General features: G+C 25.3%; 50 protein-coding genes, 2 tRNA genes and 1 pseudogene (1 of these 53 only partly in view). 27 read left to right on the forward strand and 26 right to left on the reverse strand.

Translation table 11 applies throughout. The annotated features are described in order from the left end of the window. A partial coding sequence (locus H0H57_RS02555; protein ID WP_238784310.1) for an RluA family pseudouridine synthase occupies positions 1–1232 on the forward strand: 1232 nt, incomplete at its 5' end. Here H0H57_RS02555 and mgtE read toward each other — a convergent pair. Then, positions 1227–2576, reverse strand: a complete 1350-nt coding sequence (gene mgtE / locus H0H57_RS02560) for a magnesium transporter (protein WP_185863725.1) — start codon at positions 2574–2576, stop codon at positions 1227–1229. The two genes, H0H57_RS02555 and mgtE, sit on opposite strands and share 6 nt — an antisense overlap. A 163-nt stretch (positions 2577–2739) precedes the next feature. On the opposite strand from mgtE, the gene leuS reads away from it, so the two are divergent. The 6 genes from leuS to rpoN all read left to right on the forward strand — a co-directional run bounded on the left by leuS (position 2740) and on the right by rpoN (position 11288). Further along, complete coding sequence (gene leuS / locus H0H57_RS02565; RefSeq protein WP_185863726.1) at positions 2740–5514, forward strand: leucine--tRNA ligase; 2775 nt, start codon at positions 2740–2742, stop codon at positions 5512–5514. 149 nt (positions 5515–5663) lie between these two features. Next, entirely contained in the window at positions 5664–7091 is a 1428-nt protein-coding gene (locus H0H57_RS02570) for a Glu/Leu/Phe/Val family dehydrogenase (protein WP_185863727.1), read from the forward strand. Positions 7092–7131: 40 nt separating this feature from the next. Next, positions 7132–7848 (forward strand): UMP kinase, encoded by a 717-nt coding sequence (gene pyrH, locus H0H57_RS02575; protein ID WP_185863728.1) that lies wholly within the window; start codon positions 7132–7134, stop codon positions 7846–7848. A gap of 4 nt (positions 7849–7852) precedes the next feature. Beyond that, a complete protein-coding gene (locus H0H57_RS02580; protein WP_185863729.1) occupies positions 7853–8407 on the forward strand; it encodes a ribosome-recycling factor in 555 nt (184 codons plus the stop codon). Position 8408: 1 nt separating this feature from the next. Next, positions 8409–9827, forward strand: coding sequence for an asparagine--tRNA ligase (gene asnS / locus H0H57_RS02585; protein ID WP_185863730.1), 1419 nt, complete (start codon positions 8409–8411; stop codon positions 9825–9827). Positions 9828–9833: 6 nt separating this feature from the next. Then, positions 9834–11288 carry an RNA polymerase factor sigma-54 gene (gene rpoN / locus H0H57_RS02590; protein ID WP_185863731.1) on the forward strand — a complete coding sequence of 485 codons (1455 nt, stop codon included), beginning with the start codon at positions 9834–9836 and terminating at the stop codon, positions 11286–11288. On the opposite strand, the gene H0H57_RS02595 is transcribed toward rpoN, so the two are convergent. The 6 genes from H0H57_RS02595 to H0H57_RS02620 all read right to left on the reverse strand — a co-directional run bounded on the left by H0H57_RS02595 (position 11283) and on the right by H0H57_RS02620 (position 18127). After that, complete coding sequence (locus tag H0H57_RS02595; RefSeq protein ID WP_185863732.1) at positions 11283–12641, reverse strand: aldehyde dehydrogenase family protein; 1359 nt, start codon at positions 12639–12641, stop codon at positions 11283–11285. The genes rpoN and H0H57_RS02595 overlap by 6 nt on opposite strands. A 13-nt stretch (positions 12642–12654) precedes the next feature. Further along, complete coding sequence (locus H0H57_RS02600) at positions 12655–13095, reverse strand: SufE family protein (RefSeq protein ID WP_185863733.1); 441 nt, start codon at positions 13093–13095, stop codon at positions 12655–12657. Positions 13096–13166: 71 nt separating this feature from the next. Then, positions 13167–15473 carry a 5-methyltetrahydropteroyltriglutamate--homocysteine S-methyltransferase gene (gene metE, locus H0H57_RS02605; RefSeq protein ID WP_185863734.1) on the reverse strand — a complete coding sequence of 769 codons (2307 nt, stop codon included), beginning with the start codon at positions 15471–15473 and terminating at the stop codon, positions 13167–13169. Between the two features lie 97 nt (positions 15474–15570). Continuing rightward, a complete protein-coding gene (locus tag H0H57_RS02610) occupies positions 15571–16755 on the reverse strand; it encodes a putative sugar nucleotidyl transferase (RefSeq protein ID WP_185863735.1) in 1185 nt (394 codons plus the stop codon). 12 nt (positions 16756–16767) lie between these two features. After that, the gene (locus H0H57_RS02615; RefSeq protein WP_185863736.1) at positions 16768–17022 is read right to left on the reverse strand and encodes a type B 50S ribosomal protein L31; all 255 of its coding nucleotides are present in this window, start codon (positions 17020–17022) and stop codon (positions 16768–16770) included. Further along, on the reverse strand, positions 16991–18127 hold the full coding sequence (locus H0H57_RS02620) for a 3-oxoacyl-ACP synthase III family protein (protein WP_185863737.1): 1137 nt from the start codon (positions 18125–18127) through the stop codon (positions 16991–16993). The genes H0H57_RS02615 and H0H57_RS02620 overlap by 32 nt, the downstream gene beginning before the upstream one ends. 100 nt (positions 18128–18227) lie before the next feature. On the opposite strand from H0H57_RS02620, the gene ubiE reads away from it, so the two are divergent. The 5 genes from ubiE to H0H57_RS02645 are packed head-to-tail and all read left to right on the forward strand — an operon-like array spanning position 18228 to position 23871. Further along, complete coding sequence (gene ubiE, locus H0H57_RS02625; protein WP_185863738.1) at positions 18228–18980, forward strand: bifunctional demethylmenaquinone methyltransferase/2-methoxy-6-polyprenyl-1,4-benzoquinol methylase UbiE; 753 nt, start codon at positions 18228–18230, stop codon at positions 18978–18980. An 18-nt stretch (positions 18981–18998) separates the two neighbouring features. Then, positions 18999–20519 (forward strand): GH3 auxin-responsive promoter family protein, encoded by a 1521-nt coding sequence (locus H0H57_RS02630; RefSeq protein WP_185863739.1) that lies wholly within the window; start codon positions 18999–19001, stop codon positions 20517–20519. Positions 20520–20554: 35 nt separating this feature from the next. Continuing rightward, a complete protein-coding gene (gene rpsO / locus H0H57_RS02635) occupies positions 20555–20818 on the forward strand; it encodes a 30S ribosomal protein S15 (protein WP_185863740.1) in 264 nt (87 codons plus the stop codon). Positions 20819–20849: 31 nt separating this feature from the next. Then, positions 20850–22994 carry a polyribonucleotide nucleotidyltransferase gene (locus H0H57_RS02640; protein WP_185863741.1) on the forward strand — a complete coding sequence of 715 codons (2145 nt, stop codon included), beginning with the start codon at positions 20850–20852 and terminating at the stop codon, positions 22992–22994. Positions 22995–23007: 13 nt separating this feature from the next. Continuing rightward, a complete protein-coding gene (locus tag H0H57_RS02645; RefSeq protein WP_185864101.1) occupies positions 23008–23871 on the forward strand; it encodes a sigma-70 family RNA polymerase sigma factor in 864 nt (287 codons plus the stop codon). A gap of 8 nt (positions 23872–23879) precedes the next feature. On the opposite strand, the gene H0H57_RS02650 is transcribed toward H0H57_RS02645, so the two are convergent. From H0H57_RS02650 to H0H57_RS02660, 3 genes are all read right to left on the reverse strand, one after another. Then, positions 23880–23954: transfer RNA gene (locus H0H57_RS02650), tRNA-Arg, on the reverse strand. 25 nt (positions 23955–23979) lie between these two features. Continuing rightward, complete coding sequence (gene tpiA / locus H0H57_RS02655) at positions 23980–24738, reverse strand: triose-phosphate isomerase (protein ID WP_185863742.1); 759 nt, start codon at positions 24736–24738, stop codon at positions 23980–23982. A 51-nt stretch (positions 24739–24789) separates the two neighbouring features. Then, the gene (locus tag H0H57_RS02660; protein ID WP_185863743.1) at positions 24790–25293 is read right to left on the reverse strand and encodes a DUF1599 domain-containing protein; all 504 of its coding nucleotides are present in this window, start codon (positions 25291–25293) and stop codon (positions 24790–24792) included. Between the two features lie 46 nt (positions 25294–25339). On the opposite strand from H0H57_RS02660, the gene folP reads away from it, so the two are divergent. From folP to H0H57_RS02685, 5 genes are all read left to right on the forward strand, one after another. Next, positions 25340–26173: a dihydropteroate synthase gene (folP, locus tag H0H57_RS02665; protein ID WP_185863744.1), complete on the forward strand. Its 834-nt coding sequence runs from the start codon at positions 25340–25342 to the stop codon at positions 26171–26173. A 58-nt stretch (positions 26174–26231) separates the two neighbouring features. Further along, positions 26232–26990 carry a diadenylate cyclase gene (locus H0H57_RS02670; RefSeq protein WP_185863745.1) on the forward strand — a complete coding sequence of 253 codons (759 nt, stop codon included), beginning with the start codon at positions 26232–26234 and terminating at the stop codon, positions 26988–26990. 32 nt (positions 26991–27022) lie between these two features. Continuing rightward, on the forward strand, positions 27023–28327 hold the full coding sequence (locus H0H57_RS02675) for a UDP-N-acetylmuramoyl-tripeptide--D-alanyl-D-alanine ligase (protein WP_185863746.1): 1305 nt from the start codon (positions 27023–27025) through the stop codon (positions 28325–28327). 75 nt (positions 28328–28402) lie between these two features. Then, the gene (gene pdhA, locus H0H57_RS02680) at positions 28403–29395 is read left to right on the forward strand and encodes a pyruvate dehydrogenase (acetyl-transferring) E1 component subunit alpha (protein ID WP_185863747.1); all 993 of its coding nucleotides are present in this window, start codon (positions 28403–28405) and stop codon (positions 29393–29395) included. Positions 29396–29425: 30 nt separating this feature from the next. Next, positions 29426–30571, forward strand: coding sequence for a dihydrolipoamide acetyltransferase family protein (locus H0H57_RS02685; RefSeq protein ID WP_185863748.1), 1146 nt, complete (start codon positions 29426–29428; stop codon positions 30569–30571). Here H0H57_RS02685 and H0H57_RS02690 read toward each other — a convergent pair. After that, a complete protein-coding gene (locus H0H57_RS02690) occupies positions 30563–31276 on the reverse strand; it encodes a TerC family protein (RefSeq protein ID WP_185863749.1) in 714 nt (237 codons plus the stop codon). The genes H0H57_RS02685 and H0H57_RS02690 overlap by 9 nt on opposite strands. A gap of 5 nt (positions 31277–31281) precedes the next feature. Continuing rightward, positions 31282–33117 carry an ABC transporter ATP-binding protein gene (locus H0H57_RS02695; RefSeq protein ID WP_185863750.1) on the reverse strand — a complete coding sequence of 612 codons (1836 nt, stop codon included), beginning with the start codon at positions 33115–33117 and terminating at the stop codon, positions 31282–31284. Between the two features lie 130 nt (positions 33118–33247). On the opposite strand from H0H57_RS02695, the gene secD reads away from it, so the two are divergent. Next, entirely contained in the window at positions 33248–35992 is a 2745-nt protein-coding gene (gene secD, locus H0H57_RS02700) for a protein translocase subunit SecD (protein ID WP_185863751.1), read from the forward strand. Next, entirely contained in the window at positions 35989–36252 is a 264-nt protein-coding gene (locus H0H57_RS02705) for a Sec-independent protein translocase subunit TatA/TatB (protein ID WP_185863752.1), read from the forward strand. Before secD ends, H0H57_RS02705 begins: the two co-directional genes overlap by 4 nt. On the opposite strand, the gene H0H57_RS02710 is transcribed toward H0H57_RS02705, so the two are convergent. From H0H57_RS02710 to H0H57_RS02720, 3 genes are read right to left on the reverse strand one after another with little or no spacing between them, the layout of a single operon-like run. Continuing rightward, positions 36249–38375, reverse strand: coding sequence for a SurA N-terminal domain-containing protein (locus H0H57_RS02710; protein ID WP_185863753.1), 2127 nt, complete (start codon positions 38373–38375; stop codon positions 36249–36251). The genes H0H57_RS02705 and H0H57_RS02710 overlap by 4 nt on opposite strands. 2 nt (positions 38376–38377) lie before the next feature. Further along, positions 38378–39649: a hemolysin family protein gene (locus H0H57_RS02715; RefSeq protein ID WP_185864102.1), complete on the reverse strand. Its 1272-nt coding sequence runs from the start codon at positions 39647–39649 to the stop codon at positions 38378–38380. A gap of 1 nt (position 39650) precedes the next feature. Beyond that, positions 39651–40082, reverse strand: a complete 432-nt coding sequence (locus H0H57_RS02720) for a hypothetical protein (RefSeq protein WP_238784311.1) — start codon at positions 40080–40082, stop codon at positions 39651–39653. Positions 40083–40211: 129 nt separating this feature from the next. Between H0H57_RS02720 and H0H57_RS02725 the strand changes: the two genes are divergently transcribed. Next, positions 40212–40284, forward strand: a tRNA-Phe gene (locus H0H57_RS02725). Between the two features lie 23 nt (positions 40285–40307). On the opposite strand, the gene H0H57_RS02730 is transcribed toward H0H57_RS02725, so the two are convergent. Genes H0H57_RS02730 through H0H57_RS02745 form a run of 4 tightly spaced genes read right to left on the reverse strand, consistent with a single transcriptional unit; the run spans position 40308 to position 45018 of the window. After that, the gene (locus H0H57_RS02730; protein ID WP_185863755.1) at positions 40308–40808 is read right to left on the reverse strand and encodes an OmpH family outer membrane protein; all 501 of its coding nucleotides are present in this window, start codon (positions 40806–40808) and stop codon (positions 40308–40310) included. Positions 40809–40837: 29 nt separating this feature from the next. Further along, complete coding sequence (gene bamA / locus H0H57_RS02735; RefSeq protein WP_185863756.1) at positions 40838–43336, reverse strand: outer membrane protein assembly factor BamA; 2499 nt, start codon at positions 43334–43336, stop codon at positions 40838–40840. Between the two features lie 12 nt (positions 43337–43348). Beyond that, positions 43349–44080 carry an isoprenyl transferase gene (locus H0H57_RS02740; protein WP_185863757.1) on the reverse strand — a complete coding sequence of 244 codons (732 nt, stop codon included), beginning with the start codon at positions 44078–44080 and terminating at the stop codon, positions 43349–43351. A gap of 50 nt (positions 44081–44130) precedes the next feature. After that, on the reverse strand, positions 44131–45018 hold the full coding sequence (locus tag H0H57_RS02745; RefSeq protein ID WP_185863758.1) for an NAD kinase: 888 nt from the start codon (positions 45016–45018) through the stop codon (positions 44131–44133). 141 nt (positions 45019–45159) lie between these two features. Here H0H57_RS02745 and H0H57_RS02750 point away from each other — a divergent pair. From H0H57_RS02750 to aroQ, 3 genes and pseudogenes are all read left to right on the forward strand, one after another. Beyond that, positions 45160–46085 (forward strand): annotated as a pseudogene (locus H0H57_RS02750) (mevalonate kinase family protein). Between the two features lie 12 nt (positions 46086–46097). Next, positions 46098–46814 carry a pseudouridine synthase gene (locus H0H57_RS02755; protein ID WP_185863759.1) on the forward strand — a complete coding sequence of 239 codons (717 nt, stop codon included), beginning with the start codon at positions 46098–46100 and terminating at the stop codon, positions 46812–46814. An 8-nt stretch (positions 46815–46822) separates the two neighbouring features. Beyond that, positions 46823–47245, forward strand: coding sequence for a type II 3-dehydroquinate dehydratase (aroQ, locus tag H0H57_RS02760; RefSeq protein ID WP_185863760.1), 423 nt, complete (start codon positions 46823–46825; stop codon positions 47243–47245). A 137-nt stretch (positions 47246–47382) separates the two neighbouring features. Here the strand turns inward: aroQ and H0H57_RS02765 are convergent, their stop codons facing one another. The 4 genes from H0H57_RS02765 to H0H57_RS02780 are packed head-to-tail and all read right to left on the reverse strand — an operon-like array spanning position 47383 to position 50513. Next, positions 47383–48177: an alpha/beta fold hydrolase gene (locus H0H57_RS02765; RefSeq protein WP_185863761.1), complete on the reverse strand. Its 795-nt coding sequence runs from the start codon at positions 48175–48177 to the stop codon at positions 47383–47385. A gap of 40 nt (positions 48178–48217) precedes the next feature. Beyond that, the gene (locus H0H57_RS02770) at positions 48218–48955 is read right to left on the reverse strand and encodes a ribonuclease III family protein (protein WP_185863762.1); all 738 of its coding nucleotides are present in this window, start codon (positions 48953–48955) and stop codon (positions 48218–48220) included. Continuing rightward, complete coding sequence (fabF, locus tag H0H57_RS02775; RefSeq protein ID WP_185863763.1) at positions 48956–50209, reverse strand: beta-ketoacyl-ACP synthase II; 1254 nt, start codon at positions 50207–50209, stop codon at positions 48956–48958. Between the two features lie 40 nt (positions 50210–50249). Beyond that, complete coding sequence (locus H0H57_RS02780) at positions 50250–50513, reverse strand: acyl carrier protein (RefSeq protein ID WP_185863764.1); 264 nt, start codon at positions 50511–50513, stop codon at positions 50250–50252. An 87-nt stretch (positions 50514–50600) separates the two neighbouring features. Between H0H57_RS02780 and H0H57_RS02785 the strand changes: the two genes are divergently transcribed. Further along, positions 50601–52184 (forward strand): phosphoenolpyruvate carboxykinase (ATP), encoded by a 1584-nt coding sequence (locus H0H57_RS02785; protein ID WP_185863765.1) that lies wholly within the window; start codon positions 50601–50603, stop codon positions 52182–52184. A 14-nt stretch (positions 52185–52198) separates the two neighbouring features. Here the strand turns inward: H0H57_RS02785 and H0H57_RS02790 are convergent, their stop codons facing one another. After that, complete coding sequence (locus H0H57_RS02790) at positions 52199–52813, reverse strand: riboflavin synthase (RefSeq protein ID WP_185863766.1); 615 nt, start codon at positions 52811–52813, stop codon at positions 52199–52201. Positions 52814–52859: 46 nt separating this feature from the next. On the opposite strand from H0H57_RS02790, the gene pdxA reads away from it, so the two are divergent. After that, the gene (gene pdxA, locus H0H57_RS02795; protein WP_185863767.1) at positions 52860–53900 is read left to right on the forward strand and encodes a 4-hydroxythreonine-4-phosphate dehydrogenase PdxA; all 1041 of its coding nucleotides are present in this window, start codon (positions 52860–52862) and stop codon (positions 53898–53900) included. On the opposite strand, the gene H0H57_RS02800 is transcribed toward pdxA, so the two are convergent. Continuing rightward, the gene (locus H0H57_RS02800) at positions 53895–54125 is read right to left on the reverse strand and encodes a F0F1 ATP synthase subunit epsilon (RefSeq protein WP_185863768.1); all 231 of its coding nucleotides are present in this window, start codon (positions 54123–54125) and stop codon (positions 53895–53897) included. The two genes, pdxA and H0H57_RS02800, sit on opposite strands and share 6 nt — an antisense overlap. Before the next feature lie 8 nt (positions 54126–54133). Beyond that, a complete protein-coding gene (gene atpD, locus H0H57_RS02805; protein WP_185864103.1) occupies positions 54134–55645 on the reverse strand; it encodes a F0F1 ATP synthase subunit beta in 1512 nt (503 codons plus the stop codon). Positions 55646–55720: 75 nt separating this feature from the next. Between atpD and H0H57_RS02810 the strand changes: the two genes are divergently transcribed. Both H0H57_RS02810 and H0H57_RS02815 read left to right on the forward strand, forming a co-directional pair. Then, positions 55721–56647, forward strand: a complete 927-nt coding sequence (locus H0H57_RS02810; RefSeq protein WP_185863769.1) for a bifunctional riboflavin kinase/FAD synthetase — start codon at positions 55721–55723, stop codon at positions 56645–56647. After that, positions 56644–57671, forward strand: the 5' portion of a protein-coding gene (locus H0H57_RS02815; protein ID WP_185863770.1) for a PD-(D/E)XK nuclease family protein. Its footprint extends 1630 nt past the window's final position; 1028 of the gene's 2658 nt are visible here — the first part of the coding sequence; it begins with the start codon at positions 56644–56646; its stop codon lies beyond the right edge, outside the window. The genes H0H57_RS02810 and H0H57_RS02815 overlap by 4 nt, the downstream gene beginning before the upstream one ends.

Raw genomic sequence — 57671 nt, forward strand, 5'->3', positions numbered from 1 at the left:
AGACGTCAAAAACAAAGACGTCAAAAACAAAGACGTCAAAAACAAAGACGTCAAAAACAAAGACGTCAAAAACAAAGACGTCAAAAACAAAGACGTCAAAAACAAAGACGTCAAAAACAAAGACGTCAAAAACAAAAACGTCAAAAACAAAAACGTCAAAAACAAAAACGTCAAAAACAAAAACGTCAAAAACAAAAACGTCAAAAACAAAAACGTCAAAAACAATGAAGACAATTCACATTGTTGTAAAACAAAATCAAAAAGAAATTCGCATTGATAAGTTCTTGAAAAAGAATATAGAAAATATCAGCAGAAATCAAATTCAAAAATTGATGTTTTCAGAAAAAGTTATCGTGAATCAACAGATTGTAAAAAAAAATTATAGAATACAACCTTTAGATTTGATAGAAATTCAATTCTCTAAAATTTCTCCTATATTAGATCATTTAGAGTATAAAAATATTGTTGCAGAAAAAATAAATCTTGATATTCTTCATGAAGATGAAGATCTCATTGTAGTTAACAAACCTGCAGGAATGGTAGTCCATCCTGGATTTGGACATTATAAAGGGACATTAATTCATGGAATTAAATATCATCTTCAAAATTCAAATTTGAAAAATTTGAATTTATATAGAAGTGGATTAGTTCATAGATTAGATAAAGATACATCAGGTTTATTAGTTGTGGCTAAAAATGAATATTCTAAAAAATATTTATTTCAACAATTCCACTATCCTAAAACAATCCAAAGAGAATATAGGGCTTTAATATGGGGGGATTTGATTGAAAAAAAAGGAATTATAACTGGTTTTATTGGAAGAGATCCTAAAAATAGAAAAAGAATGACTGTTTTTAGAACAAATGAATCTCATAAAGGAAAATATTCTGTAACACATTATCAAGTGTTAGAACGATTTAAATATTTGACATATGTTTCTTGCAATATAGAAACAGGAAAAACACATCAAATAAGAGCTCATTTCAAATATTTAGGACATCCATTATTTCACGATTCTATTTATGGAGGACATAAAATTTTTATGAAAAAAAAATGTTCGAATCGAAATATAAAATTTTTGAAAACTTGTTTCAAGATATTACCTAGACAAGCTTTACATGCTATATCTCTTTCTTTTATTCATCCAAAACATGAAAAATGTTATTTTTATTGTCCAATTCCTGAAGATTTTAAAATTGTTCTACAACAATGTAGAAAAATATTCTTATAATAAAGTACCATTCAAAAGAAAATAAGAAATAGAAAAATAGATCATTAATCCAACAACATCCACTAATGTGGCAACAAAAGGAGCTGAAGAACTGGCTGGGTCTCCTCTTAATTTTTTAATTATAAAAGGAAGCATTGAGCCACTTAATGTCCCCCATAATACAACTCCAATTAAGGATAAAAAAACCGTAAAACCCACTAATATCCAATGAGAACCATAATTAAATAAATGGATTTTGTGCCAAACTATTACACGTATAAAACCTGTTAATCCTAAAATACTACCTAAAAAAAAACCGCAAATAATTTCTCTTCTCATCACAATCCACCAATCTTTTATTTTAACCTCACCCAAAGCCATTGCTTGTATAATTAAACTTGCGGCTTGAGAACCACTATTTCCCCCACTTGAAACAACTAAAGGAATGAATAAAGCAAGAACTACCGCTTTTTCTATGACACTTGAAAATTTTTGCATAACTGTTGTTGTTAACATTTCTCCTATAAATAATAAAATTAGCCATCCAGCTCTTTTTTTAATAAGTTTGTATAAAGGAACGTTTAAATAAGATTGATTTAAAGCTTCCATTCCTCCTATTTTTTGAAAGTCTTCTCTATAATTTTCATTTAAAACCCATAAAATATCATCTATAGTTACGATTCCCAATAAAAAATTCTGATCATCTATAACTGGAAGCGAAATTCTATTACTCATAGTAAATATTTTAGTCGCTTCTTTCTCGGTATCCGTAATATTTAAAATTTCAGTATATTGACCATTGATTAAATCATATACTTTTGTGTTAGGATCTACTAATAAAAATTCTCGTATTTTTATATCATCTATTAATTTTCCTTTTTCGTCAACTATATAGACAATTTCTATAACATCACTATTTTTAACTTCTTTACGAATATAATCCAATACTTCTTGTACGCTCCAAGTTTTTTGAATTGCAATATAATATGGAATCATTAAACAACCTATACTATTTTGAGGATACCCTAGAGATACTAAAATTTTACATTTTTCTTCTTTATTTAAATATTTTATTAAGTCTTTTAAAATATCTTTTGGAAGATTTTCTAAAAAAGAAATACGATCATCTACAGATAAATTATTTAATAATTCCATTTTTTTAATAGAAGACAAATCTTTTATAATTTTTTTTTTTGTAGAAAAATCCAATATTTCAAAAATAGAAATTGCTTTACATAATTTTAACAAACTAAATATTTTTACAACATCATTAGGATTCTGATGAAAAATTTTTATTAATCTACTTATAGTTTGATTATTTAGAAATGTATCGTTATTTAAATAATCTTGATCTTCATTAAACATTTTTTCTTTCTTTGTATGGAAATTTTTGAGTATTATTAATTATTGATTGGATTTCCTATTACAGGAAATAAAAATTATATATTGTTATGCAGAAATTAATTAAAATTACGTAATAAAATGATCATTGTAATATCATCATACATAGTATAAAAAAAGAAGAAAAATGGAATATAATTTTCGTGAAATAGAAAAACGTTGGCAAATATATTGGAAAAAACATAACATTTTTCATACAAAAGAAAACAAAAAAAGAAAATACTACATCTTAAATATGTTTCCTTATCCTTCTGGAACAGGACTTCATGTAGGACATTGTTTAGGTTATATAGCATCAGATGTTTATGCAAGATACAAACGAACAAAAAAATATAATGTTTTAAATCCCATAGGATTTGATTCTTTTGGACTTCCTGCAGAACAATATGCGATCCAAACAGGTAAACATCCTTACGATACAACTCTTGAAAATTCACGTATATATAAAGAACAAATAAATAAGATAGGCCTTTCCTTTGATTGGAATAGAGAACTATACACTAGCAATCCTAATTATTATCGTTGGACTCAATGGATGTTTATTCAAATTTTTAATTCTTGGTACGATAAAAATAATGAAAAAGCTAAACCTATAAGTCTTTTAATTGAAGAATTTAATAAAAATGGAAATAATTGCGTTAACGCAAACACTACATCAAATTATAAATTTGATTCAAAAACATGGAAACAATTTAGTTTCTACAAAAAAGAATCTGTTCTTTTAGATTATAGATTAGCTTTTTTATGTAAAAATACAGTAAATTGGTGTCCAGATTTAGGAACAGTGTTAGCTAATGATGAAATAAAAAATGGAAGAAGTGAAAGAGGAGGATATCCAATTTACAAAAAAAAAATGTTACAATGGCATATAAGAATTAGTGCATATGCAGAAAGACTCATTAAAGGATTAAACTTTATTAATTGTTCTAAATCTTTTAAAAAATTACAATATAATTGGATAGGAAAATCAACAGGAATTTCTGTTTTATTAAAAGTAATTTCTCCTTTTGAGGATTTTCATCAAATTGAATTATTTACTTCTCATCCAGAAATGATATTTGGAATGACTTTTATCATATTATCTCCAAATCATCCACTTGCAGTTAAAATGTCTTTACACCATAAAAATGAATCAACATCTTTTTCCAAAGAATTTTCTATCAATGAAAATACAAAAAATATATCTGGATTTTTTACAGAAAATTATGTTTTTCATCCTTTTATTAGAAATAAAAGGATTCCCATTTATATCAGTAATTTTATTTCTGTAAATCAAAAAACCCAATCTGTTATCGGAATACCTGGACATGAAGAAAAAAGTAAAAAATTTGCCAAACAATTTGGTATAGAAATCATTAAAATTTTAGATTTTAATAAAAAGTGTATTAATTCTAATTTTTTAAATGGATTAACCCGTAAACAAGCAAAAGAAAAAATTATTAAAATTTTAGTGAAAAATAAAATAGGAGTACTTAAAACAAATTATAAGATTCGTGATGCTATTTTTTCCAGACAAAGATATTGGGGAGAACCCATTCCTATTTATTTTAAAAATAAAATTCCAAAAACAATTCCCGTTGATAAATTACCTATCATTCTTCCAAAAATAGATAATTTTCATCCTAAAGATGGAAAACCTCCATTAAGTAGAGCCAAAAATTGGGCTTGGGATGAAAGAAATATGAAGATGGTTCCTAATATTTTGATTGATCATAAAAATGTATTTCCAATAGAAACTAGTACCATGCCGAGTTGGGCAGGATCAAGTTGGTACTATCTTAAATATATGGATGTACATAACAATCAATTTTTTATTGATAAAAAAAAAGAAAATTATTGGAAAAATGTTGACCTATATATTGGAGGATCTGAACATAGCACCGGTCATTTGATTTATGCTAGATTTTGGCATAAATTTTTGTTAGATAGAGGATGGATAACGACTGAAGAACCTTTCAAAAAAATATTGAATCAAGGAATGATTTTGAGTTATTCTGCTATCATAATCAAAGTAATAGGAGAAAATATTTTTTTATCTTATGGATTAAAAAATAAAAAACACGCATATTTTTCTTTTCAAGAAGTATATGTGGATCTTTCTTTAATTAAAAAAAACAATGAATTAAATATTCATAAGTTTAAAAAATGTAGACCTGAATTTTATTCATCTGTTTTTATTTTAGAAAGAGGATCCTTTTTTTGTAAAAGAAAATTGGAAAAAATGTCAAAATCAAAATATAATGTAATAAATCCTGATGATATTTATGAAAAATATGGATCAGATACATTTCGTTTGTATGAAATGTTTTTGGGTCCTATTAATCAATCGAAACCTTGGGATGAAAAAAAAATAAATGGAATAAAAAATTTTTTAATTAAATTTTGGTGTTTATTTCATAAAAATAAAATTTTCCAAATCAGTGAAATAAATCCAACATTACAAGAATTGGAAATTTTGCATAGTTCTATAAAAAAAATCCAAAATAAAATAAAATCTTTTTCTTGGAATACTTCTATTAGTTTATTAATGATTATGACTAATCAATTGACTGCATTAAAATGTAATAAAAGAAAAATCCTAGAACCTTTGGTACAATTAATAGCTCCATTTGCTCCTCATGTATCCGAAGAATTATGGTATAAACTGGGGAAAAAAAAATCTGTTCTATTTTACGATTTTCCAGTTTTTAATCCAAAATATATAGTGAAAAAGGAAATAACATATCCGATTATGTTTAATGGAAAATTAAAATTTTTAGAAAAGTTTGATTCTAGCACTCCAATAGAAGAAATAAAAAAGAAAATCTTAAATCATCCTAAAACAAAATGTTTTTTGAAAGAAAAAACTTTACAAAAGTTAATTTTTATTCCTAAAAAAATAATAAATATTTTATTTAAATAAATTTTTTAAAATGACTTTATTTATATTCTAATATTTCAATCCATTTTAATACAAAATTAAATTTGTCTATAAAACGTAGATTTGTACTCTATAATGTAGCATTCATTTTTATATTTTTTTATCATTCTATAAGATAAAAACTTTGTTTTATGTCAAAAAACCAAAATAAAACTGGTTCATATGGTTTTTTTAACTGTATAGAAAAAAATTTTGATAAAGCTGCACAATTTATTTCTATTGAAAAAGGTCTTTTAGAACAAATAAAAGCTTGTAATTCTGTATATCGAATGCATTTTCCCGTTAAAATAGGAAAAGAAATCAAAGTGATAGAAGCATATAGAGTTCAACATTCCCATCATAAACTTCCTTGTAAAGGAGGTATTCGATATAGTATGAAAGTTAATCAAGATGAAATTATGACTTTAGCCGCTTTAATGACCTACAAATGTGCCATAGTTGATGTTCCTTTTGGAGGGGCTAAAGGTGGTATAAAAATAGATCCACAAACTATATCATCAGAAAACATAGAAAAAATAACACGACGTTATACCTCTGAATTGATTAAAAAAAATTTTATTGGTCCAGGAATAGATGTTCCCGCTCCTGATTATGGAACTGGAGAAAGAGAGATGAGTTGGATTTTTGATACTTTTCTATCTCTCCGTTCTGGAGACGTAGATGCATTAGCTTGTGTTACAGGAAAACCTGTTTCTCAAGGAGGAGTCAGAGGAAGAAAAGAAGCAACAGGTTTGGGCGTTTTTTATGGGATCAGAGAGTTGTGCCATGTAAAAGAAGATATGTATTCTGTTGGTCTTGATGTAGGATTAGTTGGAAAAAAAATTATTATACAAGGATTAGGCAATGTTGGATATCATGCTGCCAGTTTTTTTCATGAGTCTGGGGCTATTATAATCGCTTTAGCAGAAAGAGAGGGAGCAATTTATAACAAAAAAGGATTAAATGTATCCAAAGTTTTTTTACATTTAAAAAACAACGGATCCATATTAAATTTTCCAGAAGCAAAAAATATAAAAAATACGGAAAAGGCTTTAGAATTAGAATGCGATATTTTAATTCCAGCAGCGTTAGAAAATGTGATCCATAAAAATAATGCAAATCGTATTAAGGCTAAAATAATTGGAGAAGCGGCAAATGGACCGATTACTCCTGAAGCTGATGAAATTTTGGATAAAAAAGGAGTGATTATTGTTCCTGATATTTACTTAAATGCAGGTGGAGTTACTGTTTCTTATTTTGAATGGCTAAAAAATTTAAGTCATGTCCGTTATGGACGTATGGAAAAAAAATTTAGAGAAAATGTAAATGCAGAATTTTTGAAAGTTATAGAAACGGTTTGCAAAAAACCAATTTCAATAGAAGAAAAAAAAATGATTTTAAGAGGTCCAAGAGAAATAGATTTGGTCCGTAGCGGATTAGAAGATACCATGATCAATGGATTTCACAAAATTTGTGACCTAAAAAAATCATTAAAAATAGAAAACATGCGTACTGCAGCATTTGTGTTATCTATCAACAAAATTATAGATTCTTATGAAAGACTAGGCATTTTTCCATAATATCTTTGATTCTGAAAAAAAAAGAAAAAATACATTTTTCATGAAATATAAAAGATCATTATTGAAATTAAGTGGAGAAGCTCTTATGGGAGAGAACGAATTTGGATTCCATTCTACTCGTTTTCAACAATATGCTGAAGAAGTCAAAAAAGTAGTAGATATGGGAGCTCAAGTGGCTATAGTTATTGGAGGTGGAAATATATTTCGAGGATTTCCTAGAATAAAGGAAAAAACTATAAATCGTATAGAAGGAGATTATATGGGAATGTTAGCTACCGTTATTAACGGTATAGCCTTTCAATCATATTTAGAAAATGTAGGAATCTGTACTTGTATTCAAACAGCTATTAGAATGGATGAAATTGCAGAACCTTTTGGTAAAGATAGAGCCATACATCATCTTGAAAGAGGAAAAGTTGTCATATTTGTCGCGGGATTAGGAAATCCTTATTTTACTACCGATACAGCCGCTGTTTTGCGTGCTATTGAAATTAAAGCTGATGTATTATTAAAAGGAACTAGAGTAGATGGAATTTACACAACAGATCCAGAAAAAAATAAATATGCTAAAAAATTGAAAAATATATCTTTTGATATGGCATATCAAATGGGAATCAAGGTCATGGATCAAACTGCTTTCATTTTAGGAAACGAAAATGATCTACCAATTATTATTTTTGATATCAATAAAAAAGGAAATTTAAAAAAAGTAATTTCAGGAGAAAAAATAGGAACCATGGTTTCTAAAAAAAAATAAAATTATGGATGAGTTGAACGACATTTTTTCCTCTTGTAAAAAAGATATGGAAAACATTTTGGAAAAACTGAAAAAAGAAATTCATCGGATTCGATTAGGCAGTAAGTCTGTTTCTTCTTTTTTAGGTAAAATAAAAATAAAATGTTATGGAACCTTTTTTCCACTTATAGAAGTCGCCAACATTTCTATTATAGATAATATGAATATTTCTATTGATCCTTGGGATCGTTCTATTATTTCAGATATAGATAAAGCGATTATTAATGCTAATTTAGGTTTTATTCCCACTAATAAAGGAGACTCTATTCATATACATTTACCTATCATTACAGAAGAAAGTAGAAAAAATATGATGAAAAAAATAAAATTACAAACAGAATATGCAAAAGTTCTTGTGAGAAGAATTCGAAGTAAAAATAACCAATATATAAGAAAATTAAAAATATCAGAAGATGTTTCTAAAACAGGGGAAAATCGTATACAAAAAATGACGAATGAATACATACAAAAGATAGAAAATTTCTTTCTTCATAAGGAAAAAGAAATATTGAGAATATAAAATGATAAAAAAATATTCAATTAAAAAATTATTAAACCAAGGAAAATTTTTACTAAACAAAAAAGTATTAGTTGAAGGATGGATCCGTTCTTTTCGTTATTCTATTTTTATCAGTTTGAATGATGGATCTACCATTCAAAATCTACAAATTGTTTTATCCACCAATAAATTGGATAAAATAATCATGAAAAAAATAACAATTGGAAGTTCAATTAGAGTTATAGGGATAGTAAAAAAAAGTATTGGAAAAAAACAATATATTGAACTCCAATCTTTGGATATCACCATATATGAATTAGTAAATCCAGAAATTCTTCAAAAATCTATTTTGCAACCTAAAAGGCATAGTTTGGAAAAACTTCGTGAACAAGCTCATTTACGTTTTCAAACAAACATTTTTAGTTGCATTATGCGAATTCGTCATCATATCGCTTTTTGTATACACAAGTATTTTCATGAACATGGTTTTTTCTATCTTCATTCTCCAATTATTACGACTTCAAATTGTGAAGGAACCGGAAAGATGTTTCAAATTACAACTATGGATTTAAAAGAAAATCAACTCATAGATTATGCAAAAGATTTTTTTAAATGTAAAACTTATCTCAGTGTATCCGGACAATTAGAAGCAGAAACCGCTTCTTTAGGATTAGGAAAAGTATATACTTTTGGTCCTGTGTTTCGAGCAGAAAATTCCAATACTTCACGACATTTATCTGAATTTTGGATGATTGAACCAGAAATTGCCTTTTATCATCTTGAAGAAAACATAAATCTAGCAGAAAAATTTCTAAAGTTTGTTATTAAATATATTGTTGAAAATAGTATGGAAGATTTAATCTTTTTAAATCAATGTTTGGAAAAATGGAAAAAAAAGAAAAAAAACTACCTTTTAGAGAAATTAGAACTTATATTAAAATTTCCATTTAAGAAAATTAGTTATACAGAAACTATAAGAATTCTTGATCAAGAAGAAAAGAAAAAAAATATAAAATTTTCACATCCAATCATTTGGGGTATGGATTTAAAATCTGAACATGAACAATATTTAGTTGATATATATTTTAAAAAAATTCCTGTCATTATATTTGATTATCCTTGTAGCATTAAAGCCTTTTATATGCGTATGAATAATGATGGTAAAACTGTTAGAGCTATGGATATTTTATTTCCTGAAATAGGAGAAATTATTGGAGGTTCTCAAAGAGAAGAACGTTATGATATGTTATTACAACGGATGAAAGATACAAACATTGATTTCAATAAACTTTGGTGGTATTTAGATACACGTCGTTTTGGTTCTGTTCCTCATAGTGGATTTGGTTTAGGTTTTGATCGTTTGGTTCAATTTATTACAGGAATGAATAACATTCGTGATGTAATCCCATTTCCAAGAACTCCAAACAATGCAGAATTTTAAAAAAACATGTTAAAACAACAGTTATTGCAAAAAGGGCAACATAAACTTTCTCCACAACAAATTAAACTAATGAAATTAGTTCAATTATCTACTTTAGATTTTGAACAAAGAGTTCAACAAGAATTGGAAGAAAATCCAGCATTGGAAGAGGAAAATTCTTCAGATTTAGAAGAATATTCAGATATCTTAGAAGAAGAAAATAAGATAGATATCACAGAAGATCAAAATCCATCTTTAGATCATATTATAGATGAATATTTCAGTGATGACGAAATAGAAGATTTCCAAATCAATAACCAAAAAAATTATAGTGTGAAAAAACACATTTCTATTATATCTGGAATTTCTTTTCAAGAATATTTAAAAAATCAATTACATACATTTCGTTTAAATGAAAAAGATTTATTAATTGCTGATTTTATATTAGGAAACATAGATGATGATGGTTATATTAGAAGAACAATTACATCTATATCGGATGATATTTTTTTAATACTTGGAAAATCTGTATCTACAGAAAAATTAGAAAAATTGCTTGTGAATTACATTCAAAAATTAGATCCTATAGGTGTAGGATCCAGAGATCTACAAGAATGTTTACTGATTCAATTAGAAAAAAAAAAAATCAATCAAGAAGTTCTTTTATCAAAAAAAATTATACGATATCATTTTGAATCTTTTATAAAAAAACATTATCAAAAACTGCAAAAAAAATTGGGAATAACAAAAAAAAGTTTACGAAAAATTATTGATAAAATAAAAAAATTAAACCCTAAACCAGGAAAAATTTATTCTGATAATACTAAAAATTTGAATCATATTATTCCGGATTTTAATATTTCTGTTTCAGATGAAAAATTAGAATTGACTTTAAATCAAAGAAACATACCAGAATTGAAAATATCCTCTTTATATTTAGATATGTTGAAATCTTATCAATCAGAAAAAAATATAAAAGAAAATGAAGGAACCATTGTGTTTTTAAAAAAAAAAATAAATTCAGCAAAATGGTTTGTAGATGCAATTCAACAACGTCAAAATACACTCATGCTAACAATGAATGCTATTATGGATTATCAAAAAGAATATTTTTTAACGGGAGATCCCGTTACAATAAAACCTATGATTTTAAAAAATATTTCCCAAAAAATTGGAGTAGGAATTTCTACTGTTTCTCGAGTCGCTAATAGTAAATATGTTAATACTCCATATGGAACTTTTTTAATCAAAAGTTTTTTTTCTGAAAAAATGATGAATCAAGAAGGAAAAGAAATTTCCTCTATTGAAATCAAAAAACTTTTAAAAGAATCAATAGATAAAGAAAATAAAAAAAGACCTCTTACTGATGAAAAATTATCCAATTTACTTAGAAAAAAAGGTTATCTAGTAGCCAGAAGAACTATAGCAAAATATAGAAATCAAATGCATTTTCCTGTTGCAAGAATGCGAAAAAATTTATAATTTTTTTATCATTACAGTTTTCCAATTAGAAAATTCTTTTATAGATAATGATGATAATTCTCTACCATATCCGGATTGTTTCACTCCTCCAAAAGGAAAACGTGGATCTGATTTTACTACTTCATTAATGAAAATCATCCCCGTATCTATTTTACTTGATATTTTTTCCGCTTTTTCTAAATCTTTCGTCCAAATAGAGGTTCCAAGTCCATATGGTGTATTATTGACAATATCAGGAATTATTTCTTCTTTAGAAAAAGAAGAAATAATTCCTATTGGACCAAATATTTCTTCTTTCTTTACTACACAATTATCATTTTCTATCTTTAATAAAGAAGGAGAAAAAAAATTACCATTTCTAGTAATTTCTAAACATATTTCTCCTCCATTTAGAATGATATTCTTATATTGTTGATACAATTTTTCAGATAAATCATAACGAGAAATATAACCTATTTTAGTGGATTCACTGTATAAATTTCCTATACGATATGTTTTCATTTCTTGTATAACTGCATCTATAAAATCATTTATGATGGTTTTATCTACAATAAATCTTTTTGCAGAAATACATGTTTGTCCTGTATTATTTAATCTAGATTCTGTCGCTATTTTTGCTATTTTTTCTATATGTTCTACATCTTTTAAAACTACAAATGCATCATTTCCTCCTAGTTCTAAAACAGATTTTTTAATATATTTTCCCGATAATGATCCGATTACACTCCCCGCTAAAGTACTTCCTGTAAAAGTGACTCCTTGTATTGTAGGATGAGCTATCACCGATTCTATCTGATTCAGATCTATTAATAAAACCTGAAAAATTCCTTTAGGAAAATCGGATTCTAAAAATATTTTTTCTAAAATCATAGAACATCCTGTTGTATTAATAGCTGGTTTTATAAGAATCACATTTCCTAATAATAAATTAGGAATAGTAGATCTAATTGTTTGCCATATGGGATAATTCCATGGCATTATTCCTAATATAGAACCTATAGATTCAAATTTTACATAAGAAGTTTGATATTCAGTATCAATTTTTTCTAAAAAAATAGATTCTCTTAATTCACAATAATATTTACATAAATTAATACTCTTGTTTACTTCAGCATAAGATTGAATTATAGGTTTTCCCATTTCTTGAGTAATGGAATAGGCTATAATATCTTTAGCTTTTTGTATGCAAGAACAAAATTTTATTAAACATTGAACTTTAGATTCAAAGGAATAATTTTTCCATTTTTGATATGCATTTTTAGCTTCAGATAATTTAACATTAATATTTTTATTAGATAAATAATAATAAGTATTTAATACATTATTATCTACAGGATTAATGGTTTGAAACATTTCATTGTTTTTTTTAAATTCGTCCCAAGCTAACAGAAATTTGGGAACTCAAAGCTATGGCATAAAATTTTATTTTTTTCAAAAATAAAAGCATTCCATTAGCTCTAATAGGAGATAAAAAAGTTTGAAATCCTATTTCATAAATAAAATTAGCATTAGAATAAATAATTTCAAAAGGAAAGAGACCGGAATATACTTGAATCATAAGAGAAGCCATTCCTCTAGGTAATAAAGCATCACTATCTGCTTCAAAAAAAATACGTGATCCATTCAATTTAGCCTTCAACCAAACTTTAGATTGACAACCATGAATTAATTTATCTTCAGACCTAAAATTAATTGATTTTTTAGATAATTTATTCCCTAAATCTATCAAATATTCATATTTTTCCTCCCAATTTTTAAGAATTTGAAATTCCTTTTTTACAATTTCTTCTTTTTGACGCAAAGTCATTTATAAATTTTTAGATCAACATGAAAATATACACTTTTCTTTTTTTTAAATATGGATTGATAAATTTTAATCTAGCCCTTTTCGCTGCTATTGATAAATTTTAATCTAGCCCTTTTCGCTGCTATTGTCATATTATGAAGCGACATCAATACTTCCTTCCATTTTCTCGTTTTTAACCCACAATCGGGATTGACCCAAATATTTTTTATAGATATTTTTTTTGAAGCTTTTTCTATTAAGTCTAATATTTCTTTTACGGTAGGAATTCTTGGAGAATGAATATCATATACTCCTGGACCTATTTCATTAGGATAAGAAAAAACAGAAAAGGCTTCCAACAATTCCATTTTAGATCTAGAAGTTTCCATCGTAATGACGTCGGCATCCATATCTGCTATATGTTCAAATATATCATTAAATTCACTATAACACATATGTGTATGGATTTGGGTTTCATCTTTTACTCCACTTGAAGAAAGACGAAAAGCCTTAATAGACCAATCGAAATAAGATTTCCAATACTTTTTTTTCAAAGGTAATCCTTCTCTAAGAGCAGGCTCATCAATTTGAATCATTTGAATTCCAGATTTTTCTAAGGATAAAACTTCTTCTCGTATAGCCCAAGCTATTTGATAAGCAGTATGAGAAATAGGTTGGTCATCTCTTACAAAAGACCATTGTAAAATGGTCACAGGTCCAGTCAACATCCCTTTCATTAATTTTTTTGTTTGAGATTGAGCAAAACATATCCATTCAACGGTCATATCTCCAATACGACTAACATCCCCATAAATAATAGGAGGTTTAACACATCGGCTACCATAACTTTGAACCCATCCATTTTTGGTAGAAAGTATCCCTTTTAATTTATCAGAAAAATATTCTACCATATCAGTTCTTTCAAATTCTCCATGAACTAGTACATCTAAATCTATTTCTTCTTGTTTTTTAATAACATTTACAATAAAATTTTTAATTTTTTCATCATATTTTTCTTGACTCAATTCTTTCTTTCGAAATAAATTTCGAAAACTACGTATTTCTTTCGTCTGAGGAAAAGATCCTATAGTAGTAGTAGGAAACAAAGGAAGATGAAATTTTCTCTTCTGCTTTTTTTGTCTAATATGAAAATGATTATTTCTTTGTGTATCTTGTTTTGTTATTTTTGTTGCTCTTTCTTTGATTTTTTTATCATAAAAAATAGAAGATGATTTTTTTAATAAAGAAGAATTATTGAGTAAAATATTTTTATTTCCTTTGATAATTTTTTCTAAATCATTTAATTCATAAATTTTTTGTTTAGCGAAAGACATTCTATTTTTGATATCTACATGAATAGAATTCTCAGAATCTACATCTAGAGGAACATGTAAAAGAGAACAATTAGGAGCAATCATAATTCTATTTTCTCCTATCAATTTAATCGATTTTTCTATTTTTTGAATAGAATTGGCATAATTGTTTTTCCATATATTTCTTCCATTAATCAGTCCCAAAGATAAAATCATTTTTGACTCTTTTGAAAAAAAAGAAAGTATTTTTTCCAACTGATTTGAATCTTCCACTAGATCTATATGTAAAGCTTGAACAGATGTCTCTTGAAAAAGAGATATATTTTCTGATATGCCATCAAAATAAGAAGTTAACAAAATATTGATTCCATAACAAAATTTAGATATTTCTCTATAAGCATATTTAAAAACTTTTTTTTCTTTTTCAGACATGTCTAAAACTAAAATAGGTTCATCTAATTGAATCCAATGAACCCCTTTATCTTTTAATTTTTGTATAATGTTTATATAAACAGGAACAAGGTTTTCTACTAAATCCATTCTATGAAAGGATTTTTCTTTTTCTTTTCCTAAAAATAAATAGGATATAGGTCCAATTAATACAGGTTTAATTTTTTTGATCGATTTCAATATATTTTTAGATTCCTCTAATTCATCAAAAATTTTATTCGAAAAAATAGAAAATTTTTGATTTTTATCAAATTCTGGAACAATATAATGATAATTAGTATTAAACCATTTGGTCATTTCCATTGCTTTGATATCCCATCCATTTTTTTGAAAACCTCTAGCCATAGAAAAATATAAATCAATATTATTATGAATCATTGGAATAGAAAGATAAGACTCAGAAATCACTCCTAATAATAAGGACATATCTAGAACATGATCGTAAAAACTGAAATCATTGCATGGAATCAAATCTAAATCAGCTTTTTCTTGAATTTTCCAATTTTCTTCTCTTATCCTTTTTCCTACTTCAAACAAAGCGCTAAAATCAATTTTTTTTGCCCAATAAGCTTCACAAGCTTTTTTTAACTCTCTTCGTCTCCCTATACGAGGATAACCCAAATTATGTTTTAGCATAAAATAACTTACTTTTATTATTTAAATTTTATTTTCATTCATATGGATACTATCCATACACATATAGACAATCAACTAAATTAAATATCTAAATATCTTAAATATCCAATAATTGATATAAATATTTTAATATTTTTTTGTCTAAAACAGAAAAAGTTCTGTTTCTTCTGTTCATCATAATTTCAGCAGTTTCACAAATTTGATGAAAAGATATTCTTTTTTTACTTTGAATTCCTCCCAAATAAAAAGAAGAAATATATCTAGGAGGAAATCCATATCCAAAAATACTATTACTTACACCTACGATTGTCGCTGTATTAAATTGAGTATTTATTGCTGATTTGGAATGATCTCCCATTATTATACCAAAAAATTGCAAATTGGTAGGAAAAAAATCTTTTTTTTCATAATTCCAAACTGTCACCTTTTTATAATCATTCCTTAAATTAGAAATATTGGTTCCCGCTCCCAAATTACACCATTCTCCCAAAATAGAATTTCCTAAAAAACCATCATGAACTTTGTTAGAATAAGAAAAAATTACAGAATTAAAAATTTCTCCTCCAACTTTACAGAAAGGAGCAATAGTTGTCCCTCCATATATTTTTGATCCTACATTCAATATACTGCTTTTTCCAATTGATACTGGACCTCTGATGACAGATCCTTCCATAATTTCAACTCCTTTTTCAATATATATAGGACCAAATTGAGCATTTAATACGACATTATTTGCTTTTATATCTTCTTCTAAAAAAATTTTGTTCTTACAAAGAACATGATTGTTCCCCAACAAAGAAAAAGATTTTTTTCCTTTTGTAAAAAACATAAAATCTTCTTTTAATATAATTTCATTATTTGTAAATATTTCCCATGGAAATTGAATATGAATAACTTGTTTTACATAATATGTTTTTGTACACTTTTTTGACAAAGAAAAAATGTCTTCTTTGACTAAAAAATTTTTTTTGATAGCAATCATTTTTTCTTTAAAAAAAATAGTTTCGTTTTCTTTTAAAGAAAAAAGAATTTGAATTAACTCTTCATTAGGAATGAATGAAGAATTAATGAACAACATATTTTCAAAATATGAATATTTGTTTTTGGAATATTTTTTTGAAAGAAATGATTGTGTAATAATATCATATGCTGTTTTTCCAATGTATTTTTCCCATCTTTCTTTTATCGTAAATAAACCCAATCGAATTTCTGATACAGGTCTAGTCAGTGTTATAGGAAATAATTGTTTCCATTCTATACCATCATATAATATAAAATTCATATGAATTTATTTCTAGAATTTTTTATATTTTTCATATTTTTTCTTAAATTTTTCGGCTGGACCTGTTTTTCCTAAAAATTTTTTTTCTCCAGTGAAAAACGGATGTGAATAACTAGATATTTCCATTTTATATAATGGATAATCACTTCCATTTATATGAATAGAATCTTTTGTTGTAACTGTTGATTGACAAATAATTATTTTTTCATTATTAATATCTTTAAAAACAACAGGTCTATAGTTTTCGGGATGTATTTTTTTTTTCATATTTATTTTTTTTTTGGGGGAAACGGTAAATCATTCCATTAATATTCATTCCAGCACCTAAGGAAGCCATAAGAATTGTATCTCCAGGTTTTATTTCATGAGGAGGCATTTTTCCTTTAAGAATTAAATCCAATAAAGTGGGAACAGTAGCTACAGAAGAATTTCCAAATTTTTGAATTGTCATAGGCATAATTTTCAATAAACAATCCTTTTTTAAGGATGTATCATTATATAATTTCAATAATCTTTTTAAAATTGCATAATCCATTTTAGCATTAGCTTGATGAAGAATAATTTTCTGAATATCATGAAGATGTAAATTAGCATGATCAAGCATATTTTTTAACATGTTTGGAACTTCTGTTAATGCATATTCATAAATTCTTCTTCCATTCATTCTAATATTAACTAAAGATTTCTTATAACTAGGATTTAAAGAAGGCCCATTCGTTAAATAATATAATTTTTCATTATTATCACATTGAGTATCATAATGGATAATTCCATCTTTTTCGTTTTCTAAATATTCCATAGCAGATAAAACCGCCGCTCCGGCACCATCGGAAAAAATCATTGCATTTCTATCATGTGGATCTGTTACTTGAGATAAGGTTTCAGAACTAGTAATCAATATGTTTTTAGCATGTTTAGATCGTAAAAGTTGATTTGCTAGAATCATTCCTTCTATCCAACCTGGACAACCAAAAATCATATCATATGGTCTACATTTTTTATTTTTTATTTGAAGTTTATTTTTGATTTTAGCAGATATAGAAGGAACTAAATCAGATTGATAAGAAATAGGATGAATATCTCCATAGTTATGAGCCGATATGATATAATCTATTTTTTCTTTACAAATTTTAGAATTATTCAAAGCTCTTTTTGCCGCAATAGCAGCAATATCAGAATTAAATAATCCTTTATTTACATATCTCCTTTCCTCTATTTCTGTAATTTTTTGAAATTTATTAATGATTTCTTCATTAGATTTTTTAATTTTGAATCCTCTATTATCATAAAATTTATGTTCCATAAAATGATCTTTTTTTATAATCTTGTCTGGTAAATAATGCCCCGTTCCTGTAATGATTGATCGAATCATTTTAAAGACTAAATCAAAATTTTAGTGATAAAGTAAAAAAAATAAAATTCTTGAAATAAATTCAAAAACCATTATTTGTTCTTCATATAATTTACAAAAAATGAATAAATATTCTCCTTCTTCAAAAGAAAAGAAATTGAAAAACATGTTTGATCATATTGCTAAAAAATACGACTTTATCAATCATATACTCTCTTTTGGAATAGATTTTATATGGAGAAAAAAAGCTATTCATTTATTATACAAATTTAGTGAAAAAAAAGATCTAAAAATATTAGATTTAGCTACTGGTACTGGAGATTTCGCTATATTACTAGCTCATAAATTCAAACACGCTTATATTACGGGATTAGATCCATCTGATAAAATGCTGAAAATAGCAGAAAAAAAAATAAAAAAATCTTTTTTTGAAGAAAGAATTCAAACTATTCAAGGATATTCGCAATATATTCCGTTTCAAAATGATACTTTTGATATAGTAACTATTGCTTTTGGAATAAGAAATTTTCAATACATTCATTCTTCTATGAAAGAAATATATAGAATTTTAAAAACCTCAGGAATTTTAGTGATTTTAGAATTTTCTACCCCTTCCAATTATTGGATAAAAAAAATTTATTATTTTTATTTTCATTTTGTAAAAAAAGTCGGAAATTTTATTTCAAAAAATCATTTTGCTTATAATTATTTAAAAGAATCTATATTCTCTTTTCCCTATTATAACCAAAAAATGAAGAAATTTTTAAAATATCATCAATTCGATCCAATTTATATGCAAAAACTAACTTTTGGAATTGTTTCTATTTACTTAGTCAAGAAAAAAAAAAAATTGATTTTGAATACCTTTAATTAATTAAAATATTTTTTCATAATGATAAAGTATTTATCTGGATATTTTACATCTGCTTTTCTTAAAAAAAGAATTAAGAGCATAGAGTTTTTTATACGTTATCCAATAGAAATACAAAATCAATTAATTAATCATATGGTTTCATATGCAAAAAATACAGAATTTGGAAAAAAATATGGATTTCGTGACATCAAAAAATATCATCAATTTTCTGAAAGAATTCCTATATGTAAATATTCTGATTTACAATATTCTATTCAAAGAATTCGTAAAGGAGAAAAAAATATATTATGGCCAGGAGAAGTAAAATGGTTTGCCAGATCTTCTGGAACTACTAATACAAAAAGCAAATACATTCCTGTTACAAGATCATCTATGAATACATGTCATTATAAAGCAGGAAAAGATATGTTGTCTATCTATATTCATAATCATCCCAAAACAAAAATTTTCTTTGGAAAAGCTGTTCGTTTGGGGGGGAGTTATGAATTACATAAAAAATATAACACATTTTATGGTGATTTATCTTCTATTTTAATAAAAAATATGCCTTTTTGGGTTGAACATATTTGTGTTCCTGGAAAAAAAATAGCCTTAATGAGTGAATGGGAAAAAAAATTAGAAACCATAGTAAAAGAAACGGGAAATAAAGACGTTAGAATTTTATTAGGTGTTTGTTCTTGGTTGTTAATTTTTTTGAAAAAGTTATTAAAAGAATTTGATAAAAAAAAAATAAACGAAATATGGCCTGATATAGAGGTTATATTTCATGGAGGAGTCAATTTGAACCCTTATATTCATCAATATAAAAAATTATTTGATAAATCTGTAAATTTTTATAATGTATACAGTGCATCAGAAGGTTTTTTTGCGATACAAGATCAAAAAAATATTGAAGATCTTTTATTATTATTAAATCATGGTATATTTTACGAATTTATTCCCACAGAAGAAATAAATAATGCAAATCCTAAAATATTTTCTATTGATAAAGTAGAATTAAACAAAAATTATGCGCTTGTGATTTCTACTAATGCAGGATTATGGAGATATATAGTTGGAGATACTGTTAGGTTTACTAGTTTATCTCCTTATAGAATTTTCATTTCAGGAAGAACGACTCATTACATCAATTCTTTTGGGGAAGAATTAATTATTGAAAATGCAGAAAAGGCATTACATAATGCCTGTATGAAAACAAAATCCGTTATTCATGAATATACGGCAGGTCCTGTCTATATGAATCAAAAAAATTCTGGAGCACATGAATGGATTATAGAATTTGAAAAACAACCGATAAACTTATGTGAATTTAGGAATATTTTGGATGATGAATTAAAATCTATGAATTCAGATTACGAAATTAAACGATACAAAAATATTGTTTTAGGTCCTCCTATTATATATATAGCCAGAAATGGTTTATTTTATGACTGGCTAAAAAAACATAAAAAATTAGGGGGACAAAACAAAGTCCCTCGTTTATCTAATGATAGAATATATATTGATTCCATTCTTAAAATGGAAAAAAAAAGAGACTAGTTTCAAAAAAATATTTTTAACTTTATAGTTTTATTATGACAATAGAAAAAAAACAAGAAATATTTCAGACTTATGGAACATCTGTTTACGATACAGGTTCATCCAATGTTCAGGTTGCTTTATTTACTTATCGTATCAATCATTTAAATAATCATCTCAAAAATAATAAAAAGGATTTTAATACAGAAAGAGCTTTAGTAAAAATGGTGGGTAAAAGAAAAAAATTGTTGAAATATATAGAAAAACATGATATCAACAATTATAAAAATATCATTAAACATTTAGGATTAAGAAAATAAATAAGTTCTAGATCTAGATAAAGATAAAAATATGCCAGATATAGTCAAAGAAACCATTTATATGAAAGATGGGCGTACTATCATTATAGAAACAGGAAGATTGGCAAAACAAGCAGATGGAGCCGTTTTAGTACGTGAAAAAAATACGATGCTCTTGGCAACTGTAGTCGTTTCCCAAGAAATAAAAAATGATACCCATTTTTTGCCTTTAACAGTAGATTATAGAGAAAAATATTCTGCTGGAGGAAAAATTCCTGGAGGTTTTATAAAAAGAGAGGGAAGACCTTCTGATGAAGAAATTTTAACAATGAGATTAGTTGATCGTGTTTTAAGACCAACATTTCCAGATTCTTTTAAAAAAGAAATACAAGTTATGATTTCGTTACTGTCATATGATAAAACGGTATTGCCAGATGGTTTAGCTGGATTAGCTGCATCAACAGCTTTATCAGTAGCAGGAATTCCTTTTAATGGTCCTATATCAGAGATACGTATTATCCGTTTAAATGGAAAATTCATTATTAATCCTAGTTTAGATCAATTAAATAAAGCGGATATAGATTTAATAGTCGGAGCTTCAAATCATTCTATTATTATGATAGAAGGAGAAATGAAAGAAATCAAAGAAAATGAATTTTTGGAAACTGTAATTACAGCTCATAAAGCTATAAAACCACAAATAGAAGCTCAAATTCGTTTAATAGATAAATTATCAAATCAACAACGGATATTTTTCATTGATGATCAAAAATCTATAAATTCGTTTCAAGAAAATAAAAAATTAAAAAAAGAACTTTGTTTATTTTCATATGAAAAAATTGAAAAAATTTATCAAAACTTTACAAATAAAAAAACTAAATCGATTCAAGAAAAAATTATACTAAACGATTTTAAAAACAAATTTTTAACAGAAGAAAAAATAGAAAAAAAAGAAGCGATTATTGATCAATTTTTTGAAGAAATTAAAAGAAAAATAGCGAGAAATTTAGTTCTAAAAAAAGGAGTCCGATTGGATGGTAGAACGAATAAACAGATCCGTTCAATATCTAGTTTTGTGAATTATTTACCTGGAGTACACGGTTCTGCTTTATTTTCAAGAGGAGAAACTCAATCTTTAACTACAGTTACATTAGGATCATCCTTAGATGCTAACAAAATTGATAATGTGATTATGGAAAATCAAGAAAAATTCTATTTACATTACAATTTTCCCCCTTTTTCTACAGGAGAAATTCGTTCTATAAGAGGAGTTTCTAGACGTGAAGTAGGTCATGGAAATTTGGCTCAACGTGCATTAAAAAATATTATACCCAATAATCCATATACAATTCGTGTTGTTTCGGATATTCTGGAATCGAATGGTTCATCTTCTATGGCTACAGTTTGTGCTGCTAGTTTAGCATTAATGGATGCAGGAATTCCTATAAAAAATCCCGTTTCCGGAATTGCTATGGGTTTATTTATAGAAAATGAAAAAAAAATTATTATATCTGATATAATAGGAGAAGAAGATCATTTTGGAGATTTAGATTTCAAAATAACAGGAACTAAATGTGGAATGACAGCTTGTCAAATGGATGTAAAAACTATGCAAGGAATCACATACGATATTTTGAATCAAATTTTAATACAAGCCCTAGAAGGACGTCTTTTTATTTTAAAAAAAATGTTAGAAACTTTGCCTAGATATAGGAAAAAAATGAAACCTCATGCTCCAAAAATATATACTCTTAATATTCCAAAAAATTTTATAGGTTCAGTTATAGGTCCCGGTGGAAAAGTGATTCAAGAAATCCAATCGTGTACCGATACGAATATTTTAATTGAAGAAAAAGGAAATTTGGGATACATTGAAATTTTAGGAAAAAATGATGAAAAAATAAAGAAAGCAATCAATAGGATTCAACAAATTGCTTTTGTCCCTGAATTAGGAAAAATTTATCAAGCAAAAGTTAAATCTATAAAAGATTTTGGAGCTTTTGTTGAAATATCTAAAGGAGTTGAAGGTTTGCTACATATTTCGGAGATAGGATGGAAAAGATTGAATAAAATAGAAGAAGAATTGCATGTAGGAGATATTATTGACGTTAAATTTATGGGAATGGATGAAAAAAATAAAAAAATGAAACTATCTAGAAAAGTCCTTTTACCCCGTCCTGTAAAAAAAAATGAATAAAAAGAAAAAAAATATGAGACAACTTAAAATTACTAAACAAGTCACAAATCGTGAATCTGAATCGTTAGATAAATATCTCCATGAAATAGGAAAAATTCCATTACTAACTCCAGAAGAAGAAGTAGAATACGCTCGTAGAGCAAGAGAAGGGGATGATACTGCTATAGATAAACTTATCAATGCAAATTTACGTTTTGTTGTTTCTGTTGCTAAACAATATCAAAATCAAGGATTAAGTTTGTGTGATTTAATTAATGAAGGAAATTTAGGTTTGATAAAAGGAATATTACGTTTTGATGAAACAAGAGGTTTTAAATGTATTTCTTATGTTGTATGGTGGATTAGACAAGCAATTTTACAAGCTATTGCTGAACAATCACGTTCTATTAGACAACCTACAAATAAATTAGCTCTATTAAACAAAATCCTAAAAACTCTTGCTCAATTAGAACAAGAATTGCAAAGAGCTCCTTCTGCAAAAGAAATAGCAGAATATTTAAATATGAATGAAAAAGATGTTGAAGAGTCTATAAAAAACTCAGGAAGACATGTTTCAATGGATGCTCCATTGGTAGAAGGAGAAGATTCAAATTTATATGATTTAGTTCGATCTGATGAATCTCCTCGTCCAGATGAACATTTGGAAAAAGAATCTTTACGTAAAGATATCAAAAGAATTTTAGAAACTTTAAGTGAAAGAGAACGTCGTGTAATTATTTTACATTTTGGATTAAATGGATCCCCACCCATGACTTTAGAAGAAGTAGGTCAATCTTGTGATTTAACAAGAGAACGAGTCAGACAAATTGAAAGTATAGCTTTAAAAAGACTCAAACATTCTTCTAGAAGTAAAATATTAAAACCTTATTTAGGATAAAAAAAATGCGACCTCGAAGGGATTCGAACCCATAACCTTCTGATCCGTAGTCAGATGCTCTATCCAAATTAAGCTACGAGGCCTATAATTCCAAATATACTAACTCAATCATGATTGAACAATTTTCAAGAATTTTTTCAGTTCCATAGATGAATAACCTACAAGTCCTCCATCTATATCCTTTTGGTAAAAAAGATCTTTTGCGTTAAGATCATTAATACTCCCTCCATATAAAATAGGGATTTGATTAGAGATCCTTTTCCCATATCTTTCTAAAAATAAAAAACGAATAAATTCATGCATTGTTTGAGCTTGTTCAAATGTAGCCGTTTTTCCTGTTCCAATAGCCCATATTGGTTCATATGCTATATAAAAAGATTCTATTTCATCTGATGAACAATCGAAAACAGTTTTGTTTAATTGATATTTAATAATTTCAAATTGTTGATCATTGGATCTTTCCAAAAATGATTCTCCTACACAGAAAATAATATTTAAACCATATTTTAATGCTATTTTTATCTTTTCTAATAAAACATTATTTTTTTCAGAAAAAAATTTTCTACGTTCACTATGTCCTAGTATCACTTTTTGTACTCCTATCGATTTTAACATAGAAGCTGATACTTCTCCTGTATAAGGCCCTTTATCCTTTTGATGAATATTTTGAGCCGCAATATTTAAAGTTGTTCCTTGTGAAATTTGATTCAAAATATGTAAAAAAGGAAAAGAAGGAGCTATAATAATTTCTTTATTATGATTAATTTTTTTCTCAAAAACAATTTTTAAAAAATTTCTAATAAAAGAAGTCGTTTCGTGAAAATCATAATTCATTTTCCAATTTGCAATGACAACCTTTTTTCTCATTTTTTTTGAAAATATTTTTAAATGTAAATATAAAAAATTGTATTTTTGAAATTAAAAATTTTGTTTTAATAAAAAAATGATTTCTACTAGTATTTTAAAACAAAATTTTTCTAATTCTTTGAATCCAATTTTTTCTTTCTTTTTTTTTAAGAATAAAATATGTTTCAAAACATTATTTATAGAAAACTGAATAAAAGTTTTATCCATATAATCTATATAATTTTTTACTTCCTTCAGTTTTTTATTATAAATCAAAATTACATCATTATTTGATATTTTTTTATGAAAATGCGATGTAGAACAAATTTCAAATTTTATTAATATGATTATTAAATAATTGACAATATCTATATATGTATCTGTTATTTTTTCCTCTTTAATTTTTTGATATCCTTTTGATTGAATATTTTTTATACGGACTATTTTCATCAAGATTTGATCTATTATAGAATAATTATGGAAGAATTTCCATGAAATTCCATAATCTTTTAATTTTTCTAAAAAAAGTTTTCTACATTTATGAATAATCAAGTCATCAGTAGATGAAAAATTCATGTCGTTTGATTTTACAACAAATTACTACAATAAATAGTTTTTTTCAATGATAATTAATTGTGCAGGTACTTTATTACATTTAAAAAAACCAAAAATAATGGGAATTGTAAATTTAACTCCTGACTCGTTTTATGATGGAGGAAAATTGTGTTCGGAATATAGTATATTACAACATATAGAAACCTTATTAAATGAAGGTTCTGATTTTATAGATATTGGAGGTTGTTCCACACGACCAGGATCAAAATTTATAACGGAAAAAGAAGAAATAAAAAGAGTAATAAAGCCTATTCGTAGTATTATGAAAAATTTTAAAAATGTTAGAATATCTATAGATACTTTTCGAAGCGAAGTAGCTAGAATAGCAGTGGAAGAAGGAGCTGTAATGATAAATGATATATCAGGAGGAAAATTAGATAAAAATATGTTTCCTTTGTTAGAAAAACTTAAAATTCCATATATATTAAATCATATGAAAGGAATTCCTGAAAACATGCAAAAAAATACATACTATCATGAAAATATAATAACAGAAGTAAATAATTTTTTTTCTGAAAACATTTACTATTTAAAACAACATAGAATTCATGACATCATTTTAGATCCTGGATTTGGTTTTGGAAAAACACTAGAACAAAACTTTCAATTGTTAAAACACCTATCTTTATTAGGTTTTCAAGATTATCCAATTTTAGTTGGCATTTCTAGGAAATCTATGATCAAATTCATTTTAAAAACTTCTTATGAAAAATCACTAAATGCAACTTCCATTATTCATACTATAGCACTTTTAAATGGATCTAAATTTTTACGTGTACATGATGTAAAAGAAGCAGTAGAATGCATTAAATTAATACAATATTATAGAAAAATTTTATAATTTACTAATACTTGTATTATTTTTGTGTTGTTAGGCTTTTTTTTCATTATTTCATTTATTGAAAATTTCTTTTATTGATATTTTAGATATTTCTTTAGTAACCATTATACTATTTCAAGTATACAGATTGGTTTACAAAACTGCTGCTTTAAATATTTTTTATGGTATCATTGCTACTTTTATTTTCTGGAAAGTAGTAGAAATTTATAAAATGAAACTTCTTAGCATAGTTATAAGTGCTTTTTTTAAAGGAGGATTTTTAGCTTTAATCATTGTATTTCAACCAGAAATTAGAAAATTTCTACTTATAGTCGGTAGTAAAATTTTTTTCAAAAAATTTATATTTTCTATCTTTAAAAAATCAGGAGTTTCAATGAAAACTGAAACTATAGATAGCATTGTAAATGCTTGTGCGATTTTTTCAGGAGATAAAACAGGAGTTTTAATTGTCATTCAATTACATCAAGATTTAAAAGAATTCATCCAAAATGGAGATGAAATGGATGCTAAAGTGAATATTTCTATTTTAGAAAGCATTTTCTATAAAAATAGTCCATTACATGATGGAGCTGTAGTTATTATAGGAAACAAAATTATAAAAACAAGAGCCATTCTTCCTGTTTCTTATAATAAAGAAATTCCATCCCGTTTAGGATTAAGACATAGAGCTGCCATTGGTTTATCTGAAAAAACGGATGCTATATGTATTGTGATATCCGAAGAAACCGGTTATATCTCTTACATTAAGGATCAAAAAAGAACTGTCATCAATAATATTAATAATTTAAAAATGAAACTTGAAGAAGATTTACTTTAATATATTTACTAATATACATTATATGATTTTTTATGAATATTCAAAACATATATCAATTATATTCTATTTCTTCTGGTATAGAAATAAACAGTAAAAAAGTGAAAAAAGGATCTATTTTTATAGCTTTAAAAGGAAAAAATTTTGATGGAAATCAATTTGTAGATGAAGCCATTTCAAATGGAGCAATACTAGCTATAGTAGATTACAAAAGATCTGTTTGTTCCAAACAACAAAAAATTGTTTCTGTAGAAAATACATTATATTTTCTACATGAATTAGCAATGTATCATAGATATAAATTACATTACATTCCTATTATAGTTATCACTGGAAGTAATGGAAAAACAACGACAAAAGAACTTACTGTCTCCATTCTTTCTAAGAAATATAAAAAAGTTCATTACACCAAAAATAATTTTAATAATCATATAGGAATTCCATTAACTATCCTTTCCATGCCTGTGGATGCACAAATATCTGTAATGGAAATGGGAGCAAATCATGAAAAAGAAATAGAAAAAATGTGCTCTATTATTAATCCAGATTATGGATATATTACCAATTTTGGAAAAGCTCATTTAGAAGGATTTAAAAGTATAGAAGGAGTCATACGAAGCAAATTAGAATTATATAATTTTTTAAAAAAAAATAATAAATTAGTATTTATTAATGGAGATGATTCTGTACAATTATCTAATAGTACGGAAATGAATAGATATATATTTTCAGGAAGAAAAAAAGAAAAATCGGATATAAATGTTCAATATATATGGAAAAAAAATAGTATACAATCTTCTTTATCTATTCAAAACATAGAAATTGTTCCTTCTTTAATAGGAGATTACAATTTATATAATATCGCTTCTGCTATCTCTATTGGAACATATTTTAAAGTTCCTTTAAAAAAAATAAAAGAAGCAGTAGAAGAATATGTTCCTAATAATTATCGTTCTCAAATTTTGACAAAAAATAATGTAAAAATTATTGTAGATTGTTATAACGCAAATCCGACTAGTATGATAGAAGCTCTTACCTTTTTTAACAAAATACAAGGAAAAAAAATCGTGATATTAGGAGATATGTTAGAATTAGGATTATTTTCTCATAATGAACATGAAAAAATTATTTCTTTTATAAAAAAAAGCAATATTTACATTGCTTTTTTAATTGGAAATATTTTTTTTAACACCCAAAAAACTTCATATAAAATAAAAAAATTTATGGAAAAAAATTTTTTTGTTGAATGGATTAAAAAATACTCTATTCAAAAAACGGATTATATTCTGATTAAAGGATCTAGAAGGATTGCATTAGAAAGTATTATTGATTTAATTTAAATTCTTTTTCTTTCTTTGTTTATTGAATCTTAAAGATTAAATTTGTATGTGATGATTTCATAAAAATTTTTTCTAATGAAAGAAATTACCACAAAAACCTATATCAAGTGGTTCAAAGACATGTCTTTTTGGAGAAAATTTGAGGACAAATGTCGTTCCCTATACTTAAAACAAAAAATTAGAGGATTTTTGCATTTGTATAATGGACAAGAAGCGGTCCCTGCTGGATTAAGTCATGCAATGGATTTATCTAAAGATAAAATTATAACCGCTTACAGATGCCATATTATTCCTATTTCTATGGGAGTAGATCCAAAAAAAGTCATGGCAGAACTGTTAGGAAAAAAAACAGGTACTTCTCATGGAATAGGAGGTTCTATGCATATTTTTAGCAGACAATATCGTTTTTATGGAGGACATGGAATTGTAGGGGGACAAATTCCGTTAGGGGCTGGAATTGCTTTTGCTGATAAGTATTTTAATAGAGATGCGGTCACTTTAACTATTATGGGAGATGGAGCTGTAAGACAAGGGTCTTTGCATGAAACATTTAATATGTCTATGATATGGAAACTTCCTGTTGTCTTTATATGTGAGAATAATAAATATGCTATGGGGACTTCTGTAAGAAGAAGCAGTTCTATAGAAGAAATTTATAAAATAGGAAAGGCATATGGTATGCCTTCTTATCCTGTGGATGGAATGGATCCAGAAAAAATAGCACAAGCGGCTTCTTCTGCCATAGAAAGAGCTAGAAAAGGAGAAGGATCAACTTTTTTAGAGATGAAAACATATAGATATAGAGGACATTCTATGTCTGATTCTGAGTTATATCGTAATAAAGAGGAAGTGAATTTGTATAAAAAAAAAGATCCTATTTTAAAATTAAAAAATACGATCATACAGAATAAATGGGAAACTATAGAAAATTTGAATATAATAGAAAATAAAGTAAAAAAAAAGGTAGAATCCTGTGTTGAATTTGCAGAACAATCCGATTTTCCTTCTTTAGAAGAAATGTATAATGTTGTTTATCATGAAAAAAATTATCCTTTTATAGATAGATAAAATTTAACCTTCATAAAATAAAATAAAATAATGGCAGAAATAATATCCATGCCTCAATTAAGTGATACAATGAAAGAGGGGACTGTAATCAAATGGAATAAAAAAATAGGAGATAAAGTTTCAGAAGGAGATATTTTAGCTGAAATAGAAACCGATAAAGCGACTCAAGATTTTGAAATAGATGTTAGTGGTGTCTTACTTTTTATTGGAGTTCAAGAAGGGGAAACTGCACGTGTCAATGATGTATTAGCTATTATAGGAAAGGAAGGGGAAAATATCAGTCATATTATATCGGAATTACAATCTTCTAAAAAACAAGAACAAAAAAAACAAGAAATATTTATTTCTCCTATAGCGAAAAAAATGGCCAAAAAAATAGGAATTCCTATAGAAAAGATCAAGGGAAGTGGAGATAATGGAAGAATCATTAAAAAAGACATAGAATTTTACGAAAAATCCAATTTAAATCCAATACAGGAAATAAAAAATGAAAAATCCGTTAAAATTGTTCATTCTTCTATAAGAAAAAAAATAGCGGAACATTTAACTTATTCCAAATTTTCTGCTCCACATTATTATTTATTTAGTGAAATTAATGCGGATAATTTAATTAAATTTAGAAAAAATTTAAATAATAAACTTTCTTCAGAAGAAAAAATATCATTTAATGATATTATTATAAAAGCAGTGGCTCAATCTTTGAAAAAACATCCTGATATGAATGTATCATGGAACGATGAAAATATCATAATGCATTCCAAAATTCATATTGGAGTAGCTGTCGCTATTAAAGACGGATTGATAGTTCCTGTTATTAACAATGCAGATCAAAAATCATTATTAGAAATTTCCAAAGAAATAAAAGAGAAAGCTTCACGTTCAAAATCAAAAAAAATACAACCAGAAGAAATAGAAAATAGTACTTTCACAGTTTCAAATTTAGGAATGTATGGAATCGAATCTTTTACTTCTATTATTAACACCCCTAATACATCCATATTATCTATAGGATCTATTATAATACGTCCAATCGTTAAAAATTATAAAATTGAAATAGGAAACATCATGAAAATTACATTATCTTGTGATCATAGAATTATAGACGGAGCTAAAGGAAGTGAATATATTTATTCCCTTAAAAATTTTTTAGAAGATCCTATCACTATTTTATTTTAATTTCTTTATTATTTTTTTTATCCATGATAAAAAAATGGGAAATATAAATATTGAAAAAGTTAATAAAGAAAATATTTTCTCTGAAAAAAAAAATAAAAAAAAATCAGGAACATATTTTTTTGAAAAAAAAATGAGCTTGATTCCGAGAATAATGATTACAAGAAAAGAAGAATGTTTTAATTCTGGAATTTTATCCATTAATTGAACAAAAAATTGTGCAATCAATCTCATGGAAAAAATTCCTATACATACACCTAAAAAAATTAATATCAAGTTTTCTGATAAAGCAACAGAAGCAAAAATATTATCAATGGAAAAAGCTAAATCCATTATTTCTATAATGAAAATAACTTTCCAAAAAGAGTCTTGTTTTTTTTCATTTTTTAAATGAAAAACATTTTTTTTTATAAAAAAATGTTTCAATCCTACAAAAATCAAATATATTCCTCCTAATGGTTTTAACCACCATATTTTTATCAATATGGAAGCAAATAATAGACATAAACCTCTAAAAAAATAAGCACCAATAATTCCATATTTTATAGCTTTTTTTCTATCTTTTTTTTTAAGATTTAGAATTATAGAAGCTAATATAGCTGCATTATCTATAGATAAAATACTTTCTATTAAAAATAAGTTTCCTATAATAGAAAGAGATAAAATAGGATGATGAATGATTTCTTCAATGCTTTTTTCTATATTCATTTTTTTTAAAAAAAGCTTTGTAGAGATATGAACTTACTATAAGTTCCTTTTTTTGAAATTAAAGTATTGTGTTTTCCTTGTTCTATAATTTTTCCTTTTTCTAACACAATAATATGATCTGCATTTTGTATAATGGAAGAAGATAATTTATGTGCTATTACAAGAGATGTTCTATTTTTCATCATTTTATTTAAAGCTTTTTGAACCGAAATTTCTGATTCGGTATCTAAGGAAGAAGTTGCTTCATCCAAAATCATAATTGGAGGATCTTTAAATACAGCTCGAGCTATACTTATTCTTTGTTTTTGCCCTAAAGATAATTTATTTCCGTTATACCCTATAATTGTATCATATCCTTTTGGAAGGTTTTCTATAAAACAATGTGCATTAGCAATTTTAGCCGCTTTTACGACAGAATTCATAGATATTTTTTTTTCTATTCCTAATGTTATATTGTTAAAAACAGAATCATTAAAAAGAACCGGTTCTTGAGTTACAATTCCCAATAGTTTTCTATAATCTTGAATTTTTAAATATTTAATATTAGTTCCATCTACAGTAATTTCTCCAGATGTTACATTATAAAAATTAACCAATAGATTGGCTATAGTAGATTTTCCACTACCAGATCTACCTACTAAAACTACAGTTTTTCCTTTTTTTAAAGAAAAATTTAAATTTTGAATCAATATCAATTTGTTGTAAGTAAATGATACATTCCGAAATAAAATTTCATTTTCAAAATGAAAAATAGATTTATATCTTATTGTTTCATTTAAAAGACATTTTGTATTCAATATTTCTACAATACGTTCTGCAGCTGCTCTCCCTTTTTGAATATTTGAGATAGAATTAACTAAATTTTTCGCTGGATTAATAATTTGAAAAAATAGTCCTATAAAAGAAAAAAGTATTTCTGGTTCCATTCCTTTGTTTTCCAAAAACAGTTTTCCTCCGTACCAAATAATTAAAATCATGGTAATCGAACCGAAAAATTCGCTCATAGGAGAAGCTAATTCTTTCTTTCTATTAACACGAGCAGAAAGGATTTTCTGACATTCAGATACTCGTTCAAAATTGTTTTGCATTTGATTTTCAGCATTGAAAATATTTATAATCTTAGTAGAATTTAAAGTTTCTTCTATAACAGAAAATAATTTTCCTAATTGATTTTGAGCTCCTCTTGCATCTTTTTTTAAACTATTTCCTATAATAGATAAAAAAATGCCCATTAAAGGAAGCAATAGAAAAGCAAGTAAAGTTAATTTATAACTCATTAAAAATAAAGTTAATAAATGAAAAAAAACCATAATGGGAGAACTAATCAAATTAGCCAAAGAACTCACAATAGAGATCTCTATTTCATTTACATCATTAGATAATCTAGACATTAAATCTCCATTCCTTTTATTTGAAAAAAAAATTATAGGTAATGAAAGTATTTTTTTATGAAAATCGTTTCGAATATTTCTAACTATAGAAGTTTTTATTCCTATTAAAAAATATTCTGCTAAATATCGAAAAATGTTTCGAATTAAAAAAATGAAAATAATAAATATGCAAAATATAGCTAAAGTATTGATTTTTCCATATTTATATGATAATATTTTTATATAATCATGGAAGTATTTAAAAATAAAATCAAAAGAGACACTAAAAGAATTAAAAAATGTTGTTTTATTTTTGTTTTGAGAAGATTCAAATAAAATACTTAATACAGGTGAAATAGATATTATGGATATAACTGAAAATAAAGAATATAAAAAATTACATGATATATTAATGATATAATGATATTTATAAGGCTTTGAATAAGCTAAAATTTTTTCAAGTGCATTCATCTAATTTTCTTAATCCCAATCTAATACAATAAAGATAGTTATAAAAATTTTTTAATCTGTTAATAAAAGAATAATTTCACATATAAATTTTTATATTGTTTTATTTTATGAAAATCGATAGAAAAATAAAATGCGTGTAAAAAACTTTTTTACAATTTTTGTAACCATAATACTAACTACAATTTGTTTATATTACATATCATATAATATATTTTCTGAAAATAATAAGAAAAAAACTTTAAATCTAGGATTAGATTTGAAAGGAGGAATTAGTATGATTTTAGATATTTCTGAAAAAGATTTATTAAAAACATTTACTGAAAACTCAAAAAATTTTATTTTTTTAAAAGCATTAGAAAATGCAGATAATAAAAAAAAAAAAGATCCAAATGCAGATTATTTATCCTTTTTTATCCATTCTTTTAATCAAGAAATCCAAAATAAAAAATTAAATATCCGTTTATCTTCTCCAATTTTATTTGGAAACAAATCGAACATTGAAAACATTGATTCTAATAGTTCTGATTTTGAAGTAGAAAGATTTTTAAGAAAAAAAATAGAATCATCTATAATTTCTATTCAAAATATTTTAAGATCCAGAATAGATAAATTTGGAATTATACAACCCAATATTCAAAGAATTAAAAATTCTAATCGAATTTTGATAGAATTATCTGGTATAAAAAATATAGATAGAATCAAAAATATTTTAGAAAAAAAAGCGGAATTACATTTTTTGGAAACTTATAGTTTTCAAGAAATTATTTCATACTTTAATACAATAAATCAGTTTGAAAAAAAACATTTTAAAATAAAAAAATCTTTTATAGATTTGTTGAATATTCCTCTTATTAAATCTTCAAATTCAGTTGGATTAGTTCATATCAAATATAAAAAAATCATTTCCGATTTTTTAAATTCTTCAGAAGCTATAAATTCTTTACCGTATCATTTACACAATGTAAAATTTTTGTGGGGGGCCAAGAATTTAGATAATTTTTTTCAATTATTCGCTATAAAAATAAATGATGAAGAAATATCTTCTTCTTTAAATGGAGATATGATTACCCATGCTTACAAATCTTTTGGTCCTTTAAATGAAATATCTATAAATATAAAAATGAATCGAGAAGGAACTAAAAAATGGAAAATATTTACAGAGAAAAATATGGGAAAAAGTATTGCAATCGTACTTGATAATTTGGTTTATACAGTTCCTGTAGTACAATCAGTCATTCCAAATGGGATATCTCAAATATATGGACATTTTTCAATACAAGAATCTAATGATTTAATCAATGTATTAAATACAGGAAAATTACCTACTTCTGTAAAAATTATTCAAACTAACATAATAGGTCCTTATTTAGGAAAGGAATCTATTCAAAGAGGATTTTTATCTTTTTTTATAGCTTTATTTTTTATATTTATTTGGATGTTTTTTTATTATTCAATTCCAGGATTATATGCTGATATCGTCTTATTTTTTAATATAATATTCATTTTTGGTATTCTTATTTCTATGAATACAGTACTGACTTTTCCTGGTATTGCAGGAATTATACTAACATTAGCAATGTCCATGGATGCTAATATTCTTATTTATGAACAAATTAAAGAAAATATAAAAAATAAAGTTAATAGATTAACAACATCTATTAATAATAGTTATACATTCCAAGGTGCTTTATCTTCTATTATAGATGGACAAATCACGACTTTATTATGTGGAATCATTTTATTTTATTTCGGAATAGGACCAATACGAGGATTTGCTACGACCTTAATTATTGGAATTATGGTATCTATGTTTACCTCTATTTGTTTAGGAAGATTATTTTTGGAATGGCATTTAAAAAAATATAAAAAAATTTCTTTTCGAAAAAAAATATTAATTTTTGTTTTAAATAATATTCAAAATGTAAAATATGATTTCTTATCCAAAAGAAAATGGAGTTATATCATTTCTTGTATTCTTATAATTTCTAGTATACTTTCTTTTTTCTTAAAAGGATTCAATATGGGATTAGACTTTTCTGGAGGTCGTTCTTATGTCATTTTTTTTGATCGTAAAATAATTCCTGAAAAAATTTCTGAAATTTTATCAAAAACATTTATAGAAAATGGAAAACCTTCCTTTCCTAGAGTACAAACATACGGAGATGAAAAACAACTCAAAATCGTCACAAAATATAAAATATGGGAAGAAAATAACCAAATAGACGAAATAATTTTGAAAAAAATGTTTTTTGCTTTAAAAACTTATTTTCCTATAAATTTCGATAATTTTAAAAAAATCAAAAAAAATAAATCATTAGGTGTTTTGTCTATTGAAAAAGTAGGACCTGTAGTAGCTACAGATATGACTCATAAAGCTTTTATTTCTATTATCGTTTCTTTAATAGGTATTTTTACCTACATCTTTATAAGATTCAAAAAATGGCAATTTGGATTAGGTGCAATAATCTCTTTAATTCATGACTCAATTATCGTACTTGGAATATTTTCTTTTTTTCACGGAAAATTTCCTGTTTTAGAAATAGATCAAACTTTTATAGCTGCTTTATTAACAATTATAGGCTATTCTATAAATGATACCGTAATAGTTTATGATAAAATTCGAAATATTTCAAAAAAAACATCGTCTTTAATGAAAGAAACTATTAATCAAGGAATTTGTGATTCTCTTACTAGAACTATAAATACTTCTTTGATCACTTTATTAGTAATTTCTATTATTTTTTTATTTGGAGGAAAAATTCTTCATAGTTTCATGATAGCTTTATTCATTGGAATCAGTGTTGGAACTTATTCCTCTATATTTATAGCCCCATCCATAATATATGATTGTTTAAAAAAAAATATAAAAAAATGAAAAATTTTTTATTTATTAGTATAGAAGAAAGTTTTTTTATCATTTTGATAGCTATATTAGTTTTTGGTCCTAAAAAAATACCAGAAATAGCTCGTGGATTAGGAGAAGGGATCCGATACTTAAAAAATGCAAAAACAAAAATTAAAAATGAAATTATTCAACACAATATTGATCAATCTATAAAAAAAAATAAATTTTTGATCATGAAAAAAAAAGGAAAAAAAAACATCATTCCTTATTCTATCAAACGAAATAATTAATTTTTTCTATAATCTTTAATATTCGATTTTTCAATTAAGACATCTCCTATTTTTTCTAAAATATTTTTTCTTAAGTTAACATTTAAAGATTCTATTTCGGAAGAAAAATAAGAAAGCTTTTGATATGTATTAAAACGTTTTAATGGTCTTATAAAAAAAATACCCCTTTCTCCTAATATTGGTTTAGAAGTTTCATATAATTTTGAGGAGAAAGCATATCCCACTACTTTAGGTTCTTTGTAATTTTCTATCATAGACTGATAAAAATTGATTCTATAAGACTTATTTATTTTTTTAGAAAAAAAATCCGCTATTTTTTCTAAATTCATGTGTTTACTTTTTATTATATTCGATAAATAACGATTTATTTTTTTATTAATGAGGAAAGGAATAATATGATTTTTTATTTCTTCAATGGGATATCCTTCTTTTTGAATTTTAGATAAAAAAACCATGATATAATCTTTATTGAAAGTTTGAAAAATTTTTATATCTCCCTCTTTTCTATTTTTTTCATAAGACCAATTTATGATTTCTTTATCCAATTCGGTATTCAAATCGTGAATATTCCATTTATGATTTTTTATTTCTCTCAAAAAAAGAGTTTCATATCTTTTTTTTCTTGCATTATTAATAAATGTATTCAGACTTGAATTTTTATTTTCTTTCATAAATTGAACAATTTTTTGATAAAATAGATCTTCCGTTTTTTTTGATGGAATCAGGGTTTTAATTATTATAGAAAACTGATAAGCAGGTTTAATATCTTTTATTTCGTCAATTTTAATAATATGGTATCCAAATTTAGTTTCAGTTAAACCTATTGTTCCTTTTTTATTTTTTAAAGAAAAAAAATCAAATGATCTTTTTTCCTTAAAGATTTCACTTTGTTCTTCATATTGAATCCATCCTAAATTTCCTTTATTTTTTTTTGCGTTGATGATATCATCAGATTTTTTCATTACTAAAGAATTAAACTGTTTAGGATTCTTCACAAGAAGATCATATATCATTTTTGCTATTTTTTCCGCTTTTTTTTTAGTTCTCTTATTGAAGAAACGGATAGCCTCTTTATGAGAAATCAATATATGACTACATAAAACGGAATTATATACCATTTTTTTTCCACTCAGTTTAGCCATAATGTATGTATTGTTATCTTTAACAGGACCCAACATACTCCCAACTTGATTGTTGTTTTCTACAAAATGTTGCAAAACAATAGGAAGATTTTTTTTCAAATAAAAATTTGAATCAAAAGGTTTTTCAGATTGATTAGAAACGATTATAGAATTATGATTGGAAAATTTAAACTTATTAAATAATTTTTTTATTTTTAAATTCATATTTTTCTCATCATCCAATGATGGATGAGAACGAAAAAATACAAAACTAAGATTTCTTAAATTTTCTTTTTTGTAAAGAAATTTATTTTTTTTAATAAAATCATAAATCTCATGACTTTTTATAATATTATATTCTTTTTTTATTTCTGAATAAGGAAGAAATATATAATCAATTATAGAAAATGAATTTTTATCTCTATAATTTAATAAAGCTTCTATAAAAGAAGTATTTAACCCATACATCAACATTTCTACATATTTCTTTGAAAGAATTTTTTTTGGAATGCTATTTTTTTCATAATCCCAAATATTTTTTTCTGCTTCTATTTGAGGAGTTAAATTGGAAGGAATTTTTTCCAAATTTTTTAAATATAATCTAAATTTATCCAGATTCATTTTTCCTTTTTCATTTTGAAAATCAATTATTTTACTATATATTGATTGTTTTTCTATTGCTTTCCAAAAATCTTCTTTTGTACTTTGTATTCCTAATTTTCTAGCTTGTTGATTCAACACTTTTTCATGAATTAATAATTTCCAAGCATCATTTTTCAAATAATGATCGGGATCGTCTTCACGGAATCGTTTCAAAAATTGAAAACAATCAAAATATTCTTTCAAAAAAATGTTCTCTCCATTTACTTTTCCAATAATAGTGGAATTTTCAGTAAAAAATTTCATCAAAATATTAGGATCTAATACAAAAAAAAACAAAGATATACTTATAAAAAATAAAACTAACCATGTATTTTTTCTGATTTTTTCTAAAAAACTCATTATTAAAAAATTTTTTTAAGAAAAATTTCTTCTATTTTATTTTTGGATACTTTTTTAATCTCAATATAAAAATTTTTATTGATGACAATTTTATCTCCATTTTTTGGAATATCTCCTGTATAAGTTACAATCAAACCGCCTAAAGTTTCATATTTATCAGATTTAGGAATATCTAAGTTATATTTAGCATTAATAAAATCAATTTCTAAACGTGCAGAAAATAAAAATTCATGATCATTTAATTTATTATCCAGTAATAAATTTTCATCATGTTCATCCTTTATATCTCCAATAAATTCTTCTAAAATATCTTCTATAGTTATCATTCCTGCAGTTCCTCCATACTCATCTAAAACAATAGCAATACTTCTTTTTTTTTTAATTAAAAGATCCATAATTTCTTTAACGGGAGTTGTAACATAAACCAATTCTACTGATCTAATTAGAGATTCAATATTTTTTGGTTTTTTCAATAATTCTAAATAATGAATATAACCTATAATGTTATCTATATTACTTTTATAAATTACTATTTTAGATAAACCACTTTCAGTAAAAAGATTTCGAATACTATCTATAGAAGAAAATACTAGGTTATAAGATACTATTTCTTTTCTAGGAACCATGCATTCTCGTGCTTTTTTTTCATAAAAATCCAGAGCTTTATGAAAAATTTCTATTTCAGATTCTATAATCTTTTTTCCTTTTACATTTTTTTCTATATTTTCTGACAAAAAACAAATCAAATCTTCTTTATCAAAAAATTTTTTTTTATCATTTTCTTCTTCTCCTAAAATTTTTAAAAAAACATTAGAAATACAAATAATAGAGTTTGTAATAGGAGAAAATATTTTATATATTACATATGCAGGGACAATAAATAAACTCAACAATTCATTTGAATACATGCTAAATATTATTTTTGGAATAAATTCTCCAATAATCAAAATAATAATAGCAGAAAAAACTGTTTCTAAAAAAATCATCCATAAAGAATTGTCCAAAAATTCTATTGGAAAAAGATACAAAAATAATTTTCCCATATAAATACCATATATAACTAAAGATATGGTATTGCCAATTAGCATGGTAGTGATGAATTTTTTAGAATTATTAATACTTTTCGCAAGGAGTTTTGAATGAAAAGATCCTTTTTTATTTTCTTTTTCTAATTCTATTTGAAATAGACTCGAAGAAATCAGAGCCATTTCCATTCCAGAAAAAAAAGCAGAAAAAAGGATAGTGATAAAAACTATACTAATATGAAAAATTATATTATTTAATAGGAAAAGTCCCACTAATGTTTTTTAATCTAATTTTTTTTAAATCTTCAGAAGCTTCTATTCCATTCGTTGCATGCAATATCATTCCCTTTGAATGAGATATAATTGTTGTATATTTTTTATTAAAAAATTTTTTTTTTCTTCTATCCCAAAATATTTCCTCAGTTTTTAAAATATCTCCTTTATAACTCATAATTTTTATATTTCCTTTTATATGGTAAAATATTTTATAGATTGATTTTACCCAATTTGCACTAATATAAGTATATTGGTTCGTATTTTTATCATAAATAAATAAATTCAAACCATTCGGAAATAAAGTATAAAAAGCATATTCTTTAATAACGGGAGAATAAATGAAAAATTTTAACAAACCTTTTTCTTTATAGAAAAGATTTGTTTTAACAAATATATTTTTAGGCAATTCTTTTCCATTTTTTTTTATTATATGTTTTCTATTCAACACACAAGAAAATAGAACAAAACATAATAAAAAAATATAATAATGAAATTTATTACTGATTATTTTATTGTACTTTTGTTTTTAGATTTTGGTATCTTAGCTCAGTAGGTAGAGCAAAGGACTGAAAATCCTTGTGTCCCCGGTTCGATTCCGGGAGATACCACTCTCTACTTACTTACTACTTAGTTAAAATCCTAATTCTCTTTTCACGGCTTCAGTAATATCCTCTCCTTTATTTACTAGAACTCCTTTTCCAGGACTACAATCATCAACTCTCATAATATTTTTATCTTTATCTATGACTTTATGAATCGCTTTCTCTATTTTTTTGTATATAGGATTTAATAGTTTGTTTTGCATTTTTGTTAAATCATCTGCCGCTGTTTTTTGATAGGCATGAGCTTTTGCCTGTAAAATTACTAGTTCTTTTTTAAGAACTGGATTTCTATTTTTTTGAAATTTTTCTACTTTTAGATGAAATTCTTTTGCTAATTTATCTAAAATATTTTCGTGAATTTTACTAATTCTATTCAATTCTTTTTGAGCCGTAGAAAATTCTGGCATTTTTTCTATCAAATCCATACTATTAAGACAAACTATTTTATTATGACATTCCTTAGAATATAAAAAATGATATCCAAATAAGAATAGAAATAATAAAAAATAAAAAATTGGATTTTTTTTCATATGTATTTTATGTTTTTATTCGTATTAAATTACAAATCTTTTCCTATTATAAAATGTGTTTTCCATTTTGATATCCTAAACCCACGAACAAGATCCTGATCTATAGGATATCCAACATCTATTCCTAAAAAACCGATTGGAGGAAAAAACAAACGGAATCCAAATCCAAAAGATTTTTTTAGAATAAATGGATTAAGTTTTTGATAAGAATCACCAACATTTCCTCCTTCCATAAAACAAGTTGTCCAAATTTTTAAATTTGATAAATTCTTAATCAAATAACGAATCTCTAAAATAAGTTTATTATAAACTGTACCTCCATTGTTTAAAATGGAATCTTTTGAAGAGTATCCTCTTAATGGAATATGATCAAGATCATAGAATTTTGATTCTAATCCATTACGATGGACTCCACCCATATAAAATTTTTGAAACGAAAATAATTCTTTTGAATCATTATATTTTCCTAAATAACCTAATTCTCCTCCTGTTTTCAATATCATATTATTCATAATTTTCCGATACCAAAAGAAAATAATTTTTAATTTAAAATATTCTATCCATTCCTTATGATTTTTAATCATTACGGAATATGGAAGAGTAAATACACTATTCAACTGTATGTTTGATCCTTGAAATGGAAAAATCATGTCCGGTTCTGTTGAAAGTCTTTGTAATGAAATTAAATAACTTAGATTATTGATTTTCTGTTTGTTCTCTTTTTCAGAAGAGTTTTCCTTTTTATAAACAAATTTTTCATAATCTATGGATGTTAAAATTTTCGAAAAAGGATCTAAAAAAGATAAAGATTTATTCAAATAAACAGAAACACCTATTTTTTTTAAAAATTGCTTTTCTTCATGTGATATTTTAGTATTTTTATCTACTTGATATAACAAATCTAAATCCTCTTTATTTTTTATTTTTTTTATGGAATATTTGCTTTTCAAAGTAAAAGAAGTAGGATTGTTTTTTTCTATCCAAGGTTCTGTAAAAGAAAAACCATAAGATATAAAATCTTTTCCTAATTGACTATGAATAATTAGTTTTTGTCCATCTCCTTGAGGAATAGGATTCCATAATTTCCACTTCAAAATATTTTGAATAGAAAAATTTCCAAAATTTAACTTAAAAATTCCAATAATTTTTCTAAAATCTTTTCCTCCAAATCCTCCATGACATTGAAATTCATTAGTATTTTTTTCTACAACATGCCATTCTATGTCTGTTAATCCATTTTTTTTGTTTGGTTTAATTTCATGATATACTTTTTCAAAAAGATTTAAATTCTCTAAATGTGATAAACTATATTTGATTTTATCAATAGAAAAAAGATCTCCCGGATAAGTTTTTAATTCTCTTCTAATAACATGATCTTTAGTTATAGAATTTCCTAATATAATCACTGTATTTATGTATACAGGTTGATTTTCTTTTATTTGAATTTCCAAATCTATTTTATTATCAATAATTCTTTTTTCTATAAAAGTAATATTAACAAATAAATATCCTAAATTTAAATAAGAATATAGAATACTATCAGGAAAAAAAGGATTTAAAATATTTTTTTTAATCCCAATTTGATTATATACATCCCCCTTTTTATAAAAAAAAATTTGATTTAATAGATCTGTTTTCAACTTTTTATTTCCTAATATATGAACGTTTCCTAAAAAATACTTTTTTCCTTCTATGATTTTTATTTTTATTCCATAATTTCCGGATTTTTTTTTCCATACAGAATTCAAATAGACTTGAACATCAATAAAACCCATGGATTTATATTGATTCATAATATTTTTTAAATCTTTTCTTATATTTTCTTGAACAAAAAGAGGCTTTTTGATTATAGACATCAATTGTTTTTTAGTTTTACTACTCATTAGTTTAAGTAATTCTTGATCTTGAATAGTTTGATTTCCATCAAATAATATTTCTTCTATTTCAATTTGTTTTCCTTTATCTATATCTAAACATAGTACGTTTTTGTTATGATGATCCTTATTGATTTCACTTTTTATATCAATTTCATGATATCCTTTTTTTATATAATGTTCTTGTATCTCATTCTTGATAGTTTGAATCAAATCACCAGAAATTCTATCTCCAATTTTGATTTGTTTTATAGTAGGAAACTGATTTTTTTGAATTCCTTTTACTTTTATTTCATGAATTTCTTCTAAATCTTCCAATTCAAAAAATAAATCAATTTCATTTTTATACACATTTTTTTTATAAATGGATATATTTCTAAAAAGATTACTTTTCCACAATTTTCTTATAGCATGATCCGTTTTGATTCCATAATCATCTACTGATTCTCCAGGAGAAATACCTGATAATTCAGAAATAAAACGACTATCATATTTTGTTTTTCCTAAAACATGTATTTTTCTTACAATAAAAAAAGTATTTTTATTCTTTGTAAGAGAAGAAATTTCATTGTTAACAGAAAATGGATACACTTTTTGTAGTGGTATTATTATTAATAAATAAAGAATGCTGCTTATAAAGATGTTTTTTTTCATAAATGCAAAAAATTATTCTACGTTTCCAAAACGACGTTTTCTTTTTTGATAATTTATTATAGCTTCGAAAAAATCTGATTTTCTAAAATCAGGCCATAAAATATTTGTAAAATACAACTCTGCATAAGCAGATTGCCAAAGTAAAAAATTACTAATACGTTGTTCCCCACTTGTTCGAATAATTAAATCTACATCTGGAAAATCTTTAGTATACAAATGATTTTGAAAAAAAGAACAATCTATATCTTGTAATGAAAACAAACCATGGCATACCTTTTCAGCAATATTTTTTGTTGCTCTTAAAATCTCTTCTCTTGCACTATAACTTAACGCTAAAATTAGCGTAACAGATGTATTATGTTTTGTTTTTTTCATGAAAAAAAGTAATTCTTTTTGAATTTTTTCAGAAAATTTTTCAATTTTTCCTATCGTCATAATTTTCACATTTTTTTCATGAATTTCTTCTAAATAAATTTTCAAATTAGTATGAAACAAACGCATTAAATTATCTATTTCCTGTTTAGGTCTATTCCAATTTTCTAAAGAAAACACATATAAAGTTATATAAGGGATTCCTAATTCCTTACATCCATTTATTACATCTCTGACAGATTGTATGGCTCTTTCATGACCAAATGTTCTTAATTTTCCTCTTTTTTCAGCCCAACGACCATTTCCATCCATAATAATAGCTACATGATTAGGAATATTATTATAATCTATTTTATCTAATAATTTTTTCATAAAAAATAAGGAACACATCTTTGTACAAAGATAAAATAGATTTTTTACATTCAATTTCGTTGGTCTATTCCCCATAAAAGTTTTTCTCTCAATGTTTTATAATATGTATTTTTTCCTTCTTGAAGAAGATATATATAAAAAGGAGCTTTTTGAATGTATAATTCATTTTCTTGATTCAAAGAAGTTAGTCTTGTATCCATAGATAAAGAATAAGATTTTACACGACTATGTATTTTTAAATACACTTTTTGATGATCCGATATGATTAATGGACGTGAAAACAAATTATGTGGAGATATAGGTGTCAAAACAAAATTTTGATTTTCAGGACTAATAATAGGACCTCCACAACTTAAAGAATATCCAGTAGACCCAGTTGGAGTAGAAACAATCAAACCATCTGCCCAATAAGAAGTTAAAAATTCATTATCTATATAAGCATCTATAGTGATCATAGATACCATTTCTTTTCTAAGAATAACAATTTCGTTTAATGCAAAATTAAAAAATTTATGATGATCCGTTATAGAAGTTTTTAACGATAATAAACTTCTGGGCATTATATGAAGTTTTCTATTAAAAATTTGATCTATTTTTTTGACAAAAACGTCTTTATTAAAAGTCGCTAAAAAACCTAAATTACCCGTATTAACTCCAACTATAGGAATACCAGAATCCCTAATTAATGTAATAGCGGATAAAATGGTTCCATCTCCTCCAAAAGTAAACATTAAACTAAAATCTTGAGTTATTAATTCTTTATAATGAGAAAAAACAGGATAATCTAAATTTTTGAATTCTTCAAAAGAAGACAAAACATGAAAAAATGATTTTTCAATATGGATTTCTATGGAATGACTAGATGCATAGCCCATGAACTGATTCAAATATGGTATATTTTTTTTGCAAAGTTTTTGTCCATATACGGCTATTTTCATTTGTAATATTTTCTTAACAAAAAATTGAAAGGTAACGAAATTAGTTGTTTTATTATATTTAATCGAGTAATTTACAAGTAAAAAAAATAGTTTTTATTACTAAATTTGTATTTAGTAAAATATTAAAAAATAAAGCATAAAATGAAAGAATCTTTGTTTCCCGCAAAAGTATTGTTATTTGGAGAATATGGAATTTTGAAAAATTCAAGTGGACTTTCTATTCCTCATGATAGATATAAAGGTACTTTAAAAATTCATTCTAAATTCAATAAAAATATTTTATGTTCCAATTATGAAATTGGAAATTTTTATAATTTTTTATCTTTTTTGGAAAAAAAAAACAAATTTCAACAAAACTAAATTTAAATAAATTATATCAAGATATTCAAAAGGGGATATTTTTTCATTCCAACATTCCTCAAGGATATGGAATAGGAAGCTCTGGAGCATTAGTAGCTGCTATTTATGATAAATACACAAAAAATAAATTAAAAGGATATTTGAAAAAAAATCTTATAATATTAAAAAAAATATTCAGCCAAATGGAATCTTTTTTTCATGGTAAAAGTTCTGGAATAGATCCTTTAATTTGTTATTTAAACCGACCTTTACTCATTCGATCCAAAACTTATATTTCTATAATCGGTATACCAAAAAAACATCAAGGAAAAGGAGCTGTTTTTTTATTAAATTCTGGAATTCCTAGTAAAACTGATTCTATGATTCAATTTTTTTTTAGAAAATTGAAACAGGATAATTTCAAAAAAACTTTCTTTTTAGAATTTATAAAATATAATGAAAAATGTATTAAATCTTTTTTAAAAGAAGATTTTAAAATTTTGTTAAAAAATGTTAGACTTTTGTCTACTTGGGTTTTGAATCATTTCCGTCCCATGATTTCTAAAAATTTTTTGAAAATATGGGAGAATGGAATATTTAATAATATTTATTATTTAAAATTATGTGGCTCTGGAGGAGGAGGTTTTTTTTTAGGTTTTACAGCGAATTATGACTTATCCAGAAAAAAATTGAAAGAATACACTATGGAAGTTCTTTTTCGTTTTTAATTCATTTTTTTTATGCATCATAAAATTAGATTAAATCATTACTTGTCCAATGCCGGAATTTCTTCTAGGAGAAAAGCGGATAAACTTATTCAATCTGGAGCAATCGAAGTTAATGGAAAACCGGTTTTTAAATTAGGAACTGTAATTCATACAGATGATATTGTTAAATTTCATGGATCAAAAATTAAATCTCAAAATAAAATTTTTATACTACTCAATAAACCTAAAGGGTTTATTACTACTACAAAAGATCAATTTAACAGAAAAACAGTCATGAATTTAATACCCTCTCTATATAAATATAGAATTTTTCCTGTAGGAAGATTAGATTCTTCTACTACAGGAGTTTTACTTCTAACAAATGACGGGTATATAGCTGAAAAACTGACTCATCCTAAATATCATATAAAGAAAATATATCATGTATCATTAAATAAAAAAATTAAAAATGAAGATTTAGATCAAATAAGAAAAGAAAAAATTTATCTAAAAGAAGGAAAAGTAAAAGTTTGTTTTGTAAAAAACAAAAAAAACGCTAAAAATCAAATAGAAATCGGATTATATATAGGATGGAATCGAGTTATTAAACGAATTTTTAAAAAACTAACTTATAAAGTTATTCGATTAGATCGAATTAATTTTGGTGGACTTTCCAAAAAAAATCTTAAAATAGGAAACTGGTGTTTTTTAAATAAAGAAGAAATAGAAAATATTATTACTAAATCATAATTTTTTTTATGAAAAAAATAACCATTATTAATGGTCCTAATTTAAATCTTTTAGGAACCAGGGAGCCTGAATTATACGGAAATGAAAATTTTTTAGATTATCTTAAAAAATTAAGAAAAAAACTATCTTCTAATATAGAAATAATTTATTATCAAAGTAATAGTGAAGGAAAAATTATAGATATCCTACATTCTGTAGGATTCAAATCGGATGGAATTGTTCTAAACGCAGGAGCTTATACTCACACTTCTATAGGAATTGCTGATGCCATCAAATCTATTTATTCTCCTGTTATAGAAGTTCATATATCTAACATTTATTCCAGAGAATCTTTTAGAAAAAAATCGTTTCTTTCTCCTGTTTGTAACGGAACAATTTTTGGTTTTGGATTAAAATCTTATGAATTAGGAATAATGAGTTTTTTTTTATAAAATTTATAAAAATCATTAGAATTATTTATATGTTATAAAAACTATATTTTCCAATATTTATAATGTACATACTATCAACACAAAATAAGCATATTCAGGAACATAATGAATGAAAAAAACTGGTTTATAAACTACTTTTAAATCTTACATAAAAAATTTTCATGATTAAAATCAAATTTAGAAAGCCACTTTCCTAATATTTCTATAAATATTTTTGGATGTTCCATCATAGGAACATGTCCACATTTATCTATCCAATGTAATTCTGAATGAGGTAATAATCTATGAAATTCTTTTGCTACTTCTGGGGGGGTAACATGATCTTGTTTTCCCCAAATTAAACAAATAGGTTGATGAATCAAAGATAAATCTTTGGACATATTATATTTCATCGCACTTTTTGCAATATATAAAGTTTTAATTCCTTTTTTTTTATCATTTACAATATGGAAAACTTCATCTACTAATTCTTTGGTCGCTATATTAGGATTATAAAATACTTCTTGTGATTTTTTTCTGATATATTCATAATTTTCTCTTTTAGGAAAAGCATCTCCAAAAGCTTTTTCGAATAAACCAGAACTTCCTGTTAAAACCAAAGAATGAACTAAATCTATTTTTTTTTTTGCTATGATTAAAGCAATATGTCCTCCAATAGAATTTCCTATTAAAGTAGCTTTTTTAACCCCTATTTCTATTAAAAATTGGATTACATGCTGAGAAATGTGAAAAATATTAGTAAAAAATAATGGCATATTATAAAAAGGTAATGAAGGAATGATAACTTGATAACCTTTTTTTGGAAAAAAATCCAAAATAGCTTTGAAATTACTTAATCCTCCCATTAATCCATGAAGCAAAATCAAAGGATGACCTTTTCCTTTTTTTATATGAGGAAATTTGTTTTTTTTACTATCAATAATATGAAACATAATATCATAACGATTTTCTTTTTTATTTTTTTTATCTGTTTTAAAGTATTTTTTTACATTGTTTTTGAACAATAAAATAAGCTTCTTTAGCTGCCATTTCTTCTGATTTTTTTTTAGAAGAACCTATTCCTTTAGTTTGAATTCCACATCCTGATATTGTAAATTCAGATAAATAAATAATTTTATTTTGATTTTGATCTTCTCTAAAAGTTTTAAAATTTATAAAAAATTTATTTTTTTGAGACCATTCTAGAATCCATACTTTATAACTGAAAATTTCATTTTGCAACTTTTCAATATTCACATGAGGATGTAATATTTTTTTATGTACAAAATTTTCACATTTTTGATATCCTACCTCCAAATAAATAAAACCTATTAAAGCTTCAAGTGTATTTCCAAATATATTTTCAGATATCACAGATTTATCGAAAAAAATATCTGAAATCGTTAATTTTTTAGAAATTTCATTTAAATTTCTTCTACATACGATTTTGGATCGTATTTGAGTTAACTCTCCTTCTTTTTTTTCAGGAAATTGTTCACACAAAAAATGTGATATTATAGAATTTAATACAGCATCTCCTAAAAATTCTAATCTTTGAAAATTAAGAGAACAATTGTGATTGAAATTCTTTTTTTTCGTATAAAAACTATATATAAATACTTCTTTTAAGAATTTTGTATTTTTTGGACAAAATCCTAATATTTTTATTAAAATACCAACTAAGATGGAAAAGTCATTTTTTTCAAAAAAAGTTCTATTTTCAGATAACATTTATTTTTTAAATAAAATACAAACATTATGTCCTCCAAAGCCAAAAGTATTGCATATACTAATTTTTACCTCTTTTTTGATTGCTTGATTTGGAGTTAAATTAATTTTTGGATCTATATTTTTATCTATATGGAACAAATTGATAGTTGGAGGAATGATTCCTTTTGTTAAAGGAAGAATAGAAGCTATTGCTTCGATTGCTCCAGCAGCACCTAATAAATGTCCTGTCATAGATTTTGTAGAATTAATATTGATATTATGTATATTTTCATGAAATACTTCTTGTATTGCTTTTATTTCTGCAATATCTCCTAATATAGTAGATGTTCCATGAGAATTAATATGATCAACTTCTTCACATTGAATACCTGCATCTTGAATAGCTGATTTCATTGCAAAAATAATTCCTATTCCTTCTGGATGAGGAGCTGTCATGTGATAAGCATCTCCAGACAGACCTACTCCTCCTATTTCTGCGTATATATTGGCCCCTCTTTCTTGAGCGTGTTTATATTCTTCCAGAACAAGACATCCTGCTCCTTCTCCTAATACAAAACCATCTCTATTTTCATCAAAAGGACGTGATGCTGTTTGATAATCTTCATTTCTGGTAGATAATGCATGTAATGCATTAAAACCTCCTATTCCACTTTGTGTAATTGCAGCCTCAGATCCTCCAGTAACGATGATATCTGCTTTTCCTAAACAGATGAGATGATAAGCATCTACAATCGCATTAGAAGATGAAGCACAAGAAGATACCGTTGCATAATTGGGGCCATGAATACCATGATTCATAGAAATTAAACCAGCAGTAATATCTATAAGCATTTTCGGTATGAAAAATGGACTAAATTTAGGATATTTTCCTCCATATACATAATCAGAAATAGATTCTTCTAAATTTAAAAGACCTCCAATTCCAGATCCCCAAATCACTCCTATTCTTTCTCTTTTTTCTTTTGAAAAATTGATTCCACTATTTTTGATCGCTTCTTCAGAAGCAACTATCCCATATTGTGCACAAGGATCTAATTTCCGTATTTCTTTTTTATTAAAAAAAACACTTGCATCATAATTTTTTAATTCACAAGCAAATTTAGTTTTATATTTTTTAGTATCGAAATAAGTAATGGGAGCACACCCATTTTTCCCGATAACAAGAGAATTCCAATATTCATCCACAGTATTTCCTATAGGAGTAACCGTACCAATGCCAGTTACCACTACTTTTTTTTTAATTAATTCCTCCATATCCTATTATCCACTACTCATACATAAAATATATGTATAATCAGTTTTTTTTTTTCTGCATTTTTTTTTCTCTCAAAAGATTTTCTATAGCCTGTACGGCTTCCCCTACTGTTGTAATTTTTTCAGCTTTTTCATCTGAAATACTAATATTAAACTCTTTTTCAAACTCCATAATGAGTTCTACTATATCTAAGGAATCTGCTCCTAAATCATTGGTAAAACTTGCAATAGGAGTTATTTCACTTTCTTCTACGTTTAATTTTTCTACAATAAGAGCATTTACTTTAGATGCGATATCAGACATAAATTCATAATTTTTTTATGATACAAAATTAGTAAACTTTTGTAAATCATGCATAAATTTGCTTTATGCATAAATAGTACATGACATATGATCTCTTTTTATCTAGAAAATTATGGAATTTTGAATTCCTCATATAATTGGCAATTGACGCCTGATGAATTACAAAAAATCATTATTCGAAAAAAAATGGGAGTTGAAACAGAATCAGGAGTTTTAGCTATAAATACAGGTTCTTTCACTGGAAGATCTCCCGAAGATAGATTTATTGTAAAAGATAAAATAACAGAACAAAAAGTTTGGTGGGATGAAAAATTTAATCAATCTTTTGATTCAGAAAAATTTAATTATTTATATAAAAAAATTACCCGATACTTATCGGGAAAAACTTTATATATCCGAGATGGATATCTTTGTTCCGATAAACGTTATCAATTAAATGTTCGCTCTATTAGTGAATATCCATGGTCTGATTTATTTATTTATAATTTATTTTTAAGATTTCAAAAATTGAAAAAAATTTTACCAGATTGGTTATTATTCTGTGCTCCAGGATTTCAGGCTAACCCCATAAAAGATGGAACACGAAACAAAAATTTTTCTATTTTAAATTTTTCTAAAAAAATAATTTTGATTGGAGGATCCGGATATACAGGAGAAATTAAAAAATCTATATTTTCTGTTCTAAATTTTATACTTCCTATGTATAAAAATGTTTTTCCTATGCATTGTGCCGCAAATGTAGGAAAACAAAAAAAAGATACAGCTCTTTTTTTTGGATTATCCGGAACAGGAAAAACTACTATTTCTAATGATATCAATAGAAATTTAGTTGGAGATGATGAACATGGATGGACTTATGATAACATTATATTCAATTTTGAAGGAGGATGTTATGCTAAAATTTTGGGGATTTCTATAAAAAATGAACCAATGATTTATCATGCTATAAAAAAAGGAGCCATGTTGGAAAATGTTTTTTTCAAAACCAAAACTAGAAAAGTAGATTTTTTAAATGATACCATTACTCAAAATATAAGAATAAGCTATCCCATTTATTTTATAAACAATATTGAAAAAAAACTATTATCTTCTAATATAAAAAATATTTTTTTTCTAACATATGATGCTTTTGGAGTATTTCCACCTATATCTAAACTGAATAGAGCTCAATCTTCTTATTATTTTTTATTAGGGTATACATCTAAAGTAGCTGGTACTGAATTAAATATTCAAAAACCAAAATCCACTTTTTCTTTTTGTTTTGGAGCACCATTTATGCCTTTACATCCCGTTCAGTATACAAAAATGTTTATGAAAAAATTAGAGAATACTAAAATAAATGTTTGGATGGTCAACACCGGATTGATATCGGAAGGAAAGTCATATTCATCTAGAATTAAATTAAATGATACACGTAAAATCGTAGAAAATGTTTTAAATGGTTTTTTATCAGAAGTTCCTTACGAAAAATATCCTATTTTTAATTTTCAAATTCCAAAATATTGTCCAGGAGTATCTTCTAGTATTTTGAACCCCAAAAATTCATGGAAAAATGAAAAAATATATCAAAATCAAGTCAGGACACTTGCCCAAAAATTTATTCAACATTTTGATAAATACAGACAATATATAGACAAAAATATTTCATATGGGGGACCTATTTTAGAATAAAAAAGTCTATTTATTTAGAATGTATTTCTATTATTTTTCCAATATCGTTGAATAGATTGTTGAATATATTTTCCTATAATATCAAATTCTACATTTACAATATCACCAATTTTCATCATATGAAAATTGGTGGTATGATAAGTGTAAGGAATAATAGATACATTAAAAATATATTGATTGCATGTTATGATAGTAAGACTTACTCCATTAATAGCAATAGAACCTTTTTTTACAATTCTATGATTCAATTTTGTTTTAGATTTAAAAAAAAATAGCCAGCTTCCATTTCTATTTTCTATTTTAATAATCATAGCAATTGTATCTACATGTCCTTGAACTATATGTCCATTTACCCTTTTATGCAACATCATCCCTCTTTCTAAATTGACTTCATCTTGAATTTTTAAAAAATTTAAATTAGTACATAATAAAGTTTCTTCAGAAGCTATGACTGAATAAGTTTTTTTATTAATATTTATAATACTTAAACATATTCCATTATGACAAATACTTTGATTGATTTGAATTTTGTTATTTAAAAATGGATTATTGAAAGTTATACGAAGATTGTTTTTTTCACGATTTAATTGATGTACTTTTGCAGTACATTCTACGATTCCAGTAAACATAATGATTTATAATAATTTTTATCAAATTAATTAAATATTATATTTTATGAATTATAGAAAAAAAAAAATTAAAGTGGGATTTACCACGGGCGATATTAATGGAATAGGAATCGAGATTTTTTTGAAAGTATGTTGCAAAAAAAAAATTTTAGATTTTTTCACTCCAATATTATTTGGATCACCAAAATTATGTTTTTATTATAAAAAAATTTTAAACATAGAAATCAATAACATACGAGAAATTAAAAATTTTAAAGAGGTTATGGATTATAAAATCAATGTATTCAACATATGGAAAGAAGACATTAAATTCGAATCTATAAAAATCAATCATCCTGAATCTGGAAAATATCCCATTTCATCTTTAAAAAAAGCTGTAAAATCTTTAAAAGAAGGAAAAATAGATGTACTTGTAACAGCTCCAGTTAATAAAAAATCTATGAATTTCAAAAATTTTTCATTTTTCGGTCATACTGAATATCTACAAAATGTTCTAGAAGGAGAATCCTTAATGTTTATGATTCACGACATTTTAAAAATAGCCTTAGTAACCAATCATTTGCCTTTAAAAAAGGTAAGTTCAGAATTGAATATAAAAAAAATAATAAAATCACTTAAAATTTTACATCAATCTCTTATCATTGATTTTTCTATAGAAAGACCCAAAATTGCGGTTTTGGGATGTAATCCTCATTCAAGTGATCATGGATTAATAGGGAATGAAGATAATACAAAAATTCAACCAGCTATTGATCGCTTATTTCAAAAACAAGGATGGTTAATTTTTGGACCTTATCCTTCAGATAGTTTTTTTGGAAATCAAAACTATAGAAATTTTGATGCGGTTTTGGCTATGTATCACGATCAAGGATTAATTCCTTTTAAAACCCTAACTTTTAATCAAGGAGTCAATTTTACAGCTGGACTTTCTCATATACGAACATCTCCTGATCATGGAGTCGCCTATGATATAGCTAAAAAAGGAATTGCCAATGAAAATTCCTTTGAAGAAGCAATTTTTAATGCTATAAAAATATTCAAAAATAGAAAAGAATATATGAAATTTAGTTTATCAAGATTATTATAAAATTACAAAAATTATATTTTTTTTTACTTGTAAAATTCCTCCTTCTATTTTAATTTTTTTTTTTATATCTTTAGACTCCAATTTTAAAAAACCATTTTTTAATATAGATATAAATGGAGCATGATTTTTTAATATTTGAAAATACCCATGGATTCCAGGAGCTATAATAGAAATTATAATTCCTTGATACAAAATTTTATGAAAACTAATAATTCTGATTTTCATGAATCTATTTATATAGACAACATTTCTTTTCCACTTTCTATAACTTGTTCTATGGTTCCTTTTAAATTAAAAGCAGACTCTGGAATACCATCTAACTCTCCATCTATTATCATATTAAATCCTTTTATCGTATCTTCAATTTTTACAAACTCTCCTTCTATTCCCGTAAATTGTTTTGCTACATGAAACGGTTGAGATAAGAAACGTTGAACGCGTCTAGCTCTAGAAACTATTAATTGATCTTCCTCACTTAATTCTTCTATTCCGAGAATAGCGATAATGTCTTGTAAAGAATTATATCTCTGCAATATTTTCTTTACTCTTTGTGCACAATTATAATGATTTTCATTTATTATATCTGGAGATAAAATACGTGAAGTGGAATCTAAAGGATCTACTGAAGGATAAATTCCTAAAGATGCTATTTTTCTGGAAAGAACGGTAGTTGCATCTAAGTGCGAAAATGTGATAGCAGGGGCAGGATCGGTTAAATCATCTGCAGGAACATAAACAGCTTGTACTGAAGTGATAGATCCTGTTCTTGTAGAAGTTATTCTTTCCTGCATAGCCCCCATTTCAGATGATAAAGTAGGTTGATATCCTACTGATGAGGGAATTCTTCCTAACAACACTGAAACTTCTGATCCAGCTTGAGTAAAACGAAATATATTATCTATAAAAAATAATACATCTTGTCCTTTTTTTCCTTCTACATATTGATCTCTATAATATTCAGCCAATGTTAATCCGGATAAAGCAACTCTTGCTCTGGCTCCAGGAGGTTCATTCATTTGACCAAAAACAAAAACAGCTTTAGATTCTTTTAAAGATTCTTTGTCTACTTTAGAAAGATCCCAATCTCCTTTTTTCATTGATTCCATAAAAGACTTTCCATATTTTATAATTCCAGATTCTAACATTTCTCTTAACAAATCGTTTCCTTCTCTAGACCTTTCTCCAACTCCTGCAAAAACAGATCGTCCTCCATGTTTTTTTGCTACATTGTTAATCAATTCCTGAATCAATACAGTTTTTCCAACTCCTGCGCCACCAAATAATCCAATTTTTCCTCCTTTAGGATAAGGTTCTATTAAATCTATCACTTTAATTCCTGTATACAAAATCTCTGTATTAGTAGATAAATCTACAAATGCAGGAGATTCACTGTGAATCGGTTTAACTTTAGATCTATTTAAGTCTTCTAATCCGTCTATACAATCTCCTAAAACATTGAATATCCTACCATTAATAGATTCCCCTACAGGAACACAAATCGGTTGATCTAATGCATAAACTTTTTGTCCTCTTTTCAATCCATCCGTTACTTCCATAGATATACAACGAACAATACGGTCCCCCATATGTTGTTGAACTTCCAATACGATTTTATTTTTTTTATTAGAGGAGTAGACTTCTAAAGCATCATAAATTTTAGGAAGATAAGACCCTTCTATAAAAGAAACATCAATTACTGGTCCTATAATTTGAGTAATTATTCCCATAAATTTTTTTTTATGCATCATGAAATTCCTTTTTTTTTAACATTGATAGAATTATATTTGCAATTGTAAATGTAAGAGAAAAAAGACAAAATTTTGAAAATTTATTCATTGATTGATGAATTTTCTTCTTTTGATCCATGTGTATTTACACTTGGAGTTTTTGATGGGGTTCATATAGGTCATCAAGAAATTATTAAAAATTTAATTTTTAGATCTAGAAAAAAATATTGTTCCGTACTTCTCACTTTTCATCCACATCCAAAAGAAATATTAAATTCTGATAAAAAATTTTTTTATTTAAATACTCTTTCTGAAAGAATATATAACTTAAAAAAAACAGGAATAGAACACTTGATTATTCATCCTTTTACTATCAATTTTTCAAGATTAAGAACAGAAGATTTTTTAAAAAAAATATTACATCCTAAATATAAAATTAGGAAAATCATTACTGGATACGATTCTCATATCGGAAAAAATAGAGATTCTTCTTACGAAAAATTAAAAAAACTATCTCATAATTATGGAATAAAAGTTTATAAAGTAAGTCCTTACAAATTTCAAAAAAAAATAGTGAGTTCCACTCACATACGTAAATCTCTTTTATTAGGAAATATACAATGGGCAAATCAAGCTTTGGGTTATTTTTATACATTGTCTGGAAATGTCACAGAAGGAAAAGGCATAGGAAGAATGATTAATTTTCCCACTGCAAATCTACAAATAGACTCTAAAAAATTGATTCCTAAAAAGGGTGTTTATGCTGTAAAAATTAATTACTTAAATAACATGTATTTAGGAATGTTAAATATCGGAATAAATCCTACTATAGAGAAAAAAAATCGAAAAATAAAAATAGAAGTGCATATATTCGATTTTTTTGAAAATATATATGGAAAAAAAATAGATATTTTAATGATTCGTATAATCCGTGAAGAAAAAAAATTTAATTCTATACAAGAATTGAAACGACAAATATGTATAGATAAAATAAATGTACAGAAATTTTTTTTATCGTGAAAAAAAAAATAGATAAAATTATTAAGTATATATTAAAAAACTTAAATCATAAGATTATTTTCATATCAAAAACTTCTACTATTATAGAATATATTCAAAATAAATACAGTTCAAAATTTCATTCTGAAACTAAATTTTTTACAATAAAAGAATTTTTTGAAACTATTTCTGGACTAAAAATTTTAGATCATCATTCAATACTGCTTTACTTTTTTTCTTTTTTAAAAAAAGATGATTTTATAGAAAAAACATTTCACGATTTTTTTAATTGGGGGCCTAAAATATTAAATGATTTTCAGAATATAGATTTTAACATGGTCAATGTTGAACATTTTTTTGATTCTATTATTTCTACAGAAAAAATAAATAAATGGGATCTTGATTTTTTAAAACAAGAAAAATTTTTTTTTTGGGAAAAAATTCATAAGTACTATTATATTTTACAATCTCAACTCTTCAAAAAAGGAATTGCTTATCATGGAATGCTTTTCAAAACAGCGATTTCTTGTTTAGATTCTTTTTTATCTAAAAATTTCAATACAAAAATCGTATTATTTCTCGTTCAGAATATTGCATTTTTGAATCAATGCGAAAAAATTTTTACTAAAAAAATTATTCAACAAGGATTAGTTTATGATTTATGTGAAAAAAATATTTCAATTTTTACTTTAGAATCTTTGAAGAATCAAAAAAGGATTTTAAATTCAAAAACATGTTTACAATATGATAATTTAAAAATTATTGGTGTTTCAAAAGAAATAGAACAAGTGAAAACTGTAAAGAATATCATATGCAAATTGATCAAAAAAAATCAAAAATCTAATAAAATACTTTTAATTCCAGGAGATAAAAATTTGACGATTCCATTAACACATTCTATAAAAAAATTAGGAATTAATATATTTTTTAATATAGATTGTTCATTAAATAATATTCCTATTTATTATACTTTTTATTTCATATTCCAATTACTGTTAAAAAAAAAGAAATTCAAAAAATTTCCTAGAAAAGATGTAATCAAAGT

It is taken from the genome of Blattabacterium cuenoti, from assembly GCF_014251755.1.
In the GTDB taxonomy this organism is placed as follows: Bacteria; Bacteroidota; Bacteroidia; order Flavobacteriales; family Blattabacteriaceae; genus Blattabacterium; species Blattabacterium cuenoti_AN.

Bases quoted from the DNA above. Each gene is read 5' to 3' on its own strand.
- mgtE (WP_185863725.1), bottom strand. From the start codon at position 2,576: ATGTTTAATGAAGATCAAGATTATTTAAATAACGATACATTTCTAAAT.
- leuS (WP_185863726.1), top strand. From the start codon at position 2,740: ATGGAATATAATTTTCGTGAAATAGAAAAACGTTGGCAAATATATTGG.
- H0H57_RS02570 (WP_185863727.1), top strand. From the start codon at position 5,664: ATGTCAAAAAACCAAAATAAAACTGGTTCATATGGTTTTTTTAACTGT.
- pyrH (WP_185863728.1), top strand. From the start codon at position 7,132: ATGAAATATAAAAGATCATTATTGAAATTAAGTGGAGAAGCTCTTATG.
- H0H57_RS02580 (WP_185863729.1), top strand. From the start codon at position 7,853: ATGGATGAGTTGAACGACATTTTTTCCTCTTGTAAAAAAGATATGGAA.
- asnS (WP_185863730.1), top strand. From the start codon at position 8,409: ATGATAAAAAAATATTCAATTAAAAAATTATTAAACCAAGGAAAATTT.
- rpoN (WP_185863731.1), top strand. From the start codon at position 9,834: ATGTTAAAACAACAGTTATTGCAAAAAGGGCAACATAAACTTTCTCCA.
- H0H57_RS02595 (WP_185863732.1), bottom strand. From the start codon at position 12,641: ATGTTTCAAACCATTAATCCTGTAGATAATAATGTATTAAATACTTAT.
- H0H57_RS02600 (WP_185863733.1), bottom strand. From the start codon at position 13,095: ATGACTTTGCGTCAAAAAGAAGAAATTGTAAAAAAGGAATTTCAAATT.
- metE (WP_185863734.1), bottom strand. From the start codon at position 15,473: ATGCTAAAACATAATTTGGGTTATCCTCGTATAGGGAGACGAAGAGAG.
- H0H57_RS02610 (WP_185863735.1), bottom strand. From the start codon at position 16,755: ATGAATTTTATATTATATGATGGTATAGAATGGAAACAATTATTTCCT.
- H0H57_RS02615 (WP_185863736.1), bottom strand. From the start codon at position 17,022: ATGAAAAAAAAAATACATCCCGAAAACTATAGACCTGTTGTTTTTAAA.
- H0H57_RS02620 (WP_185863737.1), bottom strand. From the start codon at position 18,127: ATGATTCGATCAATCATTACAGGAACGGGGCATTATTTACCAGACAAG.
- ubiE (WP_185863738.1), top strand. From the start codon at position 18,228: ATGAATAAATATTCTCCTTCTTCAAAAGAAAAGAAATTGAAAAACATG.
- H0H57_RS02630 (WP_185863739.1), top strand. From the start codon at position 18,999: ATGATAAAGTATTTATCTGGATATTTTACATCTGCTTTTCTTAAAAAA.
- rpsO (WP_185863740.1), top strand. From the start codon at position 20,555: ATGACAATAGAAAAAAAACAAGAAATATTTCAGACTTATGGAACATCT.
- H0H57_RS02640 (WP_185863741.1), top strand. From the start codon at position 20,850: ATGCCAGATATAGTCAAAGAAACCATTTATATGAAAGATGGGCGTACT.
- H0H57_RS02645 (WP_185864101.1), top strand. From the start codon at position 23,008: ATGAGACAACTTAAAATTACTAAACAAGTCACAAATCGTGAATCTGAA.
- tpiA (WP_185863742.1), bottom strand. From the start codon at position 24,738: ATGAGAAAAAAGGTTGTCATTGCAAATTGGAAAATGAATTATGATTTT.
- H0H57_RS02660 (WP_185863743.1), bottom strand. From the start codon at position 25,293: ATGAATTTTTCATCTACTGATGACTTGATTATTCATAAATGTAGAAAA.
- folP (WP_185863744.1), top strand. From the start codon at position 25,340: ATGATAATTAATTGTGCAGGTACTTTATTACATTTAAAAAAACCAAAA.
- H0H57_RS02675 (WP_185863746.1), top strand. From the start codon at position 27,023: ATGAATATTCAAAACATATATCAATTATATTCTATTTCTTCTGGTATA.
- pdhA (WP_185863747.1), top strand. From the start codon at position 28,403: ATGAAAGAAATTACCACAAAAACCTATATCAAGTGGTTCAAAGACATG.
- H0H57_RS02685 (WP_185863748.1), top strand. From the start codon at position 29,426: ATGGCAGAAATAATATCCATGCCTCAATTAAGTGATACAATGAAAGAG.
- H0H57_RS02690 (WP_185863749.1), bottom strand. From the start codon at position 31,276: ATGAATATAGAAAAAAGCATTGAAGAAATCATTCATCATCCTATTTTA.
- H0H57_RS02695 (WP_185863750.1), bottom strand. From the start codon at position 33,117: ATGAATGCACTTGAAAAAATTTTAGCTTATTCAAAGCCTTATAAATAT.
- secD (WP_185863751.1), top strand. From the start codon at position 33,248: ATGCGTGTAAAAAACTTTTTTACAATTTTTGTAACCATAATACTAACT.
- H0H57_RS02705 (WP_185863752.1), top strand. From the start codon at position 35,989: ATGAAAAATTTTTTATTTATTAGTATAGAAGAAAGTTTTTTTATCATT.
- H0H57_RS02710 (WP_185863753.1), bottom strand. From the start codon at position 38,375: ATGAGTTTTTTAGAAAAAATCAGAAAAAATACATGGTTAGTTTTATTT.
- H0H57_RS02730 (WP_185863755.1), bottom strand. From the start codon at position 40,808: ATGAAAAAAAATCCAATTTTTTATTTTTTATTATTTCTATTCTTATTT.
- bamA (WP_185863756.1), bottom strand. From the start codon at position 43,336: ATGAAAAAAAACATCTTTATAAGCAGCATTCTTTATTTATTAATAATA.
- H0H57_RS02740 (WP_185863757.1), bottom strand. From the start codon at position 44,080: ATGAAAAAATTATTAGATAAAATAGATTATAATAATATTCCTAATCAT.
- H0H57_RS02745 (WP_185863758.1), bottom strand. From the start codon at position 45,018: ATGAAAATAGCCGTATATGGACAAAAACTTTGCAAAAAAAATATACCA.
- H0H57_RS02755 (WP_185863759.1), top strand. From the start codon at position 46,098: ATGCATCATAAAATTAGATTAAATCATTACTTGTCCAATGCCGGAATT.
- aroQ (WP_185863760.1), top strand. From the start codon at position 46,823: ATGAAAAAAATAACCATTATTAATGGTCCTAATTTAAATCTTTTAGGA.
- H0H57_RS02765 (WP_185863761.1), bottom strand. From the start codon at position 48,177: ATGTTTCATATTATTGATAGTAAAAAAAACAAATTTCCTCATATAAAA.
- H0H57_RS02770 (WP_185863762.1), bottom strand. From the start codon at position 48,955: ATGTTATCTGAAAATAGAACTTTTTTTGAAAAAAATGACTTTTCCATC.
- fabF (WP_185863763.1), bottom strand. From the start codon at position 50,209: ATGGAGGAATTAATTAAAAAAAAAGTAGTGGTAACTGGCATTGGTACG.
- H0H57_RS02780 (WP_185863764.1), bottom strand. From the start codon at position 50,513: ATGTCTGATATCGCATCTAAAGTAAATGCTCTTATTGTAGAAAAATTA.
- H0H57_RS02785 (WP_185863765.1), top strand. From the start codon at position 50,601: ATGATCTCTTTTTATCTAGAAAATTATGGAATTTTGAATTCCTCATAT.
- H0H57_RS02790 (WP_185863766.1), bottom strand. From the start codon at position 52,813: ATGTTTACTGGAATCGTAGAATGTACTGCAAAAGTACATCAATTAAAT.
- pdxA (WP_185863767.1), top strand. From the start codon at position 52,860: ATGAATTATAGAAAAAAAAAAATTAAAGTGGGATTTACCACGGGCGAT.
- H0H57_RS02800 (WP_185863768.1), bottom strand. From the start codon at position 54,125: ATGAAAATCAGAATTATTAGTTTTCATAAAATTTTGTATCAAGGAATT.
- atpD (WP_185864103.1), bottom strand. From the start codon at position 55,645: ATGCATAAAAAAAAATTTATGGGAATAATTACTCAAATTATAGGACCA.